Raw genomic sequence first — 42,200 nt, forward strand, 5'->3', positions numbered from 1 at the left:
GGGCCGTCCTCGCCGTCGCGGTCGAGGTGGTCGGCGCGGACGAGCCCCGCTTTCAGCGCCACGCGCGCCGGTCGTCCAACCGGGTGGGCCTCAGCCCGCAGAAGCCGAACCCGCGCCAGTGGGCGAGCCACCGCTCCGGCAGCGCGACGGCTTCCTCCGGGGTGCGCAGGGCGTCGGACGGGTTGTGCTCGCACGCCCGCGGGTCGCGGTGGACCGCGTGCACGGCCGCCGCGTCACCGGGCACCGGCGGGCGCAGCACGAGCCGCGCCGTGCCCAACTCCCCGGCGGCCGGGCGGGTCACGGCAGGTCGGGGCGCGACGCCGCGAGCCTCAACCACTTCACCAGCAGCACGACGACCGCCACCACGGCGACGACCAGCCCGATGCCCGGCCCGGGCCCCGGCGCGTGGCCGGTCGTGGTCTGCGTCGTCCAGATCGACAGCACGCCCGCCACCGACGCGGCGAACGACGCCAGCGCGGACACCCAGGCCAGCGCCCAGCGCCGCAGGGCCAGCGTCAGCGCGGGCAGCAGCACGCCCGCCACCAGCGCCGCGTAGCCGAACACCTTGGGCAGCGCGGGCGCGTCGTCGAACAGCACGCGCAGCCCCGGCTCGCCGCCCACCCAGGGCAGCACCAGGGACACCAGCACCGCCAGCACGGCGACGGCGATCGTCAGGGCACCCGAGCCGGGGTCGACGCGCCTGGCCGCCGAGCGGCCCACGTCGTCGATCTCCTCGCGCAGCCGGGACAGGTCGTCCGGTTCGGCGTTCACGCGACCGAGCACCCGCCCACGGCAGCGGGCAGCGGGGCCGGCGTGCCGAACGACGGCAGGCCCAGCGTGACGCCCGGCGTCTTCGGCCTCAGGCCCGCCTCGGACCGGTCGCCCGCCTTCGTGCGGCGGTGCGACAGCAGGGGGCCGTCCGCGATCAGGTTGTGCGGCGCGCCGTAGGTCACGACGGTCTCCACCACGTCGCCGGGGCGCACGTGCGCGTCGCCGGGCGTGAAGTGCACCAGGCGGCCGTCGCGGGCACGCCCGGTCATCCGCTTGGTCTCGGTGTCCTTGCGGCCCTCGCCGGAGGCGACCAGCAGCTCGACGCGCCGGCCGACCTGCTTGCGGTTCTCCTCGTGCGCGATCTCGTTGACCAGGGTCACCAGCCGGTCGTACCGCTCCTGCACGACCTGCTTGGGCAGCTGGTCGGGCAGCTCGGCGGCGGGCGTGCCGGGGCGCTTGGAGTACTGGAAGGTGAACGCGGAGGAGAACCGGGCCTCGCGGACGACGTCCAGGGTCGCCCGGAAGTCCTCCTCGGTCTCACCGGGGAAGCCGACGATGATGTCGGTGGTGATGGCCGCGTCCGGCATGGCCGCGCGCACCTCGTCCAGGATGGACAGGTACTTCGCCGTCCGGTACGAGCGGCGCATCTCCTTGAGCACGCGGTCCGAGCCCGACTGGAGCGGCATGTGCAGCTGGTGGCACACGGCGGGCGTCTCGGCCATCGCGGCGATCACGTCGGAGGTGAAGTCCTTCGGGTGCGGCGAGGTGAACCGGACCCGCTCCAGGCCCTCGACGCCGCCGGTGGCGCGCAGCAGCTTGCCGAACGCGAACCGGTCGCCGAACTCGACGCCGTAGGAGTTCACGTTCTGCCCGAGCAGGGTGACCTCCAGCACGCCCTCGTCGACCAGCGCCCGCACCTCGGCCAGCACCTCGCCGGGGCGGCGGTCCTTCTCCTTGCCGCGCAGCGACGGGACGATGCAGAAGGTGCACGTGTTGTTGCAGCCGACCGACACCGACACCCAGCCCGAGTAGGCCGAGTCGCGGCGGGCGGGCAGCGTCGAGGGGAAGGTCTCCAGGGAGTCGAGGATCTCGACCTGGGCCTCCCGGTTGTGGCGGGCGCGCTCCAGCAGCACCGGCAGCGAGCCGATGTTGTGCGTGCCGAAGACCACGTCCACCCACGGGGCGCGCTTGACGATCTCGCCCTGGTCCTTCTGGGCGAGGCAGCCGCCGACGGCGATCTGCATGTCCGGGTTGGCGGTCTTCGCGGGCGCGAGGTGGCCGAGGGTGCCGTAGAGCTTGTTGTCGGCGTTCTCGCGGACGGCGCAGGTGTTGAAGACGACGACGTCGGGCGCGGTGTCGCCCTCGGCAGGCGTGTAGCCCGCGTCCTCCAGCATGCCTGCGAGGCGTTCGGAGTCGTGCACGTTCATCTGGCAGCCGAACGTGCGGATCTGGTAACTGCGGGTCACTGCACCTAGTCCTTCCGTCGGGTCCAGGGTAGAGCCTGGACGTGCGACGATGCGCAGGTGTCGGGAACGCTGCTGCGCTTGCACGCCGTGGGGGCCGCCTTGGCCCTCGCCGCCCTGTCGTCGACCGCGTGCGGCGACGACTTCGACCAGGTCAAGCTCACCGTGGCGGCGGGCAGCCCGGTCGGTGTCTACGCCAAGTTGAGCACGGCCCTGGCCGACGCGTGGACCCGGGACCCCGGCATACCGCGCCCGCAGGTGACCGAGACGTCCGGGTCGGTGGACAACCTCCAGCGGCTGCGCGGCAACCAGGCGCAGGTCGGCTTCTCGGCGGCCGACGCGGCGGCGGACGCGGCGGCCGGCACCGGCGGCGGGCACAAGCTGTACGCGCTGGCCCGGATGCACGACGACTACCTCCAGCTGGTCGTGCGGGCCGACGTCCCGGCGACGAAGCTGTCCGAGCTCAGGGGCATGAGGGTGAGCCTCGGCGCGCCGGACTCGGGCGTGCGGCTCATCGCCGAGCGCCTGCTGACGTCGGCCGGCATGTCGGTCGGCGACCTCCAGCCCAGCTACCACGACCTCCAGGCCAGCACCGACCGGATGCGCGAGGGGGCGCTGGACGCGTTCTTCTGGTCCGGCGGCGTGCCCACCGACGCGGTCACCGACCTGGCCACCACGGTGAAGCTGCGCATGCTCGACCTCGGCGACGTGCTGCCCGCCCTGCGCCGCACCTACCAGGTGTACGGCTCGGCGACGCTGCCCGCGTCGGCCTACCAGCTCGGCGGCGGCCCGGTCGTCACGCTCGTCGTCCGCAACTTCCTGCTGGTCAACGACACGATGCCGGACGACGTGGCGGAAGCCCTGGTCAGGGGTCTGTTCGCGGCCCAACCGGCGCTGGTCGCGGCCAGCCCGGTGGCCAGGTCGATAGAGGTCCGCTCGGCGATCGAGACCACACCGGTCGAACTGCACCCCGGCGCGATGCGGTACTACCGCGACGTGAAGGTCTGACCACCACCCCGGCCACCCCGGTCACACGGCACCGGTCACACGGCGGGGAACTCCACCTCGACCCGCAGCCCCTCCCCGGGCGGTGACAGCAGCCGGACCGTGCCCCCCACCCGTTCCACGATCTGCCGCACCAGCGCGAGCCCCAGGCCCGAGCCCTGCACGTTCTGGTGCGCGGGGCTGCGCCAGAACCGGTCCGTGGCCCGTTCCAGCTCGTCGGGGGCCAGGCCGGGGCCCTCGTCCCGCACGGCGATGCGCACCACGCCGTCGCGCCGCCGCACGTCCACGTGGACGAGGGTGCCCTCGGAGGTGAACTTCAGGGCGTTGTCCAGCAGCGCGTCCAGCACCGTCTCCACCCCGCGCGGCGGGACCAGCGCGGTGCCGCCGGGCTCCCCGTCGAGCACGAGGTGCACCTCGCGGGCCGCCGCCGCGGGCTGCCACGCGGACAGCCGCCCCGCCACGGCCCGGTCCACGTCCACCGGCACGGGGTCCACCGACGGCGCGCCCGCGCGGGCCATCGACAGCAGCTCGTCCAGGATGCGGTTGAGCCGGTTGGCCTCGTCCAGCGCCGCCACCTGGTGCTGGACCCCCTCGCCGACCACGTGACCCTCCAGGTTGGACAGTCGCAGCTTCAGCGCGGTCAGCGGGTTGCGCAGCTGGTGCGAGGCGTCGGCCACGAACGCCCGCTGCGCGGCCAGCACGTCGCCCACGTTGGCCGCCATCTGGTCGAACGAGCGCGACAGCCGGCGCAGCTCCGGCGGGCCGTCCGACGCGCCCACCGGCGGCGCGGGTTGCCCGGACACCACCGCCGCGAGCAGCGCGCCCGTCGCGTCGTCGAGCCGCTTCACCGGCCGCAGCGTCCAGCGCACCAGCGGCAGCGCCGCGAACACCGCCGCGACCAGCACCAACATGCCCGCGACCAGGATCACCGTCCACCACACCAGCACCTCGAACCGGGTCTTCGAGGTGGGCGAGAACGTCACCACCGCGCCCTGGACCTCGCCGGCCTCCAGCACCGGTTCGGCCAGCACCAGCTCGGAGGCGTCCCACGGCACGATCAGCCCCGGCGCGGCCGGCTGCCGGCCCGCGAGGGCCCCGCTGACCAGGTCGGCCACCTCCTCGGAGGAGACGTCGACCGCCCCGGACGTGGCCACCACCTGCCCGTCCCGGCCGAGCAGGGCCACCCGGACGCCGTACAGCTCGTGGTAGCGGCGCAGCTCGCTCTCCAGCACCCACGGCTGGTCGTCGATGAACGGCCGCTGCGCCAGGGAGGCGAACCTCGTGGTGTCGGTGAGCCGGTCCAGGAACATCTCCTGCTGCTCGGTCTGCGCCACGCCCCGCCCCAGCGGCACGCCCATGCCGACCAGCACGATGACGATCAGCGTCACCACGATCCCCAGCAGTCGCGACCGCACTCAGCCCCCGCCCAACCGGTACCCGACCCCGCGCACCGTCTCCAGCAGCGACGGGCGCCCCAGCTTCGTGCGCAGCGTCGCCACGTGCACGTCCAGCGTCCGGTTGGCGCCGGCCCACGTGCGCCCCCACACCTCCGCGAGGATGCGCTCGCGGGTGCACACCGCGCCACCGGCCGCCACCACCAGGGCCAGCACCTGGAACTCCTTGCGCGACAACGCCACGGGTTCACCCCCCACGGTGACCTCGTGCCGGGCCAGGTCGACCCGCACGTCGGACGCCTCGAACACCTCGGTGCCGGTCCCGCCGGCCCCGACCGGGTCGCCGCGCCGCCGCCGCACGGCGTGCACGCGGGCCACCAGTTCGCCCACGTCGTAGGGCTTGACCAGGTAGTCGTCCGCGCCGGCGTGCAGGCCGAGGATGCGGTCGTCGATCTCGCCGCGGGCCGACACGACGATGATCGCCACGTCGCTGGCGGCCCGGATGTGCCGGCACAGCGTGACACCGTCCACATCGGGCAGGCCCAGGTCCAGCAGCACGACGTCGACCCCGGCCAGCCGATCGAGCGTCCCCCGACCGGTTGCTTGGCGGTCTACGCTGAAGCCGCGCCGGGTCAGCGCCGGTACCAGCGCTTCTGCCACGCGGTCGTCGTCCTCGACCAACAGCACGCGCACCGTGGGGCCTCCCGATAAGTGTCGCCACCCTGTGACAGAGTTGAGACCCTAAGTCTTGCTCAATCGCCTGGACTGGTGTGGGGATTCACACCTAGGTTTCCGCCATCGCTCAGGAACCCCCTACTGGAGGACTGATGACCGCCGCCACTCCTGCTCCGCCCATGATCCGGATGGCGGGCGTGGACAAGTTCTTCGGCCCCTTGCACGTCCTCAAGGACGTGACGCTGGAGGTGCCGAAAGGCCAGGTAGTCGTCGTGCTCGGTCCTTCCGGGTCGGGCAAGTCCACGCTCTGCCGCACGATCAACCGCCTGGAGCCCGTCAACTCCGGCGTCATCGAGCTGGACGGTCAGCCGCTGCCCGCGGAGGGCAAGGACCTCGCCCGGCTGCGCGCCGACGTCGGAATGGTTTTCCAGTCTTTTAACCTGTTCGCCCACAAGAGCATCGTCGACAACGTGATGCTCGCGCCCGTCAAGGTCCGCAAGACCCCCGCGGCCCAGGCCCGCAAGACGGCCATGGAGCTGCTGGAGCGGGTGGGCATCGCGAACCAGGCCGAGAAGTACCCGGCCCAGCTGTCGGGTGGGCAGCAGCAGCGCGTGGCGATCGCGCGCGCCCTGGCGATGCGCCCGAAGGTGATGCTGTTCGACGAGCCGACCTCCGCACTCGACCCCGAGATGGTGCAGGAGGTGCTGGACGTGATGACCACGCTGGCCAAGGAGGGCATGACCATGCTCGTGGTGACCCACGAGATGGGCTTCGCCCGCAAGGCCGCGGACCGCGTGATCTTCATGGCCGACGGCGAGGTCGTCGAGGACTCGACGCCGGAGGCGTTCTTCTCCGCGCCGAAGTCCAACCGCGCGAAGGACTTCCTTGGCAAGATCCTGACCCACTGAAGTCCCCCGACCGCGGCGCTGAGCCTGGCGCCGCTCTATCCCGAAAGAGCAGGAGACAGACGATGAGGGTTCGCACCCTTGCGGTGGTGCTGCTGGCCGGCGGCCTCGCCCTGACCGCGTGCGGCAAGGAGGGTGGCCCCGGCGACGGCGGCGCGGCCCCCACGCAGCAGGCCGCGGCCGACGTGAAGGTGGACGGCTCCGCGACGTTCGAGAAGATGAAGAACCGCGGCAAGGTCGTCATCGGCGTCAAGGAGGACCAGCCGGGTCTGGGCTACAAGGACCCGACCAGCGGCAAGTTCACCGGCTTCGACGTGGAGATCGCGAAGCTGGTCGCCGCGAAGCTGGGCTTCTCGGACGACAAGATCGAGTACAAGGCCATCGCGTCCGCCGGTCGCGAGCAGGCGCTGATCAACGGTGACGTGGACTACTACGTCGGCACCTACACGATCAACGCCAAGCGCAAGGAGCAGATCGCCTTCGCCGGCCCGTACTTCACCGCCGGCCAGGACCTGCTGGTCGCGAAGAGCGACGACTCGATCACCGGCCCGGAGACCCTCAAGGGCAAGAAGGTCTGCTCGGTGACCGGCTCCACGCCGATCCAGAAGGTCAAGAACGAGGGCCTGACGGAGCCGGAGAACATCGTCGAGCTCCAGAACTACTCGCAGTGCGTCACGCAGCTCCAGCAGGGCGCCGTCGACGCCGTCACCACGGACGACGCGATCCTCAAGGGCTACGCGTCCCAGGAGCCCGAGAAGATGAAGGTCGTCGGCAAGCCGTTCTCGAACGAGCCGTACGGCATCGGGCTGCCCAAGGACGACAAGCCGCTGCGCGACAAGGTCAACGACATCCTGGACGAGGCCATCAAGGGCGGTGACTGGCAGAAGGTCTACGACGTGACCCTCGGCAAGTCGGGTTCCACGGCCCAGAAGCCGGTCCTGGACCGCTACTGATCACCCGGGGCGGCCGGTCGTCGGGCCGGCCGCCCCGCCACCAACCTCCCGAGGAAGCCTGCCCAGAGGAAGCCCATGGACGTCCTGCTCGACAACCTCGACCTGTACGGGCCCGGGTTCCTCAACACCGTTGAGCTGTTCCTGATCTCCGCGGTCGGGTCTCTGGTGTTGGGAACGATCCTGGCGATGCTGCGCGTCGCCCCCGTGCCGGTCTTCAGGTTCGCCGGCGCCGCGTACGTGACGATCGTGCGCAACACCCCGCTCACGCTGGTGTTCTTCTTCTTCGTGTTCGCGTTCCCCCTGCTAGAGATCGTCGACGCGGGGACGTTCGGCGGCTCCGCCGCCAGCTACTACTGGGCCGCGGCGCTGGCCGCGCTGATCCTCTACACGTCCGCGTTCGTGTGCGAGGTCATCCGCTCGGGCATCAACACCGTCCCGGTCGGCCAAGCCGAGGCGTCCCGCGCGCTGGGCCTCACGTTCGGTCAGATGCTCGGCTCCGTCGTGCTCCCGCAGGCGACCCGCGCGGTCGTGCCGCCGATGATGAGCACCCTGATCGCGCTGCTCAAGAACACCACCATCGCGGCGGGGTTCTCCGTGTTCCAGGCCGGTTCGATCAGCCTGAACCTGGCCGACCGCGGTGAGAACCAGCTGATCGGCCTGCTCTGGGTCGCGCTGTTCTTCGTGGTGCTCGTCATCCCCATGACCCTGCTGCAGCGCAGCCTCGAGAAGCGGTGGAGCGTCGCCCGATGAGCTCGGTCCTGTTCGACGTCCCGGGCCCGCGCGCCCGGACGCGCCACCGCCTGTACGCGGTCGTCGGCATCGCCGCCCTGGTCGCGATCGTCGGCTTCGTGGTCTACCGCTTCGCCGAGAGCGGCCAGTTCGACGGCTCGAAGTGGGACTGGATCCAGTACGAGAAGGTCCAGCTCGACCTGCTCAGCGCCCTGGGCAACACGCTCAAGGCGTTCGCGGCCGGCGCGGTGCTCGCCCTCGTCTTCGGCGCGATCTTCGCCGCCGGGCAGCTGTCGGACCACGCGGTCTTCCGCGTGCCGTCCATGGCGGTGGTCGAGTTCTTCCGCGCGGTCCCGCTCGTCGTGCTGATCTTCGTGTTCCACTACGGCGTGTCGCTGGGCGCGCCGTTCTACTCGGTGGTGCTGGGCCTGACCCTCTACAACGGGTCGGTGCTCGCCGAGGTCTTCCGCGCCGGCGTGCTGTCGCTGCCCCGCGGCCAGAGCGAGGCCGCCTACGCCCTGGGCATGCGCAAGACCCAGGTGATGAACCTGGTGCTGCTGCCGCAGGCGGTCCGGGCCATGCTGCCCGCGATCATCAGCCAGCTCGTCGTGCTGCTCAAGGACACCGCGCTCGGCTTCCTCATCACCTACGAGGAGCTGCTGTACTACGCCCGCTACCTGGGCTCGATCTTCGAGTTCGGCCGCCCGCTGGTGCCGGTCACGATCGTGGTGGCCACCCTCTACATCGTGATGTGCCTGCTGCTGACGTGGCTGGCGAACACGCTGGAGAAGCGGAACCGGCGCAGCAAGAAGGTCATCGAGACCGAGCTGCCGCAGAAGGCCGAGGACGTGGTGGCCGCAGCCGTCTGACCTGCGCGAACAGGTTTGGCACGGGTTGTCGGAGGGGCGTGGCGCCGGTCGGTGCCACGCCCCTCCGGCGTCCGGTCAGCGGTGCCGCAGGATCGCGCCCACGCCCTCGAACAGCGACGCCCGGTCGGTGACCAGCACCTGCGCGCCGGTCGCGGCGGCGGCGTTGGGCAGCACCTCGTCCGCGCGGTGCTCCTCGACGCGCTCGACGCCCAGGCCGCTCAGCTCGGACTTGCGCAGCGCGACCAGCGCCGGGTCGTCGCCCGTCCACAGCGTGCGGTCGCCCAGCGCCGGGTCCGCGACCAGCAGCGCGGCCACGTTCGCCTCGCGCAGCGCCTCGACCACGGGCTCCAGCCCCTGCACGGCCAAGCCGCCGTCGCGGCCCGACTCGGTGGCGAACCGCTCGACCAGCTCGTTGTCCCGGTTGAACTGGTGCTCGGCGACGAGCGCCCGCACGGCGCTGTCGAACGCCTCGTCGTCCGACCCGTCGGCCAGGCTCGCGCCCTCGACCTCGACCAGCACCTCGCGGCACCGCGTGGTCAGCTCGTCGCGCACCGCGGCCCGCGCCTGCGTCTCGCCGCCCAGGACGAGCAGCCCGGCGCCCAGCTCGCCGACCAGCTTGTCCACGGCCTCGGCGACCAGGGCGGCGTTGCGCTTGGCGTTCTCCTCGACCGAGTGCTGCATGCGCAGGTGCGACCAGCCGCCGCCGCGCACCTTGTGCACGGGGTGCTCCTCGCCGCGCACCTCCTCGGCCGCCACCTCGCCCTGCCGGCCGACCTGCCCGTCGTAGCCGTGCACGTCCGCGCCCTTGCGGTCGGCGAGCACGACGACGTGCGGCACGCTCGTGCCCAGCGACGCGGCCAGCGGCAGCACGTGCGGCAGGTCGGACCACCGCGCGGTGGTCGTGGCCGGTGGCCGCGGCATCACCCGATCGAGAAGCACGGCGCCGTGCGCGGCGATCAGCGCCCGGCCCGCCTTGCCCACGACCGGCGTGAGCGCGACGGCCTCCAGCGCGTCCAGCGTCGCCTCGTCCGCACCCTGCCGGGCCAGGTCGTCACGCACCCCGCGCCAGCGCAGCTCGACGGCCTTGGCAGCGTCCTCGGTGTCGTGCGAGGCGTCCAGGTAGACCGACGCGAACGGACCGCGTTCCCTGACCAGCTCTCCCAACGAAGACATGTCCATTGGCGGGGTTTACCCGCTGCCGCGCCGCGTAACCTCGGGGCATGGCGGACGAACCGGGAGCACTCACGAAGGTGCAGCAGAACATCGTCGGCAACCTCCTGCGGGTGGGGATCAACGGGTTCGGGCCGTTCAAGAGCGCGACCGAGATGGCCCAGGACGCCCTGGAGAAGGCCGAGACCCCCGCGGACGCGGTGAAGCACCTGATCAGGACGCACGTGACGGCCGCGGGCGTGCAGGGGTTCGCGACCAACGTCGGCGGCCTCCTCACGCTGCCGATCGCGCTGCCCACGAACGTGGCGGCGGCGACCCTCGTGCAGGCGCACCTCATCGCCTCGATCGCCGCCGTGCACGGGCACGACCTGGAGAGCGACGAGGTGCAGACCGCGATCATGGTCTGCATGCTCGGCAACGCGGGCACGGACGTGCTGAAGAAGGCGGGCATCCGGGCGGGCTCGAAGCTCACCATGGCGTTGATCAAGAAGATCCCCGAGCAGCTCATCAAGGAGATCAACAAGCGGATCGGCTTTACCCTGCTGGCCAAGTACGGCAGCACGAGGGCGACCGTGACGCTGGCCAAGGGCGTCCCCCTGGTGGGTGGTGTCATCGGCGGCACCTTCGACGCCGTGACGACCCGAGCGGTCGGCACCTTCGCCGCCCGCTTCTTCGCGGGGGAGGACGACGGGCCGCCGCGCGTCGTGGACGGGACCGTGATCGACGGCGAGGTCGTGGACGTCACCACCGACTGACCGGGCGTCACCCGGACGGGGTCGGCGGGGGTGCCGGCGGTCGCACCGGCCGCCCGCCGGCCGGTCCGAAGTGGACGCTCACCCGCCCCCGCCGGGTAACGGGTTGGCACGGCGGGCGATTCGCGCTAACGTCATCCGCATGTTCTTCCAGATCTACCTCTGAGGACTTCTTCCTCCAGCGCCGCACCGGCCGAGCGCCGTGCCGCGCCTTCTCCTGGTGGCCCCAGCGGCTCTCTTCGCCGACCCGTCTGAACCGGGTCGCGCCCCCTTGCACGCCTCGACCCATCGAGGAGGCGGACGCATGCCCACCATGCGCAACGAACCACAGCACGACGACGGTCAGCCGATGAACCGCGCCACCCGGCGCGGCGCCCGCTCGTCCGGTGCGGCACAGCCGCGCTACGGCGGCGGCCGACTCGTCGTCTCCCCGCGCCAGTACGCGATGCGACGTCGCTGACCAGCGACGACGTCACACCTCAGGAGGTAGTCCGATGGAGAACCACGAGCACGGCGACGGTGAGCAGGAGCAGGAGCAGGAACAGGGGCCGACCGTCGTCCCCAACCGCCGCGAGCGCCGGGGCCACGCCCAGAAGGCCGGCGGCGTGCAGGCGTCGCAGGGCAGGCCGTTGCAGAGCGGCTTCGCCGGCCGCCGGGTCTTCCGCCGCAAGGCCGGTGGCTGACCCGGGCCCCGACGCCGGTCCGGGCCCCGGACGCCGATCCGGCCGTTGACGCCGGACGCCGGTCCGGGTCGCCGACGCCCGACCACGACCCGCCGGACGCGCACCCCGCGCCCGGCGGGTCGTGCGCGTCCACGGTGGACGATCACGTCACCGCGCCGCCGCTCCGCTGCTCCGGCCGGGTGACGCCCGGGGCGTCCCGGCCCACCGGCGCCCGATCGCCGCACGCGGTGTGCCGGGCGCGGTAGCCCGACTGCACCAAGTGTGGGTTCCTTCGGGCGCGTGACCTGTCGGTCACCCGTCCGGGCAACTAGCGTGAGCCGGGTAGCAACCGGATCTGCCGTGGATCGGGAGGCGCCCCATGAGGATCGCTGACGTGTTGCGCAACAAGGGTTCGGACGTGGCCACGGTCGGGACGGGTGCGTCGGTGGCGGAGCTCCTCGCCGCGCTCGCGGAGCACAACGTGGGCGCGATGGTCGTGACCGGGCCCGAGGGCATCGCCGGGATCGTGTCGGAACGGGACGTCGTGCGCGGGCTGCACGACCGGGGCGGCGAGCTGCTGGGCGCCGCGGTGTCGGAGATCATGACGAGCGAGGTGCTCACCTGCGCCCCGAGCGACCCGGTGGACAGCCTCACGGTGCTGATGACCGAGCGGCGCGTCCGGCACGTGCCGGTGCTCGACGGCGGCCGGCTGGTCGGCATCGTGAGCATCGGCGACGTGGTGAAGAGCCGCATCGACCAGTTGCAGACCGACCACGACCAGCTCGCGGCCTACATCGCCCAGGGCTGAGCGGGGACCTGCCGGGGTGGGACCGGTCAGTCCTGGGACCGGTGGTAGTGCCTGCTCACCCGGGCCCGGTTGCCGCAGGACGGCTTGCACCACTCCTGGCGCGGGTGGGCCCTGACGAAGTAGCGGACGCAGCGGGGCGCGGGGCAGGCGCGCAGGGCGCGGGCCTCGTCGCCCGCCAGGAACTCCGCGACGGCGGTGGCGAGCGCCGCCGCCAGCCGGTCGCCCGGCTCGGCGTCGTCCACGTGGCGCAGCACCGGCCGTTCGCCCCACTCCAGCCGCACGGTCCGCGGCACGCGCGCCGCCGTCTCGTTGACCAGCGCCAACGCCTGCTCGAACGGCATGAGGCGGGGCGTGTCCAGGCGTTCGGGGGCGTCCGCGGCACGGGCGCAGAGCGACCGCGCGGCCCAGCGCAGCTCCACCACCCGCAGGCGCAGCGCCTCGTCCGGCTCGACGCCCGCCCACGCGGCGAAGCCCTCGGGCGTGGCCAGGTCGTCGACGAGCCCGCCGTGCCCGTCGTGCCGGACCGTGCTCACGAACTCCAGCGCCAGTGCCACGCCGGCGAGTCTAGTGATAGGTTCCTAATGGCTTTAATCGTGTAAGGCATTAGGGGGACTTCCGATGACGATCCAGGCGGACGCGCTCGACGCCCACCGCGGGCTGGCCGAGCGCATCGCGGACCTGACCGACGAGCAGGTCGCGGCCCCGTCGGCGCTGCCCGGCTGGACCCGGGGGCACGTGCTGGCGCACCTGGCCAACGTGACGGTCGCCCTCGCCGGCCAGGCCGAGCACGAGGGCGAGCGGGTCGAGGTCTACCCCGGCGGGCGGCCCGCGCGGGACGCCGCGATCGAGGCGGGCGCCGGTCGTCCGGCGGCGGAGCACCGGGCGGCCCTCGCGGACGCCGCCGCCCGGCTGGAGGCGGCGTGGGCGGGGGTCCGCGACTGGGACAGCCCGGTCTTCTACCGCGACGGCACGCTGACCGGCACGGCGTACGCGCTGTGGCGCGAGGTGGAGATCCACACCCGCGACCTCGACCTGGGTCCCGTGGCGTGGTCGCCCGGGTTCCACGAGCACGTCGTCGACTTCCTCGCCGTGCGGGTGCCCGACGGCACCAGGCTCGTGCTCGCCGCCGCCGACGGTCGCGAGTGGACGATCGGCGACGGCCGGGAGGTCCGGCTCACCGGTGCCGCGGACGACCTCGTCGCGTGGCTGGCCGGCCGCGAACCGGTGGGCGTCGTCACCGGCGAGCGGCCCGCGCTCAACCCCTGGCGGTAGGCAGCTCCAACCCGAAGTCCTCGCGCAGCGCGGCGTCCAGCTCGTCGGGCGTCAGCTCGCGCTTGACGACCGAGCCGTCCGGCCGCGCCTCGGTGAGCGTGCGGTCGGAGAGGGCGTGGCGGGCGCGCTCGTCGGTCCGCTGCACCACCAGCCTGCCGAGGAACGCGGACTTCGGGTGCGTCGCGAGGTAGTGGCTGAGGACCTCGTAGTCGGCGGGCGTGCGCGGGTCCTCGGTGAAGTCGTACAGGGCCACCCACTCGCCGCCCTGCGCCGAGTTCAGCGTCCAGACGCCGTCGCGGTGGTCGAGCCGGAACTCCCAGTCGCCCTGCCGCTCGACCACGCCGGGCACCAGCGGCACGGGGGTGAGCAGCCCGCCGCCGCCGAACCCGACGTCGACCAGCCACCGGTCGTCCACGCGCAGGACGGCGTGCGTGCGCGGGATGTCGCCCGAGCGGCCCAGCAGCACGCGCGCCGCCATGCCGGTCACCCGGTGGCCGAGCCGGTCGAGCACGGCGGCGAACAGCAGGTTCTGCTCGAAGCACCAGCCGCCGCGCCGCCGCCGGACCAGCTTGTCCTGCAACGACGGCACGTCCAGGCGGATGGGCACGCCGTCGCGCACGTCGGCGTTCTCGAAGCTGATCGCGGCCAGGTGGGCGCGGTGCAGCCGGTGCACTGTGGGGTCCGGGTCGTGGGGGAGGCCGATGCGGCCGAAGTACGCGTCGAGGTCGATGAGGTCGCCGTTCCACACGGCTCCAGCATGTCACCAGCGGGTCACGGAGGGGAGTCGCGGGACGATCTCCACCTTCGTCCCCGAAGGCACGCCGCCGGCTCTCGCCCTGCTCGCGGTCGCGGGGGTGTTGACAACGGCGTGCCCGGTGGACGACCCTCCCGGACCGCGCGGAACGTGCTGCCGCGCGGTCCCCGGCCGGATAGGTTCGGGGGATGCTGCACGAGATCGCCGAGGCCACGCGCGGCTTCCTGGACACCCTGGACGAGGTGCGCCGCGCCGAGGCGGTGCGCCCCGCCACCGACGACGACCTGCGCAGGCGGTGGGCGTACACGCCGGGCGCGCGGCCGGGTGTGGTCTGCGGCGCGCTCGACCGCGACCAGCGCAAGGCCGTGCACCGGCTGCTGTCGTGCGTGCTCAGCCCGCACGCCTACGCCCAGGCCGCGGCGGTCATGGCGCTGGAGGACGTGCTCGACGACCGCGAGGGCGGCCACCGCGACCGCCACCAGGGCGACTACTGGACCGTGCTGCTCGGCGAGCCCGGCGACGAGCCCTACGGCTGGCGGGTCGAGGGCCACCACCTCTCGGTGAGCGTGGTGGTCGCCGAGGGCCGCGTGTCGGCCACCCCGTTCTTCCTGGGCGCGAACCCCGCCCGCACCACCTACCGGGGGCGCACGGTGCTCCAGCCGCTGCGGCTGGAGGAGGAGCTGGCGCGCGAGCTGCTCGACCGGATGGGCCCCACGGCGCGCGGCCTCGCCGTGGTCGCGGACCGGCCGCCGCCGGACGTGCGGACCGGCAACGCGCCCCGCGTCGGCGACGTGGAACCCGCCGGGGTGACCGCCGCGCAGCTGGACCGGTCCTCGCGCGGCCTGCTCGTGGGGCTGGTCCGCTACTACCTCGACCGGCTGCACGGCGACCTCGCCGACGAGGAGTTCGAGGCGCTCGACCTCGACCGGCTGCACTTCGCGTGGGAGGGCTCGGCCAGGCGCGGCGAGGGCCACTACTACCGCGTCCAGGGGCCGGAGCTGCTCATCGAGTACGACAACACCGCCAACGACGCCAACCACGCGCACTCGGTGTGGCGGCGGCGGTCCGGGGACTTCGGCGAGGACCTGCTGGCCGCGCACCGCGCCTCGGTGAGGCACTCGTGACGCCGGAGGAGGCCGTCGCGGAGCAGGAGCGGCTGCGCCCGCTGGTCGTGACGCGGACCGACCCGGACCTGGTGGTGCGGCACGTCGCCGGGCTGGACGTGTCCTACGCCGACGACGACCGGCTGGCCGCCGCCGTCGTGGTGCTCGACGCCGACTCGCTGGCGACCGTCGACACGGCGGTGGTGCGCGGCAAGGCGGACTTCCCGTACGTGCCGGGCCTGTTCGCGTTCCGCGAGCTGCCGTCGCTGCTGGGGGCGCTGGAGAAGCTCTCGGTGCGGCCGGACCTGCTGGTGTGCGACGGGCAGGGCCTGGCCCACCCGCGCCGGTTCGGGCTGGCCTGCCACCTGGGTGTGCTGACCGACCTGCCGAGCGTCGGGGTCGCCAAGACGCCGATGGGCCCGTTCGACCCGCCGGGGGAGGAGCGCGGCGCGGCCCGCGACCTGGTGGACGACGGCGAGGTCGTGGGCCGCGCGCTGCGCACCCGGGCGGGCGTGAAGCCGGTGTTCGTGTCGGTGGGGCACCGGATCGACCTCGACCGGGCGTGCGCCGAGGTGCTGCGGCTGTGCCTGCACCGGCTGCCGGAGACCACCCGCCGGGCGGACTCGCTGGGCCGCGCTCACCTCAGGTAGGCCAGCTCCGGGTGCCGGGCGGCGTAGGTGTCGAGCAGGCTGCGGGCGGTGGCGACCGAGTCGACCAGCGGGTGCAGGGCGAACGCCTTGAGCGCGGCGGCGCGGGTGCCCTCCGCGACCAGCCGGTCCACCGCCTTGACCGACGTGACGAGCCCGGCCGCGTGGTCGGGCAGCGGGCTCACCGGCAGCGGGCGCGGGCCGGCCGCGTCCACCTCGCACGGCACCTCGACGATCGCCTCCGGGTCCAGTGTGGACAGCGTGTGGCCGTTGGGCACGTCGAGGATCAGCGTGGCCTTCTCGTCGTCGTGGATGGCCCGCATGAGCGCCGCGGCGACGTGCTCGTACCCGCCGCCCTCCAGGCTGTCGCGCTCGCCCTCGCGGTCGTGCGCCATGTAGGTCGCCTCGCGCTCCAGCCGCGTGGTCTCCCAGTCGACCTCGCCGTCGTAGAAGCGCTTCTGCTGCGCCAGCAGGAACGCCCCGCGGTCGTCGCCCAGCGACTCCCGCGTCGAGTAGTAGTAGTGCAGGTACTCGTTGGGGACCACGCCGAGCGCGCGCAGCCACTCGCCGCCGAACAGCCTGCCCTCCTCGAAGCCCGCCAGCGCCGCGTCGTCGGCCAGCAGGGTCGGCAGCAGGTTGTCCGAGCCGCCCTCGCGCACGCCCTGGAGCCAGCCGAGGTGGTTGAGGCCCGCGTAGTCGAACACCGGGTCGTCCAGGCGCAGCGCCCGCGCGACCCGGCGGCACAGCCCCACCGGCGAGTCGCAGATGCCGATGACCCGCCCGCCGAGGTGCCTGGCCATGACCTCGGTGACCAGACCCGCCGGGTTGGTGAAGTTGATCACCCACGCGTCCGGGGCGAGCTCGGCGACCCGGCGGGCGATCCGGTCGGCCACCGGCGCGGTGCGCAGGCCGTAGGCGACGCCGCCCGCGCCGACGGTTTCCTGGCCGAGCACGCCGTGCGCGCGGGCCACCTCCTCGTCGATCGCGCGACCCGCCAGGCCGCCCACCCGGATCGCGGAGAACACGAAGTCCGCGCCGCGCAGCGCCTCGTCCAGGTCGGTGGTCGCGGTCACCGGCGGGCCGCCGCGCAGCACGTCGCGGACGGCGCGCAGCCGGTGGGCGTCCACGTCGTGCAGGACCAGGTCGGTGACGCGCTCGTCGAGCGCCTTGTGCACCAGCGGCACGCGGAAGCCGCCGCCGCCCAGGATCACGAGCCTCATGCGCCCCATCCTGCCCCGGCGGGCGGTCCGGGCGCCGGTTCAGCGGGGCGGCCCGGCCGGGCGGGTCAGCGCGTCGATCCCGTCCAGCAGCGACCGCTTGAGCGCCTCCGGCGCGAAACTGGCCCGCACCCCGGTGCGGGCCAGGTCGGCCAGCTCGTCCCGGCCCAGGCCGAACCGCTCGTGCACCAGCAGGTACTCGGCGTTCAGGTCGGTGTGGAACATCGCCGGGTCGTCGGTGTTCAGGCACACCGGCACCCCCGCGTCGAGCAGCCGGGGCAGCGGGTGGTCGGCGAGGTCGGGCACCGCGCCCGTGCGCAGGTTGGACGTGGGGCTGATCTCCAGCGTGACGCCCTCGTCGGCCAGCCGGCGCAGCAGCTCGGGGTCCCGGGCGGCGCCGACGCCGTGGCCGATCCGCTCGGCGCGCAGGTCGTCGAGGGCTTCGCGGACCTGGTCGGGGCCGGTCGTCTCGCCCGCGTGCGGCACGCAGTGCAGGCCCGCGTCCCGGGCCAGCGCGAACGCCTCGCGGAACGCCCGGCGCGGCGCGTCCGCCTCGAAGCCGCCCAGGCCGAAGCCGACCGTGCCCGGCGGCCGGTGCCCGGTCGCGTACCGCGCGCTGGTCAGGCCGAAGTCGAGGTCCCACACGCCGGGCACGTCGAACACCCAGGCCAGCTCGACGCCGTGCTCCGCCCGCGCCCGCTCCCGGCTCGTGGTCAGCGCCTCGTCCAGCTCGTCCGCGGCGATGCCCGCGCGCAGGTGGCTGGTCGCGCTGACCGTCACCTCGGCGTACCGGACGTTGCGCCGGGCGTGCTCCTCCGCCAGGCCGAGCACCAGCGCCTGGACGTCCTCACCGGTCGTGACCAGGTCGTTCACCGTGCCGTAGACCTTGATGAAGTGGCCGAAGTCGGTGAACTCGTAGAAGCGGCGCAGCTCGGCCCGGTCGGTCGGCACGCCGTGCTCCGGGTGCCGGCGGGCGAGGGTGAGGACGGTATCGGGGGAGGCTGACCCGACGAGGTGGACGTGGAGCTCCACCTTGGGCAGCGCGGCGATGAAGTCACGCATGGCGCGGGCGAGTCTGCACATGTCCCCGCCGCTGGTCAAGGGGCCGTTCGTCGGGTCTTCACGTTCTATCCACTGTGGACTGTGGACGCCCTTGACAGGGGTGTGCGGCGAGGGGAGGGTCTGCCCGAAACCTGTCCTGGACATGATGGGGGTTCGGTCGTGAAGGCTGTACGGAGAGCCGCCGTCGTCGCGGCTCTGGTGACGCTGCCGCTGGGGCTCGTGCCCGCGGTGGCCGGCGCCGCGGCGGAGGGCCCGGTGTTCGTCGGCGGCGAGGCGCAGCCCGTCTTCGACCCGAAGGACGTGGTGCGCGAGAGCGTGTGGGTGCGCGCCCCGGTCGACAGCGACCGCGACGGTCGCGACGACGAGGTCTACACCGAGGTGGTGCGCCAAGGGGCGACCAACCGGGGGCTCGACGTCCCGGTCGTGTTCTTCAACAGCCCGTACTTCTCCGGCGGCAACGACGTGGCCAACCACGACGTGGACGTCGAGCTGCACGTGCCCGACCGGAAGGGCGGCCACGACAAGCGCGACGGGTCCCTGCTCAAGGCGCAGGCCGACGAGCGGATCGCGGCGGCAGTCGGCCCCAACGCCGGGCCCATCACGTCCGGTCGCTACGAGGCGTACTTCATCGCCCGCGGCTTCGCGGTGGTCTACGCCGAGTCGCTCGGCACCGGCAAGTCGACCGGCTGCCCCACCTCCGGCGGGCACAACGAGACCGTCGGCTCCAAGTCCGTGATCGACTGGCTGAACGGCCGCACCACCGCCCGCGACGCGGCGGGCGCGGACGTGAAGGCCACGTGGACCACCGGCAAGGTCGGCATGATGGGCGTGTCGTACAACGGCACCCTGCCCAACGCCGTCGCCGCCACCGGCGTGGAGGGGCTGGAGGCGATCGTGCCGATCGCGGCCATCTCCAGCTGGTACGACTACTACCGCGCGGACGGCGCGGTCGTCGCGCCCGGCACGTTCCAGGGCGAGGACCTCGACGTGCTCGCCGAGTACGTCTACACCCGCGCCGACCGGGAGGTCTGCAAGCCGGTCATCGCCGAGGTCGCCGCCCGGCAGGACCGCGTGACCGGCGACTACAGCGAGTTCTGGGACGAGCGGAACTACGTCAAGGACGCCGACGAGGTGCGTGCCGCGGTGCTCGCCGTGCACGGCCTGAGCGACTGGAACGTCAAGGTCAAGCACGTCTCGCAGTGGTACGAGGCGCTCAAGCGCAACGGCGTGGAGCACAAGATCTGGCTGCACCAGTCCGGGCACACCGACCCCGACACGCTGCGGTCCGCCGAGTGGCGGCGCACGATCAACCGCTGGTTCTCGCACTACCTCCACGGCGTCGACAACGGCATCGAGAAGGAGCCGAGGGCGACGATCCAGCGCGAGGACAAGGTGACGTGGACCGACGAGGCCGAGTGGCCCGCGCCGGGCACGTCCAAGGCCCGCCTCCACCCGTGGGCCGGCGGTGCGGCGAAGGGCGCGCTGCGGGCGCAGCAGGTCCCCGGCCGTCCCGTGGTCGAGTCCCTGCGCGACGACGCCTCCGTGCTCGCGGAGGACCTGGTCGACGCGCCCGCCTCGGTCAACCGCCTGTCGTACGCTACCCGGCCCGCCTCGGAGGCCCTGCGGTTCTCCGGCACGGCCCGCGTCGACCTGGCGATCTCGTTCGACCGGCCGGCGGCCAACGTGACCGCGCTGCTGGTCGACCGCGCGCCGGACGGCACGTCGCACGTCATCACGCGGGGCTGGACCGACCCGCAGAACCGCACGTCGCCGTCGAGGACCAAGGCGATCGAGCCCGGCAGGCAGTACCGGGTCGAGGTCGAGCTGGAGCCGAACGACTACGTCGTGCCGGCCGGGCACAGCGTCGAGTTCGTGCTGATCTCCTCGGACTACGACTACACGCTGCGCCCGGCGCCGGGCGCGGGCCTGTCGATCGACCTGACCTCGACGACCGTGGAACTCCCCGTGGTCGGCGGGACGCAGGCGTTGCGCCGTTCGGTTGGTTAGGAAGTAATTCACGAAGCGAACACTTGGTAAGTCTTCCACTTCGGCGGCCGGTCTGATCGGATCACCGCACCAGTCGTCAAGGAGGTGGCAGATGAGCCGAGCCAGGCGTGCGTTCGTCACGGCCCTGGTGGCGCCGCTGGTCGGCCTCGCCCTCGTGCAGGGCGAGGCCGCAGCGGCCCCGAACTTCCAGTTGCCGTTCCCGTGCAACCAGGTGTGGGAGGGGCAGACCCGCACCAACCACAGCCCCGCCAACTCGGTGGACTTCAACCGGGCCAACGACGACGGCGACCCCGTGGTCGCCTCGGCGGGCGGCACCGTGACGCGGGTGGCGAACGAGGGCAGCACCAGCTACGGCCGCTGGGTCGAGATCGACCACGGCGCCGGCTGGCGCACCCGCTACGCGCACCTGTCCGTGCAGCGGGTCAGCGTCGGGCAGGCCGTGCGGATCGGCCAGCGCATCGGCGACGTCGGCACGACGGGCGGTTCCAGCGGTCCCCACCTGCACTACGAACAGCGGCTCAACGGCGTCGACCAGAAGATCCGGTTCAACGGGACGCAGATCCTGTACTGGGGCACGCGCAGCTACACGAGCCGGAACTCGTGCGGCACCAGCGGCGTGACCGGCACCATCGGCACCGACAGCGGCGCCTCGGTGACCGTCCGCTCCGGTCCCGGCACGTCGTACGCGGCGGTCGGGTCGGTCGCCGACGGCGCGACCGTGACCATCAGCTGCCAGACCACCGGCACCACGGTCACCGGCAAGTACGGCACCACCAACCTGTGGGACAGGATCGGCTCGGGTTACGTCTCCGACGCCTACGTGTACACAGGTTCGGACGGTCGGGTCGCCCCCGACTGCTGAGTTCCCGCAGGTCGCCGGCCGCTCCCGCCCCGCGCGGGAGCGGCCTTTTCCGAGTTGTCCACAGGTCGGCCCTCCCGCCCGCCGCCGACCGGCCGCTTGCCCCACAGTCGTGGCATGACCAACGACCTGCTCCCCACGCCCCGCGTCCAGGACCCGGGCGACCTGATCGCCGCCCTCCCGCACCTGCTGGGCTTCCACCCGGTCGACTCGCTGGTGCTGCTGGCCCTGGAGGGCCCCTCCGTGGCCGTGACGCTGCGCACCGACCTGCCCCCGCCGGACCGCGTGCGCGCCGTGGTCGGCCAACTGATGACCCCGCTCGCGCGCTGCCACCGCGCCACCGCGGTGGCCGTCGTGGTCGGCGGCGGCTCGGGCGACCCGCCGGGGGACCTGCCGCACGACCGCCTCGTCGACGAGCTGGACGACGGCCTGCACGCGGTGGGCGTGCCGCTGGTGCTCGCGGTGTGGACCGCCGCGACCGCGGCCGGCGAGCCGTGGTTCGACTACCACGACGCGGGCACCCGCGGCACCGTCCCGGACCCGACCGCCACCACCCTGGCCGCCACCTCGGCCGCCCAGGGCTTCGTGACGTTCGCCAGCCGTGCCGCGATGGCCGAACTGCTGACCCCCGACCCGCCGGAGGTCCTGGCCCGCCGGGCGCGGCTGCTCGACCGCCGCGCCACCGACACCGCCCCGCCCACCGACGAGGCCCTCCAGTCCCGCCACCGCGAGCTGGTGCGGGCCGAGGTCGTGCGGGCGGCGACCAGGAAGCGCCCCCTGACCGACGAGGAGGTGGCCGACCTGGCCCACGCCCTGTCCAACCCGTGGGTGCGCGACGCGAGCCTGGCCCACTGCACGGGCGAGCACGCCCGCGGCGCCGAGGACCTCTGGCTGGAGCTGACCCGCGCCTGCCCGGCCCCGGAACGCGCGGAACCCGCGACCCTCCTCGCCTTCTCCGCCTACCTGAGGGGGTTGGGCACCCTGGCGGCGCTGGCCCTGGACCGGGCCGAACAGGCCCACCCGGGCCACCGCCTCGCCGAGCTCCTGAGAGCGGCCCTGGACACCGCCCTGCCCCCGGACACCCTCCGCGGGCTGGCCGACCAGGCCGCCGCCGACCACCCGCCCCCGCCGGCCCCGCTCACCTCGGCCACCCCGCCGTCCCCGCCGGAGGTGACCTGACCCCTCACCGCCCGGTGCGTGACCGACCAGGCCGCGACGGCCTCCGGTGCGGACCGGTCGATCACCGACCCGCACCGGGGAGCCCCGTCGGGGGGCGTACGACCTAGACCAGGTCCGGGCGCACCCACTCCTCGCCGAGCACGTGCTCGGCGAGGAACGCGAAGATCGTCTCGTACCAGACCTTCGAGTTGCCCGGCGTCAGGATCCAGTGGTTCTCGCTCGGGAAGTACAGGAACTTCGCGGGCACGCCGTGCCGCACCAGGTCGAAGTACAGCCGCTGCCCCTCGCCGATCGGGACGCGGTAGTCCTTGTCGCCGTGGATCACCAGCATGGGCGTCCTGATGTCCGCGACGCGCAGGTGCGGCGAGTTGGCGCGCACCCGCTCGTCCTGCACGAGCGGGTCGCCCATCTCGCGGATCCAGTAGTACGAGTCGTCCGTGGTGCCGGTGAACGCGTCCAGGTGCCACAGCGACGCGTGCGTCACGATCGCCTTGAACCGGTCGGTCTGGGTGGCGATCCAGTTCGCCATGTACCCGCCGAACGACCCGCCCATGGCGGCCGTGCGCGTCTCGTCGACGTCGTCGCGCCGCACGACGACATCGGTGATCTCCATCAGGTCCGTGTACGGCTTCGCGCCCCACGACGCCCAGCCGGCGCGCACGAAGTCGTGCCCGTAGCCGGTGGACAGCGCCGGGTCCGGCAGCAGCACGGCGTACCCGCGCGCCGCCATCAGCCACGGGTTCCAGCGCCAGCTCCACCCGCTCCAGCTCATCACCGGGCCGCCGTGCACCCACAGCAGCAGCGGCGCGGGCCGCTCGGCGGAGGCGCCGGTCGGCAGCACCAGCCACGCCCGCACGGTCCGCCCGTCGGCCGCGGTGGTCTCGACCTCGGTCAGCGTGCCGGGCAGCGACTCGACCTCGCCGGGCGCGGGCAGCGGCACCGGCTCCTGGTCCGCGCCCGACGCCGACAACCGCACCGGCCGCGGCGGGTGGTCCCACGCGCTGCGCAGCGCGTAGACGGAGCCGCCGTCGGGGCTGACCCGCACGTCGGTGTACGCGCCGGACGCGGTCAGCTTCACGACCTCGCCGGACGCCAGGTCCAGCCGCCAGATCGGCTGGTGCCCCCGGTGGCTGCTGGTGAAGTACACCGCCGACCCGTTCGGGCTCACCACCGGGTGCTCGGGCTCCTCCGGGAAGTCCGCCGCGAGGTCGACCGCGTCGCCGTCGAGCGGGATGCGGACCAGGGTGTTGGTCCACGGCTCGTCCGGCGTCGAGTCGAACGCGCGCACCGCGACCACGCCCGACGAGTCGGGCAGGAAGACCGGCTGGAGGAACGAGTGGCCCTCGCGCTCGGCCAGCACGCGGGTCGACGAGCCGTCCGCCGCCGACAGCCGCAGCCGCACGCGCCTGCCGTAGGCCGGGCTCACCTCGACGCTCTCGGTGTGCACGACCCACCGGCCGTCCGGGCTGATCGCCGGCGAGTCGTCCAGCCGCGCCGACGCGTTCGGCGTCAGGTCGACCAGGCCGGCCGCCGGGTCGAGGCGCGGGCTGTCCACGCCGACCGGGGCCGAGGTGGTCAGCAGCCGGGGGAAGCAGGGGCCGAGGTCGGCGTCCCAGTGCCTGACCGGGTAGGACTCGTGCAGGATCGCCGTCACGCCGGCGTCCTCGCGGGCCTTGCGCAGCTCCTCGTCCTGCTCGCCGAACCCGACGCCGGGGTGCGCGCCCGACGCCAGCAGCACGGTGCCCGCCTGCCGCGCCACCGCGAACTCGGCCACGCCGCCGGCGGGCCGGAACAGCTCACGGGCCTCGCCGGTCGGCGGCAGCAGCCACAGCGCCGCCTTGTCCTTGGCCTTGCCCTCGTTCGGCTTCGCCTCCTGGTCGGGCCGCGACGACACGAACAGCAGCCCGCCGTCGGGCGTGAACGCGGGCGCGCCCTCGCCCTTCGCGCCGCGGGTCAGCCGCCGCGCCGGCCGTTCGCCGGTCGGGTCGACCTCCCACAGCGCGCCCTGCCACGCCTTGCCGTCCGGTGACGGCGAGGACACCACCGCGACGAGCCGCGCGCCGTCCGGCGACAGCGCCAGCGACGACACCCGCGGCATCCCGTTGTACGAGGTCAGGTCCCCGAACCCGGCCTCGGTGATCTTGCCTGTCATCACGCCCCCTGTAGTGACCGGGTGAACTCCCACGCGTCGTTCACGATGCCGGCCAGGTCAACGCGCTCGGGCTTCCACCCCAGTTCGGTGCGCGCCCGCTCGCTGGAGGCCACCAGCACGGCGGGGTCGCCCGCGCGCCGGGGCGCCACGGCCGCCGGGATCGGGTGGCCGGTCACCTCCCGGCACGCCTCGACGACCTGCTTGACCGAGAAGCCCAACCCGTTGCCCAGGTTGTAGATGCGGTGCTCGCCCGCCGCCGCGTGCTCCAGCGCCAGCAGGTGCGCGTCGGCGAGGTCCACGACGTGGATGTAGTCGCGCACGCAGGTGCCGTCCTCGGTGGGCCAGTCCTCGCCGTACACCTGGATCCGCTCGCGCTGCCCGAGGGCGACCTGGAGCACCAGCGGGATCAGGTGGGTCTCCACGCCGTGCCGCTCGCCGAAGCGGCCGTAGGCGCCCGCGACGTTGAAGTAGCGCAGGCTGACCGCGGCCAGGCCGTGCGCGGCGGCGTAGGAGGTGATGGCGTGGTCGATGGCCAGCTTGGTCGCGCCGTAGGTGTTGGTGGGGCGGGTCGGCGCGGTCTCGGCGATCGGCACCTGCTCCGGCTCGCCGTAGGTGGCGGCGGTGGAGGAGAACACCAGGCGGGGCGTGCCGTGCTCGCGCATGGCGTCCAGCAGCCGCAGCGAGGTGACCACGTTGCCGTGCCAGTACTTCGCGGGGTCCTGCATGGACTCGCCGACCAGCGACTTGGCGGCGAAGTGCAGCACGCCGTCGAAGCCCGCGCCGCCCACGCCTGCGGCGAGCACCTCGCCGATCGCCTCGTCGATGCCCGCCTCGACCAGCCGGGCCCCGTCCGGCACCGCGTCCGCGTGCCCGGTGGACAGGTCGTCCAGCACGACCACCTCGTGCCCGGCCTCCACCAGCCTGGCCGCGCAGACGCTGCCCACGTACCCGGCGCCGCCCGTGACGAGCAACTTCACCCTTCCAACCCCACCTTCGCCTCGATGATCAGTACGTCCGCGCGCGGGTCGCGTTCGACGCCCCCGCGCGCGGTAGCGGTCCGTGCCCCGGTACCGGCGGTCCCGCTTCGTCCGGCCCGCGTCAGCGGTCCTGTCCCGCGTCAGTGGTCTCGCCCCACGTCAGCGGTCCTGTCCCGCGTCAGCGGTCCTGTCCCGCGTCAGCGGTCCCGGCCCGCGCCCGCCGAGGGCACGGCGGTGAACGTCCTCGGCGCGGTCCAGCCGTGCTCGGCGAACGCCGACCGCACCCGGGCCACGACCTCGTCGTGCCGGTCGACGGGCACCAGCGCGATGGCCGACCCGCCGAACCCGCCGCCCACCATGCGCGCGCCCAGCGCGCCCGCCGCCTTCGCCGCGTCCACGGCCGCGTCCAGCTCCGGCACGGACACCTTGTAGTCGTCGCGCAGCGACGCGTGCGACGCGTCCAGCAGCGGACCCAGCTCGGCGAGCCGGCCGGTGCGCAGCAGCTCCACCGCCGCCAGCACCCGCTCGTTCTCGGTCACGACGTGCCGCACGAGCGGTCGCAGCCGGTCGGGCAGCCGGTCCAGCGCGCCGTCCAGCTCGGCGACGTGCACGTCGCGCAGCGCGGGCACGCCCAGCAGCCCGGCCGCCTCCTCGCAGCCCGCCCGGCGCGCGCCGTAGCCGCCGTCGGTGTGCGAGTGGTTGGCCCGGGTGTCCACGACCAGGACCTCCAGGCCGTGCGCGGCGGCGTCGAACGGCACCTGCTCGGCCTTGAAGGAGCGCACGTCGAGGAACAGCACGTGCGCCTCGGTGCAGCACAGCGACGCGGTCTGGTCGAGCAGGCCGGTGGGCGCGCCGACGAAGTCGTTCTCGGCGCGCTGCACCCAGCGCGCCACCCGCGGCAGGTCGTCGGCCGGGCGGCCGGCCAGGTCCAGCAGCGCGAGCGCCACCGCGCACTCCAGCGCGTGCGACGAGGACAGGCCCGCGCCGGCGGGCACGTCGCCCGCGATCACCAGGTCGGCGCCGCCCGTCACGCCCTGCTCGCGCAGCGCCCACGCCACCCCGGCCGGGTAGGCGGCCCAGCCGGGCACCCCGCCGGGCTCCAGGTCGGCGACCGCGACGGGCTCGGCCCGCTGCACGCCGCCGTCGTCACCGAGCGTGGCCACGTGCAGCATCCCGTCGTCGCGCGGGGACGCGGCGACCGCGGTCCGGTGGGGCAGCGCGAACGGCAGCACGAAACCGTCGTTGTAGTCCGTGTGCTCCCCGATCAAGTTCACCCGACCGGGCGCGGACCACACGCCGGCCGGGGCGTCGCCGCGCAGCCGCTCGAACGCGCCGGACGCGCGGTCCGCGGGCTCCTGCCGGCCGCGCGACGTCGCGTCGGGCGTCACCGGGCCTGCACCAGCACGGCGTGCGCCACCGCGGGGTCCAGCTCGGCGACCGTGCCGTTGCCGCGCACCTGCACGACCCGGGCACCGCCCATCGAGTCGACCTCGACCGTGCCGCCCGGCACCACGCCCGCGGCCTTCAGCTCGGCCATCAGGTCGGGGTCGAGCTGCACGTGCTCGGCGATGCGGCGCACCTCGACGTGGCCGCCGCCGCGGCGGGCCACCTCGTCGATGCGCACCAGGTCGGCCTCGGCGGGGGGCGCGGGCTCGCCGTCGCCCAACTTGTCCAGACCGGGGATGGGGTTGCCGTAGGGCGAGGTGGTGGGGTTGCCGAGCAGCTTCACCAGCTTGCGCTCGACCGCCTCGCTCATGACGTGCTCCCAGCGGCACGCCTCGCTGTGCACGTGCTCCCACTCCAGGCCGATCACGTCGACCAGGAGGCGTTCGGCGAGCCGGTGCTTGCGCATGACCGCGACGGCGAGGTTGCGACCCTGTTCGGTGAGCTCCAGGTGGCGGTCGTCGGCGACGACCACGAGGCCGTCGCGCTCCATGCGCCCGACGGTCTGGCTCACCGTCGGGCCGCTCTGGCCCAACCGCTCGGCGATGCGGGCGCGCAGGGGCACCACACCTTCTTCTTCGAGCTCGTAGATAGTGCGGAGGTACATCTCCGTCGTGTCGATGAGGTCGTTCACACCCGCTCCCCTTCGTATGGCGTCAATGCTAGTCGGCCGGTCACGGGTGCAGGATGGTGCCGTGCATCCACTGATCAGCACCGAAGCCCTGGCCTCCGCGCTGGACGGCGCGCGAGTCCCGGTCGTGCTCGACGTCCGCTGGCGGTTGGGCGGACCCCCGGGACGTCAAGACTACGAGGTCGGGCACGTTCCCGGCGCCGTCTACCTGGACCTGGACACCGAGCTGGCCGCGCCCCCCGGCGCCGGGGGGCGCCACCCGCTGCCCGAACCGGCCGTCCTCCAGGCCGCGCTGCGGTCGGCCGGCGTCCGCGAAGGTCACCCGGTCGTGGTGTACGACGCCGCCGACGGGTCGGTCGCCGCGCGCGCCTGGTGGCTGCTGCGCTGGTCAGGTCACCCGGAAGTGGCGGTCCTGGACGGCGGGTTCGCGGCGTGGACCGCGGCCGGCCTGCCGGTCGCGACGGACACCCCGTCACCCGAACCGGGCGACATCACCGTGCGCCCCGGCGCGATGCCGACCCTGACCGCGGACGAGGCCGCCGACTTCGCGCGGAGCGGGGCGCTGCTCGACGCCCGCGCGCCCGAGCGCTACCGCGGCGAGACCGAGCCGGTGGACCCGCGCGCCGGGCACATCCCGGGTGCGCTGAACGCGCCCACCTCGGGGCACACGTCCGGGGGTCGCTGGCTCGCGCCGGACGCGCTGGCGGAGCGCTTCGCGGGGCTCGGGGTGACCGGGGGCACGCCGGTCGCGGCCTACTGCGGCTCGGGCGTGACGGCCAGTTCGGTGGTGCTGGCCCTGGAGGTGGCGGGCGTGACCACCGCGGACGCCCCCGCGCCGCTGTACCCGGGCTCGTGGTCGGAGTGGTCGAACGACCCCGCCCGCCCCGCCGCGACGGGCGACACCCCGTAACCGGCCCCGAGAGTCCAACGTCCAGCCCCCGAGAGTCCAACGCCCGGGTCCCCTGAGTTCTGCGCTCAGGACCCGGGCGCCGGACCGACCGTCAGGCGTTGGGGATCTTCTCGAAGCCCTTCGTGGCCAGCTTGAGGGCGATGGCGCACGGGTCGATCTCGTCGATCGGCGTCACGCTCGCCAGGAACGCCGGGGTGATCTCGTCCGGGTCGTCGGTCAGCATCACGATCACCGAGCAGTCGCCGCCGCTCTCCTTCACCTCGTACGCGGTGTTGCCGCCGACCTCGATGGTCCGCGCCTCGCCCTCGTACTCGGCGAACGTCACCATGAACAGCACCACCGCGAACGGGTCCTCGGTGCTCTGCACGCAGCCCTTCTCGCCACCCTTGGCGGCGCCGACGGCCGCGGCGACGTCCTCGGGCGTGAGGATGTCGCAGTCCTCGTAGCCCTCGGTCTTCTTCTTGGTGGCGATCTTCACGTCACCGCTCGGCTTCTGCCCGCCCGTCCCCGGCGCGCTCGGCTCGACCTTGCTCGGCTTGGTCGCGGACGGCTTGCCGGGGACGCTCTTGTCCGTGCTCTTCTCCGCGGCCGAGCCGCCGCCGGCCGCGGCCAACGGCTTGCCCGCGACCGTGGTGGCGCACGCGGACAGGCCGAGCGTGAGCGCCAGGGCCAACGCGGCCGTCAGGGCGGGAACTCGTCGCAGGTGCATGTCGTCTATGACCTCGTTCCGACGTGCGGGGTTCCATCCTCGATGGTCGCAATCCTGCCCGCGTCGTCACGCGAGACTCTAAGTGCACCGGGCACACCCCCACGGCCAGGGCGACCAACCTGTGATCACACGCCGCCGCGCCCCCTGGGCTAGGTTTCGTCGCATGGGCGCGGACAAGGGCAGGGTGGGCGGGACGGGGACGGCCGCGGTCGTCTGGGACGAGTCCTTCCTGGCGTACGACCTGGGCGGCGACCACCCGCTCAACCCCGTGCGGCTGGACCTGACCATCCGGCTCGCCGCGTCGCTCGGCGTGCTGGACGGCGTGGACCTCATCTCGCCGGCCCCGGCCACCGAGGCCGACATCGAACGCGTCCACGAGCCGTCCTACCTCAACGCCGTGCGGGCCGCGCCGATGGCGGGCTGGGACGTCGGGCACGGCCTGGGCACCGCCGACAACCCGGTGTTCGCCCGCATGCACGAGGCATCGGCGCTGGTCGTGGGCGGTTCGCTGGCCGCCGCGCGGAAGATCGCCTCCGGCGAGGTGGACCGGGCGGTGAACATCGCGGGCGGCCTGCACCACGCCATGCGCGACCACGCGGCCGGGTTCTGCGTCTACAACGACTGCGCGGTGGCCATCTCGTGGCTGCTCGACCAGGGCTTCGAGCGGATCGCCTACGTCGACACCGACGTGCACCACGGCGACGGCGTGCAGGCCGCGTTCTACGACGACCCGCGCGTGCTCACCGTCTCGCTGCACCAGAACCCGCTGAGCCTGTGGCCCGGCACCGGCCGGCCCTCCGAACTGGGCGGCGCCGGCGCGGAGGGCACGAGCGTCAACCTGGCCCTGCCGCCCGGCACCGGCGACGCGGCGTGGCTGCGGGCGTTCGAGGCGACCGTGCCCGCCCTGCTGCGGGCGTTCCGGCCGCAGCTGCTGGTCACCCAGTGCGGCGTGGACACCCACCGCGAGGACCCGCTGGCCGACCTGGCGCTCACCGTGGACGGCCACCGCGCCGCGTACCGGCGGCTGCGCGAGCTGGCCGAGGAGGTCGCGGGCGGCAAGTGGCTCGCGCTGGGCGGCGGCGGGTACGAGCTGCTGCGCGTCGTGCCCCGCAGCTGGACGCACCTGCTGGCCACCGTGCTGGACCGGGACGTCGACCCGAACGCGCCGCTGCCCGCCGACTGGGTCGCGCACGCCGCCGGGCTCGCCCCGGACCGGCCCCTGCCGACGTCGATGACGGACGGCTCCGAGACCGGCTTCACGCCGTGGGGCGGCGAGGTGGACACCCCCGTGGACGTCGCGGTCCGCGACACCCGGCGGGCGTTGTTCCCGCTGCACGGCCTGGACCCCGAAGACCCCAGGGACTGACCCGTGGACGAGACCGACGCGAACGCACCGGACCCGTACGACTACCCCCGGCACTGGGAGGCCGACGTCGTGCTCAGCGACGGCGGCACCGTCCACCTGCGCCCGATCACCCCCGACGACGCCGAGAAGCTCCTCGCGTTCCACGGCAGGCTGTCCGAGCGGACCCGCTACTTCCGCTACTTCGGCCCCTACCCGCGGATGCCGAAGCGGGACCTCGACCGGTTCAGCACCGTGGACCACGTCGACCGCGTCGCGTTCACCGCGCTGCTGGGCGACGACATCGTCGCCGTCGGCCGCTACGACCGGCTCGGCGGCGGCGGTTCGGCCGAGGTGGCGTTCGTCGTGGAGGACGTCCACCAGGGCCGCGGGCTCGGCTCGATCCTGCTGGAGCACCTGGCCGCCGCCGCGCGCGAACGCGGGCTGAGCCGGTTCACCGCCGAGGTGCTGGCCGAGAACGGCCAGATGGTGCGGGTCTTCCGGGACGCGGGCTACAAGGTCAGCCGCGCCTTCGAGGAGGGCGCGCTGCACCTGGAGTTCGACATCGACCCCACCGAGGCGTCGGTGGAGGTGGCCCGCGCCCGCGAGCAGGCCGCCGAGGCGCGCAGCGTGCACAACCTGCTGCACCCGCGGTCGGTGGCGGTGATCGGCGCGTCGACCGACCAGACCAAGATCGGCCACGCCGTGCTGGCGAACCTGCTGACCGGCGACTTCAGCGGCCCGGTGTACCCGGTGAACGCCGAGCACCGGTCCGTGCGGGGCGTGCGCGCCTACCCGTCGGTGCTGGAGATCCCCGACGACGTGGACCTGGCCGTGGTCGCCGTGCCCGCCGCGCGCGTGGACGACGTCATGGACGCCTGCCTCGCCAAGGGGGTGAAGGCGCTGGTCGTGGTCACGTCGGGGTTCGGCGAGACGGGAGGCTCGGGGCTGAGCGCCGAGCGCAGGCTCACCGCCGAGGCCCGCGCCCACGGGATGCGGGTCGTCGGCCCGAACGCCCTGGGCGTGCTCAACACCGACCCGGCCGTGCGGCTGAACGCCACGCTGGCGCCGAGGCTGCCCGTCCCCGGCCGCACCGGGTTCTTCTGCCAGTCCGGTGCGCTGGGCACCGCGATCCTGGCGACCGCCGCCGAGCGCGGCCTCGGCCTGTCCACGTTCGTCTCCGCGGGCAACCGCGCCGACGTGTCCGGCAACGACCTGCTCCAGTACTGGGAGACCGACCCGGCGACCGACGTGGTGCTGCTGTACCTGGAGTCGTTCGGCAACCCGCGCAAGTTCGCCAGGCTGGCCCGCCGGCTGGGCCGCACCAAGCCGATCGTGGCGGTGAAGTCCGGCCGGCACGCCGTCACGCCCGCGCTCGCCGCCACCTCCGTGCCGGTGGACGAGGCGAGCGTGCAGGCGCTGTTCGAGCAGGCGGGCGTGATCCGGGTGGAGTCGCTGGCCCAGCTGTTCGACACCGCCCTGCTGCTCGCGCACCAGCCGCTGCCCGCCGGGCCCCGGGTGGCCGTGGTCGGCAACTCGACCGCGATCGGCCTGCTGGCCGCCGACACCGCCCTCGCGCAGGGCCTGGAGCTGGCGGGCGACCCGGTGGACGTGGGCTCGCAGGCCGGGCCCGAGGCGTTCGCCGCCGCCGTGAAGACCGCCCTGGACGACCCCGGCGCGGACGCCCTCGTCGTGGTGTTCGTGCCGCCGCTGGCGGTGCCCGGCGCCGCGTTCGCCCGCGCGCTGCGCGACGTGGTGCGGGGCAACACCGCCAAGCCGATCGCGTCCACGTTCCTCGCCGTGGAGGGCGTGCCCGCCGAACTGGCCGTGCCCGGTCCCGGCGGCGCGCCCGGCCGCGGCTCCGTGCCGTCCTACCCGAGCCCGGAACGGGCGGTGCTCGCGCTGGCCAGGGTCACCCGGTACGCGCGCTGGCGGTCCGCGCCCCAGGGCCGCTTCACCCGCCCCGACGGCATCGACCCCGAGGCGGCCCACGCCCTGGTCGACGCGCTGGTCGACACCCTGGGACCGGACGGGACCGGACCGGACGGGGCGGGCGAGGTCCGGCTCGACGACGACACCGCCGTGCGCCTGCTGGCCTGCTACGGCGTCGAGGTCGTGCCGTTCCGGGTGGTCGGCTCCGCCGACGACGCGGTGCGCGCCGCCGGGGAGCTGGGCTACCCGGTGGCCCTCAAGTCGACCGACGACCGGCTGCGGCACCGCACCGACCTGGTGGGCGTGCGGCTGGACCTGTCCGCCGAGGAGGCCGTGCGCAGCGCGTACGCGATGCTCGCCGAGGTGTCCGATCGGCGGGACGTCTACGTGCAGCGGATGGCGCCCAAGGGCATCTCCTGCGTGCTGGGCCTCCAGGACGACCCGTCGTTCGGCACGCTCGTCTCGTTCGGGTTGTCCGGGCTGGTCAGCGACCTGCTGGGGGACCGCGCGTACCGCGCCGTGCCGCTGACCGACGCCGACGCGGCGGCGCTCGTGCGCGCACCCAAGGCCGCGCCGCTGCTCGCGGGCTACCGCGGTGACGAGGCGGCGGACCTGCCCGCGCTGGAGGACCTCGTGCTCCGGCTCGCCGCGCTCGCCGAGGACCTCCCCGAGGTGCGCGAGCTGGCCCTGGAACCGGTGCTCGCCAGCGCCGCCGGCGCCTACGTCAGCAGCGCCCGCGTCACGCTCGGCCCGCCGCCGTCGAGGCACGACACCGGTCCGCGCCGGCTGCGCCCACCCGGTGGCGCGCGCTGACCGCGTTACCGGGAACGCGATCTTGTTGCGCAACCGTCACGCTTGACCGATCCAATGCCGCCCGCCGTCCTGCGCCTATGGACGGAACCCCTTTCCGCGCCTAGGTTCCGTCCATCCCGAGGAACCGCATGACAAGGGGAAGAATGGCACTGGCACCGTTGCGCGCCCTCGTGGCGACGTGTTCCGCCGCGCTCGTTTTCGCCTCGTGCTCCTCCGGTGACGGCACCACCGTCGCCGGCCGGGCGAGCGGCTCCGAGAAGTTGACCATCGCCGTGGCCTACGACCAGCCAAGACTCGGCATCCGCCGGCTCGACGGCACGTTCCGGGGCTTCGACGTCGACGTGGCCCGTTACGTGGCCAAGGAACTCGGTGTGGAGGAATCGGGAATAACGTTCACCGAAGCACTTCCGTCGGAGCGCGAGAAACTCCTCACGGAGGGCAAGGTCGACCTCGTCGTCTCCAGCTACTCCATCACCGAGAAGCGCGAGGAGGTCATCGACTTCGTGGGTCCGTACTTCATCGCGGGGCAGGACCTCCTGGTGCGGTCGACCGATGTCCGGATCACCGGACCGGAGTCGCTCGACGGGCTCAGGCTGTGCTCGGTCGCCAACACCACCTCGGCCCAGTTCGTGCGCGACCGGTTCGCGCAGTCCGTGGAACTGGTCGAGTACCCCAACTTCAGCGACTGCGTGACCGCCCTGCTCGCCGAGCAGGTCGACACCATGACGACCGACGACGTGATCCTCGCCGGGTACGCCGCGCAGAACCCCGAGCTGCTGAGGGTGGTCGGCAAGCCGTTCAGCGAGGAGCGCTACGGAATCGGGATGCGGCGCGGCGACCCCACCAGCAAGGCGAAGGTCGCGGCGGCCGTCCGGAAGATGATGGACAGCGGCGAGTGGCGCAAGTCCCTGGAGGCCAACGTGGGCGACTCGGGCTACGCCATCCCGGACCCGCCGGAGCCGGTCGGGTGATCTGGGACCCACTCCGATAGCGGTCTGACCGGCGCGGACACCTGCGTAGGCTCGCTGCGTGCCCGCATCGCATTTCGCGCCCCACTACCGCGCGGACGGTCCCGTCCGCGCCGGTATCCCCGAGCACGGTCGGATACCGCGGTACTACGCGGTCAAGACCGAGCTGCTCTGGCTCGTCGACGCGCTGGGGGAGGGGGCGGCGCTGCCGTCGGAGCGGGAGCTGGCCGAGCGCTTCTCCGTGTCGCGCGTGACGCTGCGCCAGGCGGTCGGCGAACTCGTGCTGGAGGGCAAGTTGCAACGCCGCCAGGGCAGCGGCACGTTCGTCGCGCCGCCCAAGCTGGTGCAGCCGTTGTCGCTGGTCAGCTACACCGACGGGATGCGGCGGCAGGGCGTGGCCCCGGCGCGCAGCGTGATCACCGTGGAGCACCTGCCCGCCGACGAGGTGCTGGCCCGCGACCTGCGGGTGGAGCGCGGCGACGCGGTGGTGCACCTGGAGCGGGTGCTGCTGGCCGACGACGAGCGGGTGGGCCTGGAGTCGACCTACCTGTCGGCGGCGCGGTTCCCGACGCTGCTCGACGTGTTCGACCCGACCACGTCGCTGTACGCGTGCCTGCGCGACCGCCTCGGCGTGGTGTTCGCCGAGGCGGAGGAGCGGGTGGAGACGGTGCTGGCGACGCCGCGCGAGGCGTTGCTGATCGGCACCAACCCGGCGCTGCCGATGCTGCTGCTGCACCGCGTGTCCCATGACGACGACGGCAACCCGATCGAGCGGGTCCGCTCGCTCTACCGGGGCGACCGGTTCAGCTTCATGGCGAGCCTGCGCGCCGAGTGACCCGTCGATCGTCCACTGTGGATGATCCACGGCGGTTCGGCGGTCCGGTATTCCCCCTCGCGGGGGTCGACGGGGCGGGTGGCGCCGAACACCGCCCGCGAACCGCCCGTTGGCAGGAATTTGCTTCCGCCCCCGCGGAGGTACCGTTGACTGCCACAGGGACGTGAGTCCTCCTCAGCCCCGCAGCGGCGCGGGACGGACCGGGGGTGGCACCGTGACGTTCAAGGAAGAGTTCCTGTCGGAGCTCGAGGACTGCCTGCGCGGGTACGGTGCCGTGCCGGTGCTGAACCCCAACGCGCTCGCCCGCTTCATCGACTACGTGCGGCGGCTGTCGGACGACGACCCGAGGCTGCGCTGCCTGGGCGGCGTCGACCAGGGGTCGGGCTCGTTCTGGAACAACCCCGCCGTGTGGTGGGAGCTGGTGCCCCGGTTCGGGGTGGCCTCGGCGGACTGCCGCGAGCTGCTCGACCGGATGCTCGACGAGGCGGTCAGCGACGAGGTCGAGGTGCTGGAGATGGAGATCCGGGAGCTGCCCAGGGGCGGGGAGCTGTAGGCGGACCCGGAACACCCGGAACACCCGGTGGAAATGAAACACCCGTTGTGCACCTGGGTCGCCAGATGCACAACGGGGAGACCGTCGTCAGACCGACAGCAGCCGGTCGAAGAACGAGCGGTAGCGCTTCAGGGCCTGGCGCAGTTCCTCGGTCTCGACCTGCTCACCCTGCTGCCACTGCCCCTCCAGGGAGCGCTTGTGCTCGGCGAACGTGGTGGCCAGCGACTGGATGACCTGCGCGACGAGTTCGTCGGCGCGCTGCACCGCCTCGCGCGGGTCGTCGACGAAGTCCGCCTGCAACGCCCGCCACTCGTCCCGGTAGTTCGTGGCGTCGTCGGTGGTGAACAGCGGCGCGTCGGAGGCGGTCACGGCCACCGGCGAGTGCTCCACCGGGGCCGCGCCGACCTCGCCGGCCGCGGTCTCGTCGATGAACTCGTCGTCGGTCGTCCTGTCATCGGTCGTGCCGTCGTCGGTCGTCCTGTCGGCGGTGGTCCCGTCGGCGGCGACCGGCTCGGCGTCGTACCGCTCCTGGTCGGTCAGGTGCGGCTCGGCCACGTCGCGGTCGGACGGCGTCTGCTCGACCGGCTCGCGCCCGTCGTACCCGCCCGTGGCGTCCTGCTCGCGCCACTCGCGGCTCGTGTCCGCGTCGTGGCCGGCGGTGCCGTACCCGGCCGTGTCGTGGCCTGCCGTGTCGTGCCCGGCCCTGTCGTGCCCCGGGAGGTCGTGGCCGGCGGCGTCGTCCCGCGTGCCGCCGTGCCCCTCCGCCGTGCTGTCGGTGTGGGTGCTGTCGGTGTGCTTGTGCGGGGACGCGAAGTCCTCCGTGGTGAGGCGCTGCTCGGCCATCACCGCGCTCCTTCCCGGCGTTCGCCGTCCTTGCGGTTGCCCAGCAGGTCCTCGAACAGGGTCCGGTAGTGGACCATCGCGGTGCGGAGGTCCTCGGTCGACGCCTCACCGCGGTCCTGGCGCCGGCGGATCTCGTGCGCGTCGCGGTAGTGGCCCAACGTGTTCGCGTGCTCGACCGACAGCAGCGACACCCGCTTCTCGTACTCCTCGGTGGGGTAGCCGCGCTCGGCCATCAGGTCGGTGACCAAGCGGTCCGCCTGGCCCACCGCCGCCGACGGCTCGTCCACGAACTGCTCCTGGATGGTGGTCCAGTTGCGCGCGTAGGCCTCGCGCGTCCCCGGGTCGAGGGGGCGCAGTTCGAGCTTGGCGTGCTCGCGCTCCCGCTCGGCCAGTTCGCGTTCGGCGGCCGTCCGGTCGCCCTTGCCCTCCAGCGCCCGGTCGTACTCGGGCCCGAACTTCGAGCGCAACCTCTTGCGCTGCAAGGCGGACCGGACCAGGAAGGCGCCCACGCCCACTACGACCAACACTATGAGGATCACGCCGATGACGACGCCGGTGGACATCTCTGCCTCCTCGGGGCTTGATGTCCCCGGACTACCCATCGCGCCTCTCGCTCGAAACCTGAACGGCTATCGGGAAACCGCCTTGCGGTACTGGCGGATCGCCAGCGGCACGAAGACGGCGAGGAACACCACGACCCAGATCAGCGTCGCCGCCACCGGGTGCCGCAACGGCCACGCCTGCGCCACCGGCATCAACTCGTTGGTGTTGCCGAACAGCTCGCGCGCCGCGGCGGTCACCGCCGACACCGGGTTCCACTCGGCGAACACCCGCAGCGGACCGGGCAGGTTGCTCTCCTGCACGAAGGTGTTCGCGATGAACGTCAGCGGGAAGATCACGATGAACGAGGCGTTGTTGAACACCTCCGGGCTGCGCACCATCAACCCGACGATCGCCATGCCCCACGACAGCGCGTAGGCGAACAGCAGCAGCACCGCGAACCCGGCCAGCGCCTCCAGCGGCGACGAGTGGATGCGCCACCCGACGGCCAGGCCGGTCAACGACATCACCACGATGACGAGCACGTTGTTCAGCAGGTCCGACGTGGTCCGCCCGATCAGCACCGCCGACCGCGCCATGGGCAGCGACCGGAACCGGTCGATCACGCCCTTCTGGATGTCCTCCGCCAGGCCCGAGCCGGTGATCGTCGCGCCGAACACCACGGTCTGCGCGAAGATCCCCGCCATCAGGAACTCGCGGTAGTCCATGCCCGGCACGTCGATCGACCCGCCGAACACGTAGGCGAACAGCAGCACGAACATGATCGGCTGCAACGTCGAGAACACCAGCAGGTCCGGGACCCGCTTGATCTTGATGAGGTTGCGCTTGGCGACGACCGCGCCGTCGCCCAGGGCCTCCGTGAACGCGCTCATGCCCCTTGCTCCCCCTGCTCCTTCTCGGTGTTCGCGACGTTCTCGGTGGCGTGCCCGGTCAGCGAGAGGAACACGTCGTCCAGCGTCGGCCTGCGCAGACCGACGTCGAGCACCTTCACCGCCTCCGCGTCCAGCCGCCGGATGCCGTCCACCAGCACGTCCGCCCCGCCCGACACCGGCACCGTCAGCCGGTGCCCGCGCTCGTCCACCACGATCTCGCCCACCGCCAGCGGGGCCAGCGCGGACTTCGCCGTCAACGCGTCCTGCGCGCCGGCCACGGTCAGCTCCAGCCGTTCACCGCCCACCTGGGCCTTCAGCTCGTCGGCCGTGCCCAGCGCGATGACCCGGCCGTGGTCGATGACCGCGATCCGGTCCGCCAGCCGGTCGGCCTCCTCCAGGTACTGCGTGGTCAGCAGCAGCGTGGTGCCGCCCGCCACCAGCGCGGAGATCACGTCCCACATGCCGAGCCGGCTGCGCGGGTCCAGGCCCGTGGTCGGCTCGTCGAGGAACAGCACCGCCGGTTCCGCCACCAGCGCGCCCGCCAGGTCGAGCCTGCGCCGCATGCCGCCCGAGTAGCCCTTCACCGGCCGGTCGCCCGCCTCCACGAGGTCGAACACCTCCAGCAGCTCGCGCGCCCGCTCCCGGCTGCGCCGCTTGCCCAGGTGGTACAGCCTGCCCACCATGTCGAGGTTCTCGAACCCCGTCAGGTTCTCGTCGACCGCCGCGTACTGGCCGGACAGCCCGATCCGGCGGCGCAGCTCCTTCGCGTCCGCGACGACGTCCAACCCGGTCACCGTCGCCCGGCCCTCGTCCTGCTCCAGCAACGTCGTCAACACCCGCACCGTCGTGGTCTTGCCCGCGCCGTTCGGCCCGAGCAGGCCCATGACGGTGCCCTCCGGCACCACGAGGTCGAGACCGTCGAGGGCCACCACCGACCCGTAGCGCTTGACCAGTCCCTCGGCCACTATCGCGTCTGCCATCGGGCCATCATGGACCGGGGGTCCGACGATTTCAGGTGGATTGCCGGATGTTCCCGGCGGGCTAACCTCATCGGGTGCCCGATCTGATCCGCCGTGCCGACCCGACCGACCTGCCCGCGCTGCTGCCCCTGGTGCGGGAGTTCTACGAGGTGGACGAGCACGCGTACGACGAAGGCGTCGTCACCGCCGCCCTGGGACCGCTGCTGCGCGACGACGCGCACGGGCAGGTGTGGCTGTTCGACACCGGCTACGCGGTGCTCACCTGGGGCTACTCGCTGGAGTCCGGCGGGCGGGACGCGCTGCTCGACGAGTTCTACGTGCGCAACCGCGGCGACGGCGTGGGCGGCGCGGTGATCGCCGAGCTGGTCGAGCGGGCACGCGGAGCCGGTGCCCGCAAGGTGTTCCTGGAGACCGAGGACCGCAACGAGGCCGCGCGCCGGTTCTACCGGCGGCACGGGTTCGCGGACGAGGCGTCGACCTGGCTCAGCCGCGAGCTGTAGCGGGTCGGCGGGCGCCTCGCCGACCGCGTGGGGCCGCTCAGGTCAGCAGCAGCCCGTACCGCAGCACTCGCACTCGCAGTCCACCCCGTTCACCCCCTCTCCTCGGCCGGCGGGCACCACGTGCCCGGCCGGATGTCCGGGCAGCGCCCGGCGGGCAGGTCCCGCACCATCCCCGCCAGCTCGGCGCGCAGCGCGGTGAGCCGCGCCAGTTCCGCGTCCAGCTCGGCGATGTGGCGGTGCAGGAGTTCCTCGGCGGGCTCGCACGGGCACACGCCCGTGTCGCGCACCGCCAGCAGGCCGGCGATCTCGCGCAGGGTCAGCCCGAGGTGCTGGCACCCCCGCACGAACCGGATGCGCTCGACCGCGTCGCGCGGGTAGGCCCGGTACCCCGAGGCCGTCCGCGGCGGCGGGTTCAGCAGCCCCGCCCGTTCGTAGTACCGGACGGTGTCCGGTCGGACCCCCACCGCCTCGGCCAGTTCCGCAACGCGCATGGCCCGACGGTAGACCTTGGAGCGCACTCCAAGGTCAAGCCGCGGGCGGGCGGCCGTCCACCTCGCGCGGCGGGGCCGCGCACATGTGGCCGAACCGTAGTCCGAGCCGATCACGCCCCTCGACGCCCGGAACGCGCGCCCCCGGCCGCCGGCTACGTCCCCCGCCACCGCCGGTCGCCCCCTCTTGCTCCCGGGCCCGATCACCCCCGTGCAGCCGTCGTCACGGACGCCCCGCTGCCGGCGGTAACCGACCGTCAGGGCTGTTCACCGCAGGTCCGGGAGTTGCGGTGGTGCGCCGCCACCGGGAGCGGGCCGGTGGGGTCGCGCGGCGTGGCGCACGTCGCGAGCGCCCATCCCGCGATCGCGCGCACCCCGCCGGCAGGAGGCATTTTATGGGGATGAATATGCACCATATAGCGCTTGATCACGCGAACCGGCGGCGACGGGCGGGGCACTAGGGTGTTCGCAGTTCTTTTCAGCGAGGAGTGTCCCGCATGGCAGCCGTCCAAACCCGACGCAAGCGCAAGCTCGGCCAGTTCCTGAACGCCCTGCGCAAACGTGCCGGCAAGACCGAGGTCGACTACCACGCGCTCACGCGCAAGACGCAGTCCACGCTGTCCCGGATGGAGAACGGCTACATCAGTCCGAGTTGGACCGAACTGGGCGCGCTCCTGGGCCTGTACGGCGCCACCGACGCCGAGCGCCGCGAGGCCGAGGCCCTCTGGGAGGACGCCAAGCAGGACGGGACCCGGCTGGTGTACGCGGCGGCGTACACACCGGAGGCGCGCACCTACGCGCGGCAGGAGGCCGACGCCACGGAGGTGCGCACGATCGAGATGATCGTCATCCCCGGGCTGCTCCAGACGCCCGCGTACGCCGCCGCCATCCGGCTCGCCGGGCAGCGGTTCATGGACGCCGCCGTGTCGGCGGAGCAGGTCGCCGCGGCGCTCGCGAACAGGCAGCGCCGACTGCCCGGCCTGCGCCTGCACGCCGTGATCGACGAGGCCGCCCTGCACCGCGTCGTGGGCAGCCGCGACGTCATGCGCGAGCAGTTGTCGCATTTGCTCGAGATGGGGAAGCAGGACAACATCACCATCCAAGTGGTCCCGTTCGGCGCCGGTGCCCACGGGACCATGTCCGGAGGCGGCGCGACTGCCCTCCGCTTCGAGGACAGCGACCCTTCAGCCGTGTACCTGGAGTACGCGGGCGGTGGTAAGTGGGTGGACAATCGCGCCGATGTGCAAAAGTACCTGCTGCACTTCGAGGAAATGGTGAACGAGGTCGCCCTGTCGCCCAAGGACTCGGCCTCGTTGATCAGAAAAATGGCAACGGCACTGAAGGACACATGATCAACGACAAGACGTGGCGCAAGAGCACCCACTCCGGCGCGGGCAACAACTGCGTGGAGCTGTCCGTGGCCCGGACGTCCACGAGCGTCCGGGACAGCAAGCGGCCCGAACCGCAGCTGACCTTTGCGGACCGTCCTTTCCGGGCGTTCCTCACACTCCTCCGACAAACCTGACCGTCACCGCCGAGCCGCCGTCCGCTCCCGGTGTTCGCGGTCACCGCGGCGCCGTGAGCGGCGGCGATGGCGCGACCCGGCCCGCGGAACGGTCCCTCCACCCCGGGTGGTCCGCCCCCGACCCCCGTCGCCCCGACCGCCTCGGTGGCCGCACCCGCCCGCCGCCACCCGCCGCCATCCGCCGCCGCCCGCCGGAGCACGTGCCCAGTCGTGCCGGACGGCGGAGCAGGGGTCCGGTCAACCACCTCGTTCTCGCCACCGGCCAATGCGAGCAGTCCGCGATGAGCCATTCGTGTGGCGCGTTCACAGAAGTTCCACTCCCAGTTGTTTCGCATCCCCCGGTGCGTCCGGTCGGGTGACGAAAACTTCGATGAGTGCTCGTTTCACTGCTAAGGGTGTCCGCATTTCACGCGAAGCGCCCGCGACGAACCCCGCTGCCCGCCGAAAGCGCGGTCGAACCGGTGGAGCGCCGCGTTGAAAGTGTCGGTGGGTCCCACCCACCGAGAACCACCCGAATGCCGGCCCGACCACACCCGCGAGGAGCAACCCCACAACCCCGGGAGTGAGCGACAGTTCCCCATCTCCGCCCAGCGGGCCCCGTGGTCCGCCGGTGGGTTTCCCCGTCCACACAGGACCGGCCCCGTCCCGACGACCTCGTGCACCCGGTCGGCACCGCCTCGTCGGGTGCTGACGGACCCGACGAGGCGGCGGGACGGCGACGACGGCGAGCGCCAGTGTGCCCCACCCGAACTCCGAACCACACCGTCGTGGACGCACGACCCGTCGGGAGCACCGGCGACTCGTACGTCCGCACCGCGAGAGTCGTACGTTCAGGACCCCTGAGTTCCGCGTTCAGGTCAGAGGCGGGTGGCGCGGGTGGCGCGGAGGGGGCGGGCGGTCGCGGTTCGCT

44 protein-coding genes are annotated in these 42,200 nt (G+C 73.2%); 24 read left to right on the forward strand and 20 right to left on the reverse strand.

Features of this window, described 5'->3' with window-relative positions; all coding sequences use genetic code 11:
* Positions 1-52: 52 nt before the first annotated feature.
* The 3 genes from ACR807_RS22885 to miaB are packed head-to-tail and all read right to left on the reverse strand — an operon-like array spanning position 53 to position 2,237.
* Positions 53-301 carry a GNAT family N-acetyltransferase gene (locus ACR807_RS22885; protein ID WP_438923430.1) on the reverse strand — a complete coding sequence of 83 codons (249 nt, stop codon included), beginning with the start codon at positions 299-301 and terminating at the stop codon, positions 53-55.
* On the reverse strand, positions 298-783 hold the full coding sequence (locus tag ACR807_RS22890; RefSeq protein WP_438923431.1) for an Rv2732c family membrane protein: 486 nt from the start codon (positions 781-783) through the stop codon (positions 298-300). The genes ACR807_RS22885 and ACR807_RS22890 overlap by 4 nt, the downstream gene beginning before the upstream one ends.
* On the reverse strand, positions 768-2,237 hold the full coding sequence (miaB, locus tag ACR807_RS22895; protein ID WP_438923432.1) for a tRNA (N6-isopentenyl adenosine(37)-C2)-methylthiotransferase MiaB: 1,470 nt from the start codon (positions 2,235-2,237) through the stop codon (positions 768-770). Before miaB ends, ACR807_RS22890 begins: the two co-directional genes overlap by 16 nt.
* Before the next feature lie 57 nt (positions 2,238-2,294).
* Between miaB and ACR807_RS22900 the strand changes: the two genes are divergently transcribed.
* Complete coding sequence (locus ACR807_RS22900) at positions 2,295-3,242, forward strand: TAXI family TRAP transporter solute-binding subunit (RefSeq protein ID WP_438923433.1); 948 nt, start codon at positions 2,295-2,297, stop codon at positions 3,240-3,242.
* A gap of 35 nt (positions 3,243-3,277) precedes the next feature.
* Here the strand turns inward: ACR807_RS22900 and ACR807_RS22905 are convergent, their stop codons facing one another.
* Both ACR807_RS22905 and ACR807_RS22910 read right to left on the reverse strand, forming a co-directional pair.
* Positions 3,278-4,654, reverse strand: a complete 1,377-nt coding sequence (locus ACR807_RS22905) for a sensor histidine kinase (RefSeq protein WP_438923434.1) — start codon at positions 4,652-4,654, stop codon at positions 3,278-3,280.
* Positions 4,655-5,326 carry a response regulator transcription factor gene (locus tag ACR807_RS22910; protein ID WP_438923435.1) on the reverse strand — a complete coding sequence of 224 codons (672 nt, stop codon included), beginning with the start codon at positions 5,324-5,326 and terminating at the stop codon, positions 4,655-4,657. It lies immediately after the preceding gene.
* A 161-nt stretch (positions 5,327-5,487) separates the two neighbouring features.
* Here ACR807_RS22910 and ACR807_RS22915 point away from each other — a divergent pair, with 161 nt between their 5' ends.
* The 4 genes from ACR807_RS22915 to ACR807_RS22930 all read left to right on the forward strand — a co-directional run bounded on the left by ACR807_RS22915 (position 5,488) and on the right by ACR807_RS22930 (position 8,764).
* Complete coding sequence (locus ACR807_RS22915; protein ID WP_438923473.1) at positions 5,488-6,216, forward strand: amino acid ABC transporter ATP-binding protein; 729 nt, start codon at positions 5,488-5,490, stop codon at positions 6,214-6,216.
* A 62-nt stretch (positions 6,217-6,278) separates the two neighbouring features.
* Positions 6,279-7,166: a glutamate ABC transporter substrate-binding protein gene (locus ACR807_RS22920; protein ID WP_438923436.1), complete on the forward strand. Its 888-nt coding sequence runs from the start codon at positions 6,279-6,281 to the stop codon at positions 7,164-7,166.
* Positions 7,167-7,241: 75 nt separating this feature from the next.
* The gene (locus ACR807_RS22925; RefSeq protein ID WP_438923437.1) at positions 7,242-7,916 is read left to right on the forward strand and encodes an amino acid ABC transporter permease; all 675 of its coding nucleotides are present in this window, start codon (positions 7,242-7,244) and stop codon (positions 7,914-7,916) included.
* A complete protein-coding gene (locus tag ACR807_RS22930) occupies positions 7,913-8,764 on the forward strand; it encodes an amino acid ABC transporter permease (protein WP_438923438.1) in 852 nt (283 codons plus the stop codon). Before ACR807_RS22925 ends, ACR807_RS22930 begins: the two co-directional genes overlap by 4 nt.
* A gap of 75 nt (positions 8,765-8,839) precedes the next feature.
* On the opposite strand, the gene ACR807_RS22935 is transcribed toward ACR807_RS22930, so the two are convergent.
* Complete coding sequence (locus ACR807_RS22935) at positions 8,840-9,937, reverse strand: Rv2629 family ribosome hibernation factor (protein WP_438923439.1); 1,098 nt, start codon at positions 9,935-9,937, stop codon at positions 8,840-8,842.
* 47 nt (positions 9,938-9,984) lie between these two features.
* Here ACR807_RS22935 and ACR807_RS22940 point away from each other — a divergent pair, with 47 nt between their 5' ends.
* The 4 genes from ACR807_RS22940 (at position 9,985) to ACR807_RS22955 (ending at position 12,156) form a co-directional block, all read left to right on the forward strand.
* On the forward strand, positions 9,985-10,689 hold the full coding sequence (locus tag ACR807_RS22940; RefSeq protein ID WP_438923440.1) for an EcsC family protein: 705 nt from the start codon (positions 9,985-9,987) through the stop codon (positions 10,687-10,689).
* Positions 10,690-10,990: 301 nt separating this feature from the next.
* Positions 10,991-11,146 carry a hypothetical protein gene (locus tag ACR807_RS22945; protein WP_438923441.1) on the forward strand — a complete coding sequence of 52 codons (156 nt, stop codon included), beginning with the start codon at positions 10,991-10,993 and terminating at the stop codon, positions 11,144-11,146.
* 34 nt (positions 11,147-11,180) lie between these two features.
* Entirely contained in the window at positions 11,181-11,369 is a 189-nt protein-coding gene (locus ACR807_RS22950) for a hypothetical protein (RefSeq protein WP_438923442.1), read from the forward strand.
* 358 nt (positions 11,370-11,727) lie between these two features.
* A complete protein-coding gene (locus ACR807_RS22955) occupies positions 11,728-12,156 on the forward strand; it encodes a CBS domain-containing protein (protein ID WP_438923443.1) in 429 nt (142 codons plus the stop codon).
* Between the two features lie 26 nt (positions 12,157-12,182).
* On the opposite strand, the gene ACR807_RS22960 is transcribed toward ACR807_RS22955, so the two are convergent.
* The gene (locus ACR807_RS22960; protein ID WP_438923444.1) at positions 12,183-12,710 is read right to left on the reverse strand and encodes a CGNR zinc finger domain-containing protein; all 528 of its coding nucleotides are present in this window, start codon (positions 12,708-12,710) and stop codon (positions 12,183-12,185) included.
* 64 nt (positions 12,711-12,774) lie between these two features.
* On the opposite strand from ACR807_RS22960, the gene ACR807_RS22965 reads away from it, so the two are divergent.
* Entirely contained in the window at positions 12,775-13,428 is a 654-nt protein-coding gene (locus ACR807_RS22965; RefSeq protein ID WP_438923445.1) for a maleylpyruvate isomerase family mycothiol-dependent enzyme, read from the forward strand.
* On the opposite strand, the gene ACR807_RS22970 is transcribed toward ACR807_RS22965, so the two are convergent.
* Positions 13,412-14,176 (reverse strand): arylamine N-acetyltransferase family protein, encoded by a 765-nt coding sequence (locus ACR807_RS22970; protein ID WP_438923446.1) that lies wholly within the window; start codon positions 14,174-14,176, stop codon positions 13,412-13,414. The genes ACR807_RS22965 and ACR807_RS22970 overlap by 17 nt on opposite strands.
* A gap of 194 nt (positions 14,177-14,370) precedes the next feature.
* On the opposite strand from ACR807_RS22970, the gene ACR807_RS22975 reads away from it, so the two are divergent.
* A complete protein-coding gene (locus ACR807_RS22975; RefSeq protein ID WP_438923447.1) occupies positions 14,371-15,306 on the forward strand; it encodes a DUF3500 domain-containing protein in 936 nt (311 codons plus the stop codon).
* The gene (locus ACR807_RS22980; RefSeq protein ID WP_438923448.1) at positions 15,303-15,935 is read left to right on the forward strand and encodes an endonuclease V; all 633 of its coding nucleotides are present in this window, start codon (positions 15,303-15,305) and stop codon (positions 15,933-15,935) included. Before ACR807_RS22975 ends, ACR807_RS22980 begins: the two co-directional genes overlap by 4 nt.
* On the opposite strand, the gene ACR807_RS22985 is transcribed toward ACR807_RS22980, so the two are convergent.
* Positions 15,923-17,152, reverse strand: a complete 1,230-nt coding sequence (locus tag ACR807_RS22985; protein ID WP_438923449.1) for a family 4 glycosyl hydrolase — start codon at positions 17,150-17,152, stop codon at positions 15,923-15,925. The genes ACR807_RS22980 and ACR807_RS22985 overlap by 13 nt on opposite strands.
* Before the next feature lie 39 nt (positions 17,153-17,191).
* Complete coding sequence (gene add / locus ACR807_RS22990; RefSeq protein WP_438923450.1) at positions 17,192-18,211, reverse strand: adenosine deaminase; 1,020 nt, start codon at positions 18,209-18,211, stop codon at positions 17,192-17,194.
* A gap of 159 nt (positions 18,212-18,370) precedes the next feature.
* Between add and ACR807_RS22995 the strand changes: the two genes are divergently transcribed.
* The 3 genes from ACR807_RS22995 to ACR807_RS23005 all read left to right on the forward strand — a co-directional run bounded on the left by ACR807_RS22995 (position 18,371) and on the right by ACR807_RS23005 (position 22,256).
* A complete protein-coding gene (locus ACR807_RS22995; RefSeq protein ID WP_438923451.1) occupies positions 18,371-20,218 on the forward strand; it encodes a Xaa-Pro dipeptidyl-peptidase in 1,848 nt (615 codons plus the stop codon).
* A 91-nt stretch (positions 20,219-20,309) separates the two neighbouring features.
* On the forward strand, positions 20,310-21,080 hold the full coding sequence (locus ACR807_RS23000) for a M23 family metallopeptidase (RefSeq protein WP_438923452.1): 771 nt from the start codon (positions 20,310-20,312) through the stop codon (positions 21,078-21,080).
* Between the two features lie 114 nt (positions 21,081-21,194).
* Positions 21,195-22,256, forward strand: coding sequence for a DUF4192 domain-containing protein (locus tag ACR807_RS23005; RefSeq protein WP_438923453.1), 1,062 nt, complete (start codon positions 21,195-21,197; stop codon positions 22,254-22,256).
* Positions 22,257-22,359: 103 nt separating this feature from the next.
* Here ACR807_RS23005 and ACR807_RS23010 read toward each other — a convergent pair whose 3' ends face one another.
* From ACR807_RS23010 to ACR807_RS23025, 4 genes are all read right to left on the reverse strand, one after another.
* Complete coding sequence (locus ACR807_RS23010) at positions 22,360-24,408, reverse strand: S9 family peptidase (RefSeq protein WP_438923454.1); 2,049 nt, start codon at positions 24,406-24,408, stop codon at positions 22,360-22,362.
* Positions 24,408-25,385, reverse strand: a complete 978-nt coding sequence (gene galE, locus ACR807_RS23015) for a UDP-glucose 4-epimerase GalE (RefSeq protein WP_438923455.1) — start codon at positions 25,383-25,385, stop codon at positions 24,408-24,410. The genes ACR807_RS23010 and galE overlap by 1 nt, the downstream gene beginning before the upstream one ends.
* A 197-nt stretch (positions 25,386-25,582) precedes the next feature.
* Positions 25,583-26,773, reverse strand: a complete 1,191-nt coding sequence (gene galK / locus ACR807_RS23020) for a galactokinase (protein WP_438923456.1) — start codon at positions 26,771-26,773, stop codon at positions 25,583-25,585.
* Complete coding sequence (locus ACR807_RS23025) at positions 26,770-27,462, reverse strand: iron-dependent transcriptional repressor DtxR (protein ID WP_438923457.1); 693 nt, start codon at positions 27,460-27,462, stop codon at positions 26,770-26,772. Before ACR807_RS23025 ends, galK begins: the two co-directional genes overlap by 4 nt.
* A 61-nt stretch (positions 27,463-27,523) precedes the next feature.
* Here ACR807_RS23025 and ACR807_RS23030 point away from each other — a divergent pair, with 61 nt between their 5' ends.
* A complete protein-coding gene (locus ACR807_RS23030) occupies positions 27,524-28,369 on the forward strand; it encodes a sulfurtransferase (RefSeq protein WP_438923458.1) in 846 nt (281 codons plus the stop codon).
* Positions 28,370-28,460: 91 nt separating this feature from the next.
* On the opposite strand, the gene ACR807_RS23035 is transcribed toward ACR807_RS23030, so the two are convergent.
* The gene (locus ACR807_RS23035) at positions 28,461-29,078 is read right to left on the reverse strand and encodes a hypothetical protein (RefSeq protein WP_438923459.1); all 618 of its coding nucleotides are present in this window, start codon (positions 29,076-29,078) and stop codon (positions 28,461-28,463) included.
* 163 nt (positions 29,079-29,241) lie between these two features.
* On the opposite strand from ACR807_RS23035, the gene ACR807_RS23040 reads away from it, so the two are divergent.
* The 5 genes from ACR807_RS23040 (at position 29,242) to ACR807_RS23060 (ending at position 35,521) form a co-directional block, all read left to right on the forward strand.
* Positions 29,242-30,444, forward strand: a complete 1,203-nt coding sequence (locus ACR807_RS23040) for an acetoin utilization protein AcuC (protein ID WP_438923460.1) — start codon at positions 29,242-29,244, stop codon at positions 30,442-30,444.
* 3 nt (positions 30,445-30,447) lie between these two features.
* Positions 30,448-33,165: a bifunctional acetate--CoA ligase family protein/GNAT family N-acetyltransferase gene (locus tag ACR807_RS23045; RefSeq protein WP_438923461.1), complete on the forward strand. Its 2,718-nt coding sequence runs from the start codon at positions 30,448-30,450 to the stop codon at positions 33,163-33,165.
* A gap of 143 nt (positions 33,166-33,308) precedes the next feature.
* Positions 33,309-34,136, forward strand: a complete 828-nt coding sequence (locus tag ACR807_RS23050; RefSeq protein ID WP_438923462.1) for a glutamate ABC transporter substrate-binding protein — start codon at positions 33,309-33,311, stop codon at positions 34,134-34,136.
* A gap of 58 nt (positions 34,137-34,194) precedes the next feature.
* A complete protein-coding gene (locus tag ACR807_RS23055; protein ID WP_438923463.1) occupies positions 34,195-34,968 on the forward strand; it encodes a GntR family transcriptional regulator in 774 nt (257 codons plus the stop codon).
* 214 nt (positions 34,969-35,182) lie between these two features.
* Positions 35,183-35,521 (forward strand): hypothetical protein, encoded by a 339-nt coding sequence (locus ACR807_RS23060; protein WP_438923464.1) that lies wholly within the window; start codon positions 35,183-35,185, stop codon positions 35,519-35,521.
* 87 nt (positions 35,522-35,608) lie between these two features.
* On the opposite strand, the gene ACR807_RS23065 is transcribed toward ACR807_RS23060, so the two are convergent.
* The 4 genes from ACR807_RS23065 to ACR807_RS23080 form a co-directional block, all read right to left on the reverse strand.
* Complete coding sequence (locus tag ACR807_RS23065) at positions 35,609-36,364, reverse strand: hypothetical protein (RefSeq protein ID WP_438923465.1); 756 nt, start codon at positions 36,362-36,364, stop codon at positions 35,609-35,611.
* On the reverse strand, positions 36,364-36,927 hold the full coding sequence (locus ACR807_RS23070) for a hypothetical protein (RefSeq protein ID WP_438923466.1): 564 nt from the start codon (positions 36,925-36,927) through the stop codon (positions 36,364-36,366). The genes ACR807_RS23065 and ACR807_RS23070 overlap by 1 nt, the downstream gene beginning before the upstream one ends.
* 66 nt (positions 36,928-36,993) lie before the next feature.
* Positions 36,994-37,797 (reverse strand): ABC transporter permease, encoded by an 804-nt coding sequence (locus ACR807_RS23075; RefSeq protein ID WP_438923467.1) that lies wholly within the window; start codon positions 37,795-37,797, stop codon positions 36,994-36,996.
* Positions 37,794-38,777 carry an ATP-binding cassette domain-containing protein gene (locus ACR807_RS23080; RefSeq protein ID WP_438923468.1) on the reverse strand — a complete coding sequence of 328 codons (984 nt, stop codon included), beginning with the start codon at positions 38,775-38,777 and terminating at the stop codon, positions 37,794-37,796. Before ACR807_RS23080 ends, ACR807_RS23075 begins: the two co-directional genes overlap by 4 nt.
* A 74-nt stretch (positions 38,778-38,851) precedes the next feature.
* Between ACR807_RS23080 and ACR807_RS23085 the strand changes: the two genes are divergently transcribed.
* The gene (locus tag ACR807_RS23085; RefSeq protein WP_438923469.1) at positions 38,852-39,277 is read left to right on the forward strand and encodes a GNAT family N-acetyltransferase; all 426 of its coding nucleotides are present in this window, start codon (positions 38,852-38,854) and stop codon (positions 39,275-39,277) included.
* An 89-nt stretch (positions 39,278-39,366) separates the two neighbouring features.
* Here ACR807_RS23085 and ACR807_RS23090 read toward each other — a convergent pair whose 3' ends face one another.
* Positions 39,367-39,768, reverse strand: a complete 402-nt coding sequence (locus tag ACR807_RS23090) for a heavy metal-responsive transcriptional regulator (RefSeq protein ID WP_438923470.1) — start codon at positions 39,766-39,768, stop codon at positions 39,367-39,369.
* Between the two features lie 494 nt (positions 39,769-40,262).
* On the opposite strand from ACR807_RS23090, the gene ACR807_RS23095 reads away from it, so the two are divergent.
* Both ACR807_RS23095 and ACR807_RS23100 read left to right on the forward strand, forming a co-directional pair.
* Positions 40,263-41,117, forward strand: coding sequence for a helix-turn-helix domain-containing protein (locus tag ACR807_RS23095; RefSeq protein WP_438923471.1), 855 nt, complete (start codon positions 40,263-40,265; stop codon positions 41,115-41,117).
* A complete protein-coding gene (locus ACR807_RS23100; RefSeq protein ID WP_438923472.1) occupies positions 41,114-41,290 on the forward strand; it encodes a DUF397 domain-containing protein in 177 nt (58 codons plus the stop codon). The genes ACR807_RS23095 and ACR807_RS23100 overlap by 4 nt, the downstream gene beginning before the upstream one ends.
* Positions 41,291-42,200 lie beyond the last annotated feature (910 nt).

Origin of the sequence: Saccharothrix sabaoui (genome assembly GCF_051756985.1) — a bacterium.
In the GTDB taxonomy this organism is placed as follows: domain Bacteria; phylum Actinomycetota; class Actinomycetes; order Mycobacteriales; family Pseudonocardiaceae; genus Actinosynnema.

Coding starts and splice junctions, on each gene's coding strand:
- ACR807_RS22915 (WP_438923473.1), top strand. CDS start 5,488: ATGATCCGGATGGCGGGCGTGGACAAGTTCTTCGGCCCCTTGCACGTC.
- ACR807_RS22920 (WP_438923436.1), top strand. CDS start 6,279: ATGAGGGTTCGCACCCTTGCGGTGGTGCTGCTGGCCGGCGGCCTCGCC.
- ACR807_RS22925 (WP_438923437.1), top strand. CDS start 7,242: ATGGACGTCCTGCTCGACAACCTCGACCTGTACGGGCCCGGGTTCCTC.
- ACR807_RS22930 (WP_438923438.1), top strand. CDS start 7,913: ATGAGCTCGGTCCTGTTCGACGTCCCGGGCCCGCGCGCCCGGACGCGC.
- ACR807_RS22935 (WP_438923439.1), bottom strand. CDS start 9,937: ATGTCTTCGTTGGGAGAGCTGGTCAGGGAACGCGGTCCGTTCGCGTCG.
- ACR807_RS22940 (WP_438923440.1), top strand. CDS start 9,985: ATGGCGGACGAACCGGGAGCACTCACGAAGGTGCAGCAGAACATCGTC.
- ACR807_RS22945 (WP_438923441.1), top strand. CDS start 10,991: ATGCCCACCATGCGCAACGAACCACAGCACGACGACGGTCAGCCGATG.
- ACR807_RS22950 (WP_438923442.1), top strand. CDS start 11,181: ATGGAGAACCACGAGCACGGCGACGGTGAGCAGGAGCAGGAGCAGGAA.
- ACR807_RS22955 (WP_438923443.1), top strand. CDS start 11,728: ATGAGGATCGCTGACGTGTTGCGCAACAAGGGTTCGGACGTGGCCACG.
- ACR807_RS22965 (WP_438923445.1), top strand. CDS start 12,775: ATGACGATCCAGGCGGACGCGCTCGACGCCCACCGCGGGCTGGCCGAG.
- ACR807_RS22975 (WP_438923447.1), top strand. CDS start 14,371: ATGCTGCACGAGATCGCCGAGGCCACGCGCGGCTTCCTGGACACCCTG.
- ACR807_RS22985 (WP_438923449.1), bottom strand. CDS start 17,152: ATGAGGCTCGTGATCCTGGGCGGCGGCGGCTTCCGCGTGCCGCTGGTG.
- add (WP_438923450.1), bottom strand. CDS start 18,211: ATGCGTGACTTCATCGCCGCGCTGCCCAAGGTGGAGCTCCACGTCCAC.
- ACR807_RS23000 (WP_438923452.1), top strand. CDS start 20,310: ATGAGCCGAGCCAGGCGTGCGTTCGTCACGGCCCTGGTGGCGCCGCTG.
- ACR807_RS23005 (WP_438923453.1), top strand. CDS start 21,195: ATGACCAACGACCTGCTCCCCACGCCCCGCGTCCAGGACCCGGGCGAC.
- ACR807_RS23010 (WP_438923454.1), bottom strand. CDS start 24,408: ATGACAGGCAAGATCACCGAGGCCGGGTTCGGGGACCTGACCTCGTAC.
- ACR807_RS23035 (WP_438923459.1), bottom strand. CDS start 29,078: ATGCACCTGCGACGAGTTCCCGCCCTGACGGCCGCGTTGGCCCTGGCG.
- ACR807_RS23040 (WP_438923460.1), top strand. CDS start 29,242: ATGGGCGCGGACAAGGGCAGGGTGGGCGGGACGGGGACGGCCGCGGTC.
- ACR807_RS23050 (WP_438923462.1), top strand. CDS start 33,309: ATGGCACTGGCACCGTTGCGCGCCCTCGTGGCGACGTGTTCCGCCGCG.
- ACR807_RS23065 (WP_438923465.1), bottom strand. CDS start 36,364: ATGGCCGAGCAGCGCCTCACCACGGAGGACTTCGCGTCCCCGCACAAG.
- ACR807_RS23070 (WP_438923466.1), bottom strand. CDS start 36,927: ATGTCCACCGGCGTCGTCATCGGCGTGATCCTCATAGTGTTGGTCGTA.
- ACR807_RS23075 (WP_438923467.1), bottom strand. CDS start 37,797: ATGAGCGCGTTCACGGAGGCCCTGGGCGACGGCGCGGTCGTCGCCAAG.
- ACR807_RS23080 (WP_438923468.1), bottom strand. CDS start 38,777: ATGGCAGACGCGATAGTGGCCGAGGGACTGGTCAAGCGCTACGGGTCG.
- ACR807_RS23090 (WP_438923470.1), bottom strand. CDS start 39,768: ATGCGCGTTGCGGAACTGGCCGAGGCGGTGGGGGTCCGACCGGACACC.
- ACR807_RS23095 (WP_438923471.1), top strand. CDS start 40,263: ATGGCAGCCGTCCAAACCCGACGCAAGCGCAAGCTCGGCCAGTTCCTG.
- ACR807_RS23100 (WP_438923472.1), top strand. CDS start 41,114: ATGATCAACGACAAGACGTGGCGCAAGAGCACCCACTCCGGCGCGGGC.